The 55,506-nt window shown below is 68.9% G+C and carries 56 protein-coding genes and 2 pseudogenes (1 of these 58 only partly in view); 23 read left to right on the top strand and 35 right to left on the bottom strand.

All coding sequences use genetic code 11. From position 1 onward, the window contains the following. From ED92_RS39990 to ED92_RS39975, 5 genes and pseudogenes are all read right to left on the bottom strand, one after another. Positions 1–273 carry the start of a gamma-glutamylcyclotransferase family protein gene (locus tag ED92_RS39990; protein WP_037347971.1) on the bottom strand. It extends 375 nt beyond the left edge of the window, so 273 of the gene's 648 nt are visible here — the first part of the coding sequence; its start codon is at positions 271–273; its stop codon lies off the left edge, out of view. Continuing rightward, positions 267–1,361, bottom strand: a complete 1,095-nt coding sequence (locus ED92_RS39985; protein WP_037347970.1) for an S-(hydroxymethyl)mycothiol dehydrogenase — start codon at positions 1,359–1,361, stop codon at positions 267–269. The genes ED92_RS39990 and ED92_RS39985 overlap by 7 nt, the downstream gene beginning before the upstream one ends. Positions 1,362–1,441: 80 nt before the next feature. Further along, the gene (locus ED92_RS39980) at positions 1,442–2,707 is read right to left on the bottom strand and encodes a C39 family peptidase (RefSeq protein ID WP_052121316.1); all 1,266 of its coding nucleotides are present in this window, start codon (positions 2,705–2,707) and stop codon (positions 1,442–1,444) included. 74 nt (positions 2,708–2,781) lie between these two features. Beyond that, positions 2,782–2,880: pseudogene (locus tag ED92_RS43600) on the bottom strand (PaaI family thioesterase); the annotation flags it as partial. 70 nt (positions 2,881–2,950) lie between these two features. Continuing rightward, positions 2,951–4,672: a TIGR03767 family metallophosphoesterase gene (locus tag ED92_RS39975; protein ID WP_037347969.1), complete on the bottom strand. Its 1,722-nt coding sequence runs from the start codon at positions 4,670–4,672 to the stop codon at positions 2,951–2,953. A 175-nt stretch (positions 4,673–4,847) separates the two neighbouring features. On the opposite strand from ED92_RS39975, the gene ED92_RS39970 reads away from it, so the two are divergent. After that, positions 4,848–5,282, top strand: a complete 435-nt coding sequence (locus ED92_RS39970; RefSeq protein WP_016337460.1) for a hypothetical protein — start codon at positions 4,848–4,850, stop codon at positions 5,280–5,282. On the opposite strand, the gene ED92_RS39965 is transcribed toward ED92_RS39970, so the two are convergent. Continuing rightward, positions 5,279–5,878: a TetR/AcrR family transcriptional regulator C-terminal domain-containing protein gene (locus ED92_RS39965; protein WP_037347966.1), complete on the bottom strand. Its 600-nt coding sequence runs from the start codon at positions 5,876–5,878 to the stop codon at positions 5,279–5,281. The two genes, ED92_RS39970 and ED92_RS39965, sit on opposite strands and share 4 nt — an antisense overlap. A 59-nt stretch (positions 5,879–5,937) precedes the next feature. Here ED92_RS39965 and ED92_RS39960 point away from each other — a divergent pair, with 59 nt between their 5' ends. Beyond that, entirely contained in the window at positions 5,938–6,387 is a 450-nt protein-coding gene (locus tag ED92_RS39960; protein ID WP_037347965.1) for a hypothetical protein, read from the top strand. Here the strand turns inward: ED92_RS39960 and ED92_RS39955 are convergent. Both ED92_RS39955 and ED92_RS39950 read right to left on the bottom strand, forming a co-directional pair. Continuing rightward, complete coding sequence (locus tag ED92_RS39955) at positions 6,356–7,618, bottom strand: ABC transporter substrate-binding protein (protein ID WP_037348093.1); 1,263 nt, start codon at positions 7,616–7,618, stop codon at positions 6,356–6,358. The genes ED92_RS39960 and ED92_RS39955 overlap by 32 nt on opposite strands. A 100-nt stretch (positions 7,619–7,718) precedes the next feature. Then, complete coding sequence (locus tag ED92_RS39950; protein ID WP_037347963.1) at positions 7,719–9,356, bottom strand: long-chain fatty acid--CoA ligase; 1,638 nt, start codon at positions 9,354–9,356, stop codon at positions 7,719–7,721. Between the two features lie 450 nt (positions 9,357–9,806). On the opposite strand from ED92_RS39950, the gene mihF reads away from it, so the two are divergent. Further along, positions 9,807–10,118 carry an integration host factor, actinobacterial type gene (mihF, locus tag ED92_RS39945; protein WP_005155963.1) on the top strand — a complete coding sequence of 104 codons (312 nt, stop codon included), beginning with the start codon at positions 9,807–9,809 and terminating at the stop codon, positions 10,116–10,118. 100 nt (positions 10,119–10,218) lie between these two features. Further along, positions 10,219–11,367, top strand: coding sequence for an isochorismate synthase (locus tag ED92_RS39940; protein ID WP_037347961.1), 1,149 nt, complete (start codon positions 10,219–10,221; stop codon positions 11,365–11,367). A gap of 67 nt (positions 11,368–11,434) precedes the next feature. Here ED92_RS39940 and ED92_RS39935 read toward each other — a convergent pair whose 3' ends face one another. Beyond that, on the bottom strand, positions 11,435–12,124 hold the full coding sequence (locus ED92_RS39935) for a 4'-phosphopantetheinyl transferase superfamily protein (RefSeq protein ID WP_037347959.1): 690 nt from the start codon (positions 12,122–12,124) through the stop codon (positions 11,435–11,437). Continuing rightward, complete coding sequence (locus ED92_RS39930; protein WP_037347958.1) at positions 12,121–13,461, bottom strand: cation:dicarboxylate symporter family transporter; 1,341 nt, start codon at positions 13,459–13,461, stop codon at positions 12,121–12,123. The genes ED92_RS39935 and ED92_RS39930 overlap by 4 nt, the downstream gene beginning before the upstream one ends. Before the next feature lie 126 nt (positions 13,462–13,587). On the opposite strand from ED92_RS39930, the gene ED92_RS39925 reads away from it, so the two are divergent. After that, a complete protein-coding gene (locus tag ED92_RS39925; RefSeq protein WP_037347957.1) occupies positions 13,588–14,757 on the top strand; it encodes an acyl-CoA dehydrogenase family protein in 1,170 nt (389 codons plus the stop codon). 71 nt (positions 14,758–14,828) lie between these two features. Here ED92_RS39925 and ED92_RS39920 read toward each other — a convergent pair whose 3' ends face one another. Genes ED92_RS39920 through ED92_RS39905 form a run of 4 tightly spaced genes read right to left on the bottom strand, consistent with a single transcriptional unit; the run spans position 14,829 to position 18,172 of the window. Continuing rightward, the gene (locus ED92_RS39920; protein WP_007028628.1) at positions 14,829–15,158 is read right to left on the bottom strand and encodes a hypothetical protein; all 330 of its coding nucleotides are present in this window, start codon (positions 15,156–15,158) and stop codon (positions 14,829–14,831) included. 58 nt (positions 15,159–15,216) lie between these two features. Beyond that, a complete protein-coding gene (locus tag ED92_RS39915; RefSeq protein WP_037348090.1) occupies positions 15,217–15,852 on the bottom strand; it encodes a TetR/AcrR family transcriptional regulator in 636 nt (211 codons plus the stop codon). A 35-nt stretch (positions 15,853–15,887) separates the two neighbouring features. Next, complete coding sequence (locus ED92_RS39910; protein WP_037347955.1) at positions 15,888–17,432, bottom strand: ATP-dependent acyl-CoA ligase; 1,545 nt, start codon at positions 17,430–17,432, stop codon at positions 15,888–15,890. After that, positions 17,429–18,172, bottom strand: a complete 744-nt coding sequence (locus ED92_RS39905) for an enoyl-CoA hydratase/isomerase family protein (protein ID WP_037347954.1) — start codon at positions 18,170–18,172, stop codon at positions 17,429–17,431. Before ED92_RS39905 ends, ED92_RS39910 begins: the two co-directional genes overlap by 4 nt. Before the next feature lie 47 nt (positions 18,173–18,219). On the opposite strand from ED92_RS39905, the gene ED92_RS39900 reads away from it, so the two are divergent. The 6 genes from ED92_RS39900 (at position 18,220) to ED92_RS39875 (ending at position 23,449) form a co-directional block, all read left to right on the top strand. Continuing rightward, entirely contained in the window at positions 18,220–19,809 is a 1,590-nt protein-coding gene (locus tag ED92_RS39900) for an amidohydrolase (protein WP_037347953.1), read from the top strand. 5 nt (positions 19,810–19,814) lie between these two features. Beyond that, a complete protein-coding gene (locus ED92_RS39895; protein ID WP_037347952.1) occupies positions 19,815–20,264 on the top strand; it encodes a GNAT family N-acetyltransferase in 450 nt (149 codons plus the stop codon). 35 nt (positions 20,265–20,299) lie between these two features. Continuing rightward, on the top strand, positions 20,300–20,983 hold the full coding sequence (locus tag ED92_RS39890) for a metal-dependent transcriptional regulator (RefSeq protein ID WP_037347949.1): 684 nt from the start codon (positions 20,300–20,302) through the stop codon (positions 20,981–20,983). 167 nt (positions 20,984–21,150) lie between these two features. Beyond that, the gene (locus ED92_RS39885; RefSeq protein ID WP_037347947.1) at positions 21,151–21,531 is read left to right on the top strand and encodes a transcriptional regulator; all 381 of its coding nucleotides are present in this window, start codon (positions 21,151–21,153) and stop codon (positions 21,529–21,531) included. Positions 21,532–21,540: 9 nt separating this feature from the next. Continuing rightward, positions 21,541–22,599: a zinc-dependent alcohol dehydrogenase family protein gene (locus ED92_RS39880; protein WP_037347945.1), complete on the top strand. Its 1,059-nt coding sequence runs from the start codon at positions 21,541–21,543 to the stop codon at positions 22,597–22,599. A gap of 211 nt (positions 22,600–22,810) precedes the next feature. Continuing rightward, positions 22,811–23,449, top strand: coding sequence for an alpha-ketoglutarate-dependent dioxygenase AlkB (locus ED92_RS39875; RefSeq protein ID WP_037347943.1), 639 nt, complete (start codon positions 22,811–22,813; stop codon positions 23,447–23,449). Positions 23,450–24,094: 645 nt separating this feature from the next. Here ED92_RS39875 and ED92_RS39870 read toward each other — a convergent pair. From ED92_RS39870 to ED92_RS39850, 5 genes are read right to left on the bottom strand one after another with little or no spacing between them, the layout of a single operon-like run. Further along, positions 24,095–24,952, bottom strand: coding sequence for a biotin-dependent carboxyltransferase family protein (locus ED92_RS39870; protein WP_037347942.1), 858 nt, complete (start codon positions 24,950–24,952; stop codon positions 24,095–24,097). Then, positions 24,949–25,554 (bottom strand): allophanate hydrolase subunit 1, encoded by a 606-nt coding sequence (locus tag ED92_RS39865; protein ID WP_037348088.1) that lies wholly within the window; start codon positions 25,552–25,554, stop codon positions 24,949–24,951. The genes ED92_RS39870 and ED92_RS39865 overlap by 4 nt, the downstream gene beginning before the upstream one ends. Further along, a complete protein-coding gene (locus ED92_RS39860) occupies positions 25,554–26,312 on the bottom strand; it encodes a LamB/YcsF family protein (RefSeq protein WP_037347939.1) in 759 nt (252 codons plus the stop codon). The genes ED92_RS39865 and ED92_RS39860 overlap by 1 nt, the downstream gene beginning before the upstream one ends. Then, positions 26,312–27,106 carry a putative hydro-lyase gene (locus ED92_RS39855; protein ID WP_037347936.1) on the bottom strand — a complete coding sequence of 265 codons (795 nt, stop codon included), beginning with the start codon at positions 27,104–27,106 and terminating at the stop codon, positions 26,312–26,314. The genes ED92_RS39860 and ED92_RS39855 overlap by 1 nt, the downstream gene beginning before the upstream one ends. A gap of 26 nt (positions 27,107–27,132) precedes the next feature. Beyond that, positions 27,133–28,377 (bottom strand): MFS transporter, encoded by a 1,245-nt coding sequence (locus tag ED92_RS39850; RefSeq protein ID WP_037347934.1) that lies wholly within the window; start codon positions 28,375–28,377, stop codon positions 27,133–27,135. A 181-nt stretch (positions 28,378–28,558) separates the two neighbouring features. On the opposite strand from ED92_RS39850, the gene ED92_RS39845 reads away from it, so the two are divergent. Beyond that, positions 28,559–29,206 (top strand): GntR family transcriptional regulator, encoded by a 648-nt coding sequence (locus ED92_RS39845; protein ID WP_052121314.1) that lies wholly within the window; start codon positions 28,559–28,561, stop codon positions 29,204–29,206. Between the two features lie 72 nt (positions 29,207–29,278). Here ED92_RS39845 and ED92_RS39840 read toward each other — a convergent pair whose 3' ends face one another. Beyond that, the gene (locus ED92_RS39840) at positions 29,279–30,505 is read right to left on the bottom strand and encodes a glycoside hydrolase family 16 protein (protein WP_037347930.1); all 1,227 of its coding nucleotides are present in this window, start codon (positions 30,503–30,505) and stop codon (positions 29,279–29,281) included. A 109-nt stretch (positions 30,506–30,614) separates the two neighbouring features. After that, positions 30,615–31,862, bottom strand: coding sequence for an ROK family protein (locus ED92_RS39835; RefSeq protein ID WP_081976083.1), 1,248 nt, complete (start codon positions 31,860–31,862; stop codon positions 30,615–30,617). An 85-nt stretch (positions 31,863–31,947) separates the two neighbouring features. On the opposite strand from ED92_RS39835, the gene ED92_RS39830 reads away from it, so the two are divergent. Continuing rightward, the gene (locus tag ED92_RS39830; protein WP_037347927.1) at positions 31,948–33,342 is read left to right on the top strand and encodes a GH1 family beta-glucosidase; all 1,395 of its coding nucleotides are present in this window, start codon (positions 31,948–31,950) and stop codon (positions 33,340–33,342) included. A 192-nt stretch (positions 33,343–33,534) separates the two neighbouring features. Further along, the gene (locus tag ED92_RS39825) at positions 33,535–34,170 is read left to right on the top strand and encodes a DUF2306 domain-containing protein (protein ID WP_081976082.1); all 636 of its coding nucleotides are present in this window, start codon (positions 33,535–33,537) and stop codon (positions 34,168–34,170) included. Here ED92_RS39825 and ED92_RS39820 read toward each other — a convergent pair. Beyond that, positions 34,142–35,284, bottom strand: coding sequence for an acyl-CoA dehydrogenase family protein (locus ED92_RS39820; protein ID WP_037347924.1), 1,143 nt, complete (start codon positions 35,282–35,284; stop codon positions 34,142–34,144). The genes ED92_RS39825 and ED92_RS39820 overlap by 29 nt on opposite strands. Then, entirely contained in the window at positions 35,281–37,632 is a 2,352-nt protein-coding gene (locus ED92_RS39815) for a bifunctional salicylyl-CoA 5-hydroxylase/oxidoreductase (protein WP_037347923.1), read from the bottom strand. The genes ED92_RS39820 and ED92_RS39815 overlap by 4 nt, the downstream gene beginning before the upstream one ends. Positions 37,633–37,680: 48 nt before the next feature. On the opposite strand from ED92_RS39815, the gene ED92_RS39810 reads away from it, so the two are divergent. Next, entirely contained in the window at positions 37,681–38,079 is a 399-nt protein-coding gene (locus tag ED92_RS39810) for a RidA family protein (protein ID WP_037347921.1), read from the top strand. An 11-nt stretch (positions 38,080–38,090) separates the two neighbouring features. On the opposite strand, the gene ED92_RS39805 is transcribed toward ED92_RS39810, so the two are convergent. Beyond that, complete coding sequence (locus ED92_RS39805; protein ID WP_037347918.1) at positions 38,091–38,939, bottom strand: PaaX family transcriptional regulator C-terminal domain-containing protein; 849 nt, start codon at positions 38,937–38,939, stop codon at positions 38,091–38,093. A gap of 72 nt (positions 38,940–39,011) precedes the next feature. Between ED92_RS39805 and ED92_RS39800 the strand changes: the two genes are divergently transcribed. From ED92_RS39800 to ED92_RS39790, 3 genes are read left to right on the top strand one after another with little or no spacing between them, the layout of a single operon-like run. Further along, on the top strand, positions 39,012–39,671 hold the full coding sequence (locus ED92_RS39800; RefSeq protein ID WP_052121312.1) for an oxidoreductase: 660 nt from the start codon (positions 39,012–39,014) through the stop codon (positions 39,669–39,671). Between the two features lie 37 nt (positions 39,672–39,708). After that, the gene (locus ED92_RS39795) at positions 39,709–40,059 is read left to right on the top strand and encodes a PLDc N-terminal domain-containing protein (RefSeq protein WP_016337426.1); all 351 of its coding nucleotides are present in this window, start codon (positions 39,709–39,711) and stop codon (positions 40,057–40,059) included. 38 nt (positions 40,060–40,097) lie between these two features. Beyond that, complete coding sequence (locus ED92_RS39790) at positions 40,098–40,514, top strand: nitroreductase family deazaflavin-dependent oxidoreductase (protein WP_037347915.1); 417 nt, start codon at positions 40,098–40,100, stop codon at positions 40,512–40,514. 531 nt (positions 40,515–41,045) lie between these two features. On the opposite strand, the gene ED92_RS39785 is transcribed toward ED92_RS39790, so the two are convergent. Together ED92_RS39785 and ED92_RS39780 are read right to left on the bottom strand one after the other, a co-directional pair. Continuing rightward, positions 41,046–42,227 carry an acyltransferase gene (locus ED92_RS39785; RefSeq protein WP_037347913.1) on the bottom strand — a complete coding sequence of 394 codons (1,182 nt, stop codon included), beginning with the start codon at positions 42,225–42,227 and terminating at the stop codon, positions 41,046–41,048. A gap of 97 nt (positions 42,228–42,324) precedes the next feature. Then, a complete protein-coding gene (locus ED92_RS39780; protein ID WP_037347911.1) occupies positions 42,325–43,659 on the bottom strand; it encodes an FAD-binding oxidoreductase in 1,335 nt (444 codons plus the stop codon). A 70-nt stretch (positions 43,660–43,729) separates the two neighbouring features. On the opposite strand from ED92_RS39780, the gene ED92_RS39775 reads away from it, so the two are divergent. Next, on the top strand, positions 43,730–44,614 hold the full coding sequence (locus ED92_RS39775) for a LysR family transcriptional regulator (RefSeq protein WP_037347908.1): 885 nt from the start codon (positions 43,730–43,732) through the stop codon (positions 44,612–44,614). Here the strand turns inward: ED92_RS39775 and ED92_RS39770 are convergent. From ED92_RS39770 to ED92_RS39760, 3 genes are all read right to left on the bottom strand, one after another. Further along, on the bottom strand, positions 44,583–45,662 hold the full coding sequence (locus tag ED92_RS39770) for a class I SAM-dependent methyltransferase (protein WP_037347907.1): 1,080 nt from the start codon (positions 45,660–45,662) through the stop codon (positions 44,583–44,585). The genes ED92_RS39775 and ED92_RS39770 overlap by 32 nt on opposite strands. 118 nt (positions 45,663–45,780) lie before the next feature. Beyond that, complete coding sequence (locus ED92_RS39765; RefSeq protein ID WP_037347905.1) at positions 45,781–46,605, bottom strand: NAD(P)H-binding protein; 825 nt, start codon at positions 46,603–46,605, stop codon at positions 45,781–45,783. Beyond that, complete coding sequence (locus ED92_RS39760; RefSeq protein WP_235213514.1) at positions 46,602–47,135, bottom strand: antibiotic biosynthesis monooxygenase; 534 nt, start codon at positions 47,133–47,135, stop codon at positions 46,602–46,604. The genes ED92_RS39765 and ED92_RS39760 overlap by 4 nt, the downstream gene beginning before the upstream one ends. A gap of 184 nt (positions 47,136–47,319) precedes the next feature. On the opposite strand from ED92_RS39760, the pseudogene ED92_RS39755 reads away from it, so the two are divergent. Next, positions 47,320–47,604 (top strand): annotated as a pseudogene (locus tag ED92_RS39755) (MerR family DNA-binding protein); the annotation flags it as partial. Here ED92_RS39755 and ED92_RS39750 read toward each other — a convergent pair. The 3 genes from ED92_RS39750 to ED92_RS39740 form a co-directional block, all read right to left on the bottom strand. Beyond that, on the bottom strand, positions 47,594–48,814 hold the full coding sequence (locus ED92_RS39750) for an RNA polymerase sigma factor (protein ID WP_037347904.1): 1,221 nt from the start codon (positions 48,812–48,814) through the stop codon (positions 47,594–47,596). The pseudogene ED92_RS39755 and the gene ED92_RS39750 sit on opposite strands and share 11 nt — an antisense overlap. Beyond that, complete coding sequence (locus ED92_RS39745) at positions 48,802–49,170, bottom strand: YciI family protein (RefSeq protein ID WP_037348084.1); 369 nt, start codon at positions 49,168–49,170, stop codon at positions 48,802–48,804. The genes ED92_RS39750 and ED92_RS39745 overlap by 13 nt, the downstream gene beginning before the upstream one ends. 112 nt (positions 49,171–49,282) lie before the next feature. Then, entirely contained in the window at positions 49,283–50,806 is a 1,524-nt protein-coding gene (locus ED92_RS39740; protein ID WP_037348081.1) for a trypsin-like serine protease, read from the bottom strand. Between the two features lie 167 nt (positions 50,807–50,973). Between ED92_RS39740 and ED92_RS39735 the strand changes: the two genes are divergently transcribed. After that, positions 50,974–51,741 (top strand): SDR family oxidoreductase, encoded by a 768-nt coding sequence (locus ED92_RS39735; RefSeq protein ID WP_037347902.1) that lies wholly within the window; start codon positions 50,974–50,976, stop codon positions 51,739–51,741. Between the two features lie 7 nt (positions 51,742–51,748). Here ED92_RS39735 and ED92_RS39730 read toward each other — a convergent pair whose 3' ends face one another. Then, positions 51,749–52,285 (bottom strand): TetR/AcrR family transcriptional regulator, encoded by a 537-nt coding sequence (locus tag ED92_RS39730; protein WP_037347900.1) that lies wholly within the window; start codon positions 52,283–52,285, stop codon positions 51,749–51,751. A gap of 86 nt (positions 52,286–52,371) precedes the next feature. Here ED92_RS39730 and ED92_RS39725 point away from each other — a divergent pair, with 86 nt between their 5' ends. After that, positions 52,372–52,911 carry a DoxX family protein gene (locus ED92_RS39725; RefSeq protein WP_037348078.1) on the top strand — a complete coding sequence of 180 codons (540 nt, stop codon included), beginning with the start codon at positions 52,372–52,374 and terminating at the stop codon, positions 52,909–52,911. Positions 52,912–52,913: 2 nt separating this feature from the next. Continuing rightward, a complete protein-coding gene (locus ED92_RS42860; protein ID WP_158073286.1) occupies positions 52,914–53,069 on the top strand; it encodes a hypothetical protein in 156 nt (51 codons plus the stop codon). Between the two features lie 2 nt (positions 53,070–53,071). Here ED92_RS42860 and ED92_RS39720 read toward each other — a convergent pair whose 3' ends face one another. Both ED92_RS39720 and ED92_RS39715 read right to left on the bottom strand, forming a co-directional pair. After that, on the bottom strand, positions 53,072–53,779 hold the full coding sequence (locus ED92_RS39720) for a hypothetical protein (RefSeq protein WP_037347899.1): 708 nt from the start codon (positions 53,777–53,779) through the stop codon (positions 53,072–53,074). A gap of 268 nt (positions 53,780–54,047) precedes the next feature. Continuing rightward, positions 54,048–55,271: an HNH endonuclease signature motif containing protein gene (locus ED92_RS39715; protein ID WP_037347898.1), complete on the bottom strand. Its 1,224-nt coding sequence runs from the start codon at positions 55,269–55,271 to the stop codon at positions 54,048–54,050. Positions 55,272–55,506 lie beyond the last annotated feature (235 nt).

The following is a 55,506-nucleotide window of genomic DNA, read 5'->3' as shown; positions in this document are numbered from 1 at the left end:
CCGCAGCCCGGACGCCCAGACCGCGGCGAGGTCGGTGCAGCGCGCGTGGCAGACGACGACCGGGCCTTCCAGTCCCATGTTCTCCCGCAGCCAGGTGATCTTGGACGGGCACGCGTTCGAGCCGTAGGCGAGCACGGCCTGGCGTTCGCGCCAGCCTTCCGGCGCGGTGTCGAGACTGTGCCCGGCGCCGTCGAAGTGGACGAACGAATGCCCCGGCCGCGCTCCCGGATACGGATCGGCCGGGAAATCGGCGTCGGTGAAGAGTTTCACCACGTCACCACGCTGCGGAGGACATCTCCGTCGTGCATGCGTCCGAAGGCCTGCTCGACGCCGTCGAGGGCGATCCGCTCGGTGACGAACTTGTCGAGCGGGAGCCTGCCCTGGAGGTAGAGGTCGATCAGTATCGGGAAATCGCGTGAGGGCAGGCAATCGCCGTACCACGACGATTTGAGCGAGCCACCGCGCGAGAAGAAGTCGATCAGCGGCAGATCCAGCCGCATGTCCGGCGTCGGGACGCCGACGAGCACCACCGTGCCGGCCAGGTCGCGCCCGTAGAACGCCTGTCGCCACGTTTCGGGCCTGCCGACCGCGTCGATCACGACGTCCGCGCCGAACGAATCGGTGAACTCCCGGATCGCCTCGACGACCTGGTCTTCGCTCAGTCCCTTGCTGTTCAGTGTGTGCGTGGCGCCGAAGTCCTTGGCCCACGCCAGTTTCCGGTTGTCGGTGTCGACGGCGACGATGGTCTTCGCACCCGCCAGGTTCGCCCCCGCGATCGCGGCGTCACCGACACCGCCGCAGCCGATGACCGCGACGGAATCGCCGCGACTCACCGCACCGGTGTTCAACGCGGCGCCGAGGCCTGCCATCACCCCGCAGCCGAGCAGCCCGGCGACGGCGGGCTCGGCGGCGGGGTCGACCTTCGTGCACTGTCCACTGTGGACGAGCGTCTTTTCGAGGAAGGCTCCGACGCCGAGCGCGGGCGACAGGGCGGTGCCGTCGGCCAGTGTCATCGGCTGGGCGGCGTTGAACGTGGAGAAGCAGTACCAGGGCCTGCCCCGGCGGCAGGCGCGGCAGGTGCCGCAGACCGCGCGCCAGTTCAGGATCACGTAGTCGCCGGGTTCGAGATCCGTCACGCCGTCGCCGACGGCCTCCACGAACCCTGCGGCTTCGTGGCCAAGCAGGAACGGGAATTCGTCGTTGATCCCGCCCTCGCGGTAGTGCAGGTCGGTATGGCAGACGCCGCACGCCTTGACCGAGACGACGGCCTCGCCGGGCCCGGGATCGGGCACCGTCACGGGCTCCAGCGAGACCGGCTCACCCTTGGCGCGGGAAACGACGCCCTGGACCTCGTACGGCATGCTCACCTCCGACTAGTCGACTTCGCAGCTTGCCACGAAGCCGACCCGGATCGCGACATCCGCTCGGGTGCGGTATCGGTTCAGTGCCCCGGCGTGATGATGTAAGCGATGCCGCCGGGACCACTGGAAACGCCGCCATTCGTGTTGTACCGCTTGGTGCGCTGCCAGATGGTTTCGAACTGGTGTCGTTTGTAGACGTTCCGGACCCGGTCGTTGCTGCTCGCGGCCGGGTCGTTCGCGATCACGTCACCGTCCTTGGTGAAGCCGACGACGACCATGATGTGCCCGGCGGTGCCGTAGCCCGCGCCGTCGAGTTCCTCGGCCTTGAACGACTGCGACGTGATCACCGGGATGCCGCGCGCGATGTACTTCTCGAGTTCGTTCAAGGAGTGCAAACGGGTGATGTGCCCACGCAGTCCGAGTGATGCGGCGTACGCGGTGTTGAACGGCCAGTTGCCGGTTCCGTCGTAGGCGTAGTCGAACGTGTGGCGGGCGGCGTACGCGACGGTCGGATCGACGTAACCCTCCGGGATCCACTTCATGTCTTCGGGCTTGGGCCGTTTGCCCCAGTACTCGGCGACCATTTCGGTGGACGTCGGGCTGCACCAGTTCTCGCCGCCGCCGCCGTACTCCGGGAACTGTCCTTTGTGGAGGTTCTGCGCGTAGGCGGGCACCTTGAGTTCGATCCCAGTGGCGCGGCCCGGCTTGGTCGCCTGGACCTCGAAGCGGTCCGGGACCAGCGACGTCATCGCGCCGACCGACGTCACCGACGGTGTGGCGCGGGAACCGGCCTCGCGGTACAGGCTGACCCGCAGCTGGTACGAGCGGAGCGCGACGCCCGCCTTCATGACCAGCGTGTCGACGTCGACTGCGGCGTTGGCGTCGCTCTGGCCGTCGACGCTGGTGCGTTTGATGTCGGCGTCCCCGCTGGCCCAGCGGCCCATGACGTACCAGGAGGTCTCGGCGCCCGACGCGGTGCGGCCCTTCGCCTCCACCTTGATCCAGGTCTTGGCCGGCGTCTTCGCGTTCCACGAAGCGACCAGCTGGGAGGCGTCGAAGCCCTGCGTGTGGCTCCGCGACGTCCACTGGCCGTATTCGTAGGTCTTCGTGGTGCCGAGCACGGGTTCGGTGTGCTCGATCGTGCCGATCGGGCGGTCGATGCGCAGGGCGCCGTGGTCGAGGCCGAGCCCTTCGAGCCTGCCGTCGCGGAAACCGGCGTGACCGGACCATTCGTGGTAGTCGATCGACTCGTCGTCCGGACGAGGAGGTCCCGCTTCCGCCGTCTGTGCCGTCACCGCGGTCATCGTCGCGATCGTCAGCAGCGTGACCAGCCCTCGTATGCGCATCCCGGCTCCATCCCTCGATTCCACCCAGTAGGGAAGGGATTTTCGCCGGTCGCGCGAGGTATGTAAACAGTTGCCTACAAGACGGCCTGGGTCTGTGTCACTTTCGCGACCAGCCTGCCCTCGTCGTCGCGGATTTCGGTTTCCACCACGATGAGCTTGCGGCCCGCGTGCAGAGCGTTTCGTCCTCTGAATGCGATCCTTGCGCGTGCAACTACCGCATTCAGAGGACGAAACGCGGGGGCGTCAGGCGAGCGGGTGGGGCAGCAGGAGCTCCGTGTTCTGGTCTTGAGCGGTCCCGACCGCGCCCAGTGAGGCGTGGATGTCGTTGTACGAGAACTCCCGGTACAGCGACGCAAGCGCTTGCGTCGAGGTGTCCGAGTACGACGCCTCGTACGGCGCTTCCGCCTCGATCAGCGTCGTGAACAGCGACAACGTGCCGTCGGCGTTGTCGGCGACCTCGATGATCCGCGCGTGCTGCGGGAAGTCGATATGCGAGGCGGTGTTGATCTCCCAGAAGCCCTGCTTCGCGGTCTTGCCGGCGTGCGGGGTGATCTTGTTGCGGTGCGTATGCCCGTTGACCCACGCCAGCACGTTCGGGAACCGGTGCAGCAGCGAGACGAACGTGTCGCCGTTGAGCCGGAGCTCCAGCGGATGCCGCGCGTCCGGCAGCACGTTGCCCATGGTGTCGCTGGTGTGGTGGCTGAACAGGATGAACAGCTCGTCCGTCACGTTCTGCGTGACCTTGCGCCCGAAGAAGTCGTAGTACGTCGAGCTGTTGCGCTTGAGCGTGTTCTCCACCCAGGTGAACTGCCCGAGCCCGATCGATCCGTCGGCCAGTCCGGCCATCGTCGTGGTGTCGAGGCTGATGCCGGTGATCCCCGGCGCGATGCGGAAGGTGTAGTACACGTTCCGCCCGTCGGCGTTGTTCCCGCTGAACCCGTGGCCCACCGGGCCGGGACCGGTGTTGGCGGAGTCGAGGTGGTGCTGGACGAATTCCGCGGTGCTGAACGGCCGCCGTCGCTCGTCCGGGGTGATTTCGCGGATAGTGCCGGAACCGCCGAACAGCTCCGTGATCGGCACGCCCGAGCCGGACCCGATGGCCTTGGCGAGCTTCCGCGACGTCGTCTCGTCCTTGCCGATCACCTTGAAGCGGCCGGTGTACCAGGCGTCCATCCCCGGCAGATCCGGCACCGTGCCGACGATGCTGTCGTCGTGGTTGCCGAAGGTGCAGAACCACGGGACGTCGAGACCGGGCGAGGTGAAGGTGTTCGACGCCGCGCCGAGCAGGCCGGGCACCTGCGGGAAGCCCTTCTTCGTGTACGCGTCGTCCAGTGGCTTGCCGGGGTTCCAGTAGTGCGAAGACCCGGACGTCTGGACGCCTTCGTGCACGTTCGGGTCGCCCGAGGTCGGGTTCACCGTGCCGCCGTTGAGCACCTTGAGGAACCATTCGAGCTCGATCAGCTCGTGGTTGTCGGTGTTGTCGCCGGTGGTGACCATGAAGTCGATCGCCCGCCCGGTGAACGGGCCGGTCTTCAGGCTGTTCACCCGCTCCACCAGCGCCGTCGTCGCGACCGGGCCGAGGGTCTCCTGTGGCCGGTGCGCCGAGCCGACGAACGGGTGCAGGTACTCGAACCGCGCGGGGCTTTCGGCGTCGGTGAAGTGCAGGTCGGTGAACTGCGCGAAGGACGCCATCGCGCGGCGCCGGTCGTCGCGGCCGGACTTCGGCGCGGCGAGATCGCCGCGGACCACGAGTGGCCAGCCGGGGCCCGCGGTCAGCCGCGTGTAACCGGGACCGCCGGTCCGCGGGGCCGCCGCGGCTTCCAGTGTGGTGCCCGCGGTGCGGACCGCGCGGGACGCGGTGCGCACCAGCGCGCGGTCGAGCGCGTTGGCGGTCGGTGTGCACAGCAGCAGGCCGACGCCGGCGGCGCCCGCCGCGGTGAAGGTGCGCCTGGAGATGACGGACATGGCGGTGCCCCCAGTCGTCGCGGGTGGGTGTCGCGGAAGGACGATGCCGGAAGACGTTAGCCGTGGGGTGAACGCCAGAAAAGGGTAATGCGAAAATTTGTCACGTTCGGCCGAATACGCAAGTAGCCAAGCGGGCTGGTTACGCTGGCCGCTCGACGAGCGAGGAGGTGGCCCGGTGGGTGCTTCGGCTTGGTCCGTCCGCGGCCGGTTCGACGGCGACCCGGAAGCGGCGCTGGACGCGATGAAGGCGCGCGTCTTCGAGGAGGGCGACTACCTCTGGGAAGAGGACGAACTCGGCCGCCCGGACTCGATCGACGAGCTGTACGAGGTGGAGAGCGTCCAGGAGTCCGGGACCCATTCCGTACTCGACGTCCACGAGTTCATCAGCGCCACGGGTGAGGACGACTTCGGCACGATCCGGCCTCTGACCGACGCCGAGCTTGTCGCCGCGTTCGGGACGGAGGAGCCTTCCGTGGCGGACTTCGACGAGCTCGACAAGGCCGGTCGGCTGCCGTACGAGCGGCGGCCTCGGTGGAGCGCGAACTGCGCGTTGCTGTACGAGAACGACGTCGCCGTCGAGTTGGCGATCTGGGGTGTGTCCGGCGACTAGAGCCGGGCCGCGAGCCCGTCGAGGATCACCTCGACACCCAGCTCGAACAGCTCTTCGCCGCTCTGCCGCGCGAAAGCCGGCCCCAGCCTGCCCACATGCGGATAGGCCTCAAGCCGCGCGAGGAACCCTTCGTCCGGCTTCCGCGCGGGGAGCGTCTCGACCGACGCGAGTACGTGCGCCGTGAGCAGGCGCGAAATCCCGGCGGTGTCCTCTTCGGAGAAACCCGCCTCCAGCAGGATCCGCGCGGTCGTCTCGATATGGCCCAGCCGGTGCGACCCGGTCGGCGGCCGCGCGCGCAGCAGTGCGGCCGAGTCCCGGTGACGCAGCAGCAGGGCGCGGAACTGGCGGAGCCCGCTCGCGAGCTGATCGCGCCACGGCAGCGATCCATCGATCTCGAAGGCGTCGGCGCAGATCGCCTCGGCGACGAGATCCAGCAGCTCCGCCTTGTCCTTCACGTGCCAGTACAGCGTCGGTGAGCTGACGCCGAGCTTCGCCGCCAGCCGACGGGTCGTCAGCTCCGCGAGGCCGGCGTCGTCGAGCAGTTCGACGGCCGCCTCGGTGATCTTGGCGGGGTCGAGTGAGCCTTTGCGTGCCACCCGGCGGACTCTATCAGTGATAGATTTATCTCTATCGCTGATAGAGATCGGGGGAAGTGATGCTCTGGACACCGAAGCTCCGCCTGGTCACGGTGCTCTGCTCGATCGTCTTCGTGCTCGGGACGACGCTGCAGAACTACGTGATCATCGATCTGGATCTGATCGAGGCGAGTATGCGGCTCAAGGGGGCCGACACCGCCGCCGCGCCCACATACCTGAGCGCGTTGCGGCTGGTGGGGAACGTCTTCATCGTCGGCAATGCCTTGGGCCTGCTGGTGTGGTTCGGGTGGCGTTGGCTGTTCTGGCCGGTGCTCGCGTTCAACGTCGCCCAAGCCTTCGGCGTGTTCGTCGTGCCGTTCGAAGTGCACCGGGCGGCGATCGCCGAACACGGCTGGCCGGGCGTGCTGCCTTCGCTGGTCACCGACGGTGGCGCGGTGATCCTGTCGATCGTGCTGATCGTCGCTTACGTGCGGTCGTTCAGGCGGAAAGGCGACCCAGTTCGGCTTTGACGGCCTCGACGGCGGCCTTCGTCTCGGTGGCCGGGTCGGCGCCGTCGCGGGCGATCCGGCCCAGCGCGTCGACGAGCGCGGTGTTCGCCGCCGGTGTCCACAGTGGACCGGCGGCGCGCCCGTTCTCCTTGACCAGCTTCGCGGCGTCGCCCGCCGCGGTGACCTTGTCGAGCACGCTCCGCCGCGCGGGCAGATGGAAACCGAACTTGGTGGCGAACTCCTGCTGGAAGTCGACGCGCTCCAGCCACAGCCATTTGACGAAATCCTTGGCGGCGTTGGAGTTCAGGCTCTTGGCGTGCACCATCGCGCTCAGTCCGCTGACCGGCACGGAAGGCGCGCCCGCCGCGTCGAGCCGCGGGAAGGCCAGGACACCGAAGTCGTCTTTCAAGGTGTCCTGGATCTTCGGCAGATTCCACAGCCAGGTCCACTGCATCGCGGTGATCCCGTCGATGAACGGGAGCGGATCCGGCCAGTCCGTCGCGGCGCCCAGCAGCATCGAACCGTTGAGCTCGTGGAGTTTCGCGAACGCCGTGGCGGTGCGCGGATCATCGAAGCCGGCGGATTTCCCGTCCTTGACGTAGTCGAGCCCGGCCGACCACAGCAGCGGCCCGGCGAGCGCCGCCGCGCCCGCGTCGTTGCCGGCGAACAGGCCTTTGACGCCGTCCTTGGACAGCTTCTTCGCGGCATCGACGAGTTCGTCCAGCGTCTGGGGCGGCTGGACCCCGGCCTCCTGCAGGAAACTCTTGCGGTAGAAGAGGACTTGGGTGTCCAGCGCTTGCGGGATGCCGTAAGTCTTGCCGTCGACGGTCTGTGCCGCGAGCACCGAAGGATTGAAGTCCCCGCGCACGGGCCCGATGACGTCGTCGAGCGGGACGAGGAGGTTCTGCCGGACGCGCTCGACGGTGACCTGGCCTTCGAAGACATCCGGGACCGGCCCGGCCCGCAGTGCGGCATCGAGTTTCGTTTCGTAGTCGTCGGGATTCCACTGCACCGCGACCTTGGACTTCTGATACGCCGCCGCGTAGCGCGTGACGGCTTCTTGGACGCCCGCCTCGGGATACGGGTGGTACCACTGCGTGAGATCCACCGGTTTCGGTTTCGGCCTGGTCACCCCGGCGGAGTAGGCCGTCGAGGGCGGAGGGTTTCCTGTTTGGACGGTGTTGGACCCGCAGGCGGAGAGCACCGTCGTCCCCGCCAGTGCCAGGAACGCCCGCCTGTTTGTCTTGCGCACCAACAAAACCCTTCGCCGAACGCCGTGAAGGCCATCTCCAGGGACCAGAGTCCCTCAAGATGGCCTTCACTGAAGCGCAGGCGCGCGGGAGATTAACCCGTTAGAGCTGACTGACGTCGAGTTTGCCTTCGGAGTGGAACGCCCGCAGCCGCTTCTTGTCGAACTTGCCGACACTGGTCTTCGGGACTTCGTCCACAAAGGTCCAATTCTCCGGAAGCTGCCACTTCGCGACCTTGTCGGACAGGAAATCGCGCAGCTCTTCGGCCGTGACGCTCTGGCCCTCCTTGAGCACCACGGCGACCAGCGGGCGCTCGTCCCACTTCTCGTCGGGGATGCCGACCACGGCCGCCTCGGCCACCGCGGGATGCGCCATCACCTGGTTCTCCAGGTCCACCGACGAGATCCATTCGCCGCCGGACTTGATGACGTCCTTCGCGCGGTCGGTGAGCGTCAGGTAGCCGTCGGGGCTGATCTTGCCGACGTCGCCGGTGCGCAGCCAGCCGTCGTGGAACTTCTCCGGGTCGGGCTCGTCACCGGTCTTGCCGCCGTAGTACGACGCCGCGATCCACGGGCCCTGCACTTCGAGCTCGCCGACGCTTTCGTTGTCCCACGGCAGTTCCTCGCCGTCGTCGCCGATCAGCCTGGCGCTGACGGACGCCGGGAAGCGGCCTTGGGTGTAGCGGTAGTCCCACGCCTTCTCTCCGGTCGCGGAGGCAGGCGGACGCGCGACGCTGCCCAGCGGCGACGTCTCGGTCATGCCCCAGGCGTGCAGGATCGGCACGTTGTAGCGGTCTTCGAAGGCGTGCATCAGCGACGGCGGCGCCGCCGATCCGCCGACGACGACCTCACGCAGATGAGAGATGTCCTGCGGGTTCGCGTCGAGGTGGGAGAGCAGGCCCTGCCAGATGGTCGGGACGGCGCCGGCGAAGGTCGGCTTCTCCGCGGCGAGCATCTGGGCGATCGGCGCCGGCTGGAGGAAGCGGTCCGGCATGAGCAGCGAGGCGCCGACCATCAAGGCCGCGTACGGCATGCCCCACGCCATCGCGTGGAACATCGGGACGATCGCGAGGGCCTTGTCGTGCTGGGCCAGCCGCATGCTGTCGGACATCGTGACCTGCATCGAGTGCAGCCAGATCGACCGGTGGGAGTACGCGACACCCTTCGGGTCACCCGTGGTGCCCGAGGTGTAACACATCGCGGCGGCCGACCGCTCGTCCACCTCGGGCCAGTCGAAGGTGTCCGGCTGACCGGCGAGCAGTTCGTCGTAGGAGTGCACCTGGACGCCGTCGGGCGCTGGGAGGGTGGAGGCGTCGCCGTTGGCCACGATGACGTGACGCACGGTCTTCAGCTCGGGCAGCTGCTTGGCCAGCAGCGGGACGAGCGTGCCGTCGACGATGACGACCTGGTCTTCGGCGTGGTTGGCGACGAAGACGAGCTGCTCGGGGAACAGCCGGATGTTCAGCGTGTGCAGTACCGCGCCCATCGCCGGGATGGCCAGGTACGCGGCCATGTGCTCGGCGTTGTTCCACATGAAGGTGCCGACGCGCTGGTCGCCGGTGATGCCGAGGCTCCGGAGGGCGTTCGCGAGCTTCGCGGCGTGCTTGCCGAGTTCGCCATAGGTCTCGCGGCGGGCTTCTGAACCGGTCCAGGTGATGACTTCGCTCTCGGAGTGCACCGTGGTGCCGTGGCGGAGCAGCCTGCCCAGTGACAGCTGCCCGTCCTGCATCGTGCTCAACATCGCGTACTCCCGTGGTGCTCGTTCTCCGGTGAACTGGGGTTGCGCCGACTCTAATCCGGGAGGGGTGAACCGGTCAGTAACATCGCAGGCAACCGTTCGGTCACAGTGTCGCGCTAACGGGTGTTCGCCGGTTCGGGCCAAGATCATCAATAATTCGTATTTTTCTTACCATGAAACGAAAAATGGCTGACTGTGCGAAGTGGTGACATCGCTCATAAGGGTGATGAACGCCGGTGAATCGCCGCTCGAACGGCGTGTTTCCGCAGGCTGGGGCGGGTTGCCCGTGGCGTGGTCGAGGGGTAATAAGTGCGTGTCGGTTTCACGGCCGAGGAACGGGTGGCGTTTACTGGAGCCGTGGTACAGAGACGGCTGGCCAGCGCTTGCTCTCGCAAGCATGGTTAAAGGCCGTCGGCCGCGAAAGCGGAGACCTGAGATGAAAGGACTACTACGTTGGCTCTGCCCACGTTGACTCCGGAGCAGCGCGCCGATGCCCTCGCCAAGGCGGCTGAGGCTCGCAAAGCGCGCTCCGAGCTGCTTGCGTCGATCAAGTCCGGCAAGGAGAGCATCGACAAGGTGCTCAAGCAGGCCAAGGAGAACAAGACCATCGGCAAGACGAAGGTCACGCAGCTGCTGAAGGCCGTGCCCGGTCTGGGCGCGGTCAAGGTCGCCGCCCTGCTGGAGCAGGCCGGCATCGACCCGGACCGGCGTGCCGCCGGCCTGGGCGAGCGGCAGCGCGAGGCCCTTCTCGAGGCGCTGAAGTAACGCTTCCGCCCAGGCTGTCTGGGGGAAGGTGTTGTCCGAGAGGCTGTTGCCCGGGCAACACTTTCCCCTGGTCTCAGCCGGAGCCTGGGACGCTGGTGGGGTGACGACCAGTACCGCACCGGCGACCCCGGCAGACCTGGCCGCCCGCTACGTGCGGGGCGACTTCCTCCTGGCCACGGCACGGCACGCGCTCCTCGCGAGCGGGGCCGTGGCCACCGCGACCGACACCGAGCCGTCGCGGCTGTCCGGGGCGCTCCCCGGGCTGTTCACCGACTCGGGTGCTTCGATCGCGGTCGGCGTGCTGCCCTTCGACACCAGTGACACCACGTCGACACCGGGGCATCTGGTGCTCCCGCGCGCGGTCCACCGCGCGTCGTCCGACCACGCGGCCGTTCCGCCGCGCACCTCGCTTCCGCGGCCGGTCAAGGTCACACCCGTGCCCGAGCCGGAGGCCCATCTGGCCGCCGTCCGCGCGGCCGTCGCGGCACTGAGCGACCGTGACCTGCGCAAAGTCGTTCTGGCCCGCGCTCTCGATCTCGACTTCGACGAGGCCGTCCCGGTCGCCGAAGTCGTCCGGAACCTGGCGAACGGCAACCCCCGGCACACCACGTACGCCGTGCAGCTGCCCGGCGGGCGCACGCTGGTCGGCGCCACCCCCGAACTCCTGCTCTCCCGCACCGGCGGCGCCGTCGTGTCCCGGCCGCATGCCGGGTCGATGCCCCGATCGGCGGACCCGGCGATCGACAAGGCGAACGGTGAGGCGTTGCTGGCGTCCGAAAAGGACCACGTCGAGCACGCCGTGGTGGTGGAGTCCGTCGTCGAGATCCTGCGGCCGTTCTGCCGCACGCTCGACGTCCGCGGCCCTGAACTGGTCTCGACGCCGGCGATCTGGCATCTGTCGACGACGGTCACCGGCGAGCTGATCGACGAGGACGTCACCGCGCTGGACCTCGCCGCCGCGTTGCATCCGACGCCCGCGATCTGCGGCACGCCGACCGATGCCGCCCGCTCACTGGTCCAGGAGCTGGAGCCGTTCGACCGCGCGTACTACGCGGGCGCCGTCGGCTGGGTCGACGCGGCGGGGGACGGCGAGTGGGCCGTCGGGATCCGGTGTGCGGAGATCGCCGACACCTCGATGCGGTTGTACGCCGGCGGCGGCATCGTGCCCGCCTCCGACCCGAAGACCGAACTCGACGAGACCTCGGCGAAGTTCCGCACCCTGCTGGCCGCGATGGGTCTGGAGATCTGACGCGTTTCGTCCTCTGGATGCGGTCCTTGCGTGCAACTACCGCATTCAGAGGACGAAACGCGGGAGGTCAGAGGGGGGCGAAGTCTTCGGTGACCGTGATGTCGTCCGAAGTGATCAGCGCGACGGCGGCCCGGTAGCCCTCGGTCGCCTTCAGGTCCGCGAGCCGGGTCCGGTCCGGGTCGAGGGCCTCGTGGGTCGACCGGACCAGCCTCGCCTGCTCGTCGTAGCCGGAGAACGTGATGCTCTGCAGCGGGATCTTGAGGCCCTTCCCGGTGGCCTTCATGACCGCTTCCTTGCGCGTCCAGTAGGTGAAGAACGCCGTCGCGCGCCGCTCGTCGGAGAGCCCGGAGATCGCGGCCAGCTCGGCCGGGGTCAGCGCGTACTCCATGAGCGAGTCCTCGGCCCGTCTGGTGGCCGTCTCGACGTCGAGGCCGACCGGGGTCCCCGCGGTGGCCGCGACGCCGATGAGGTCGCCGGAATGCGAGATCGACAGCATCAGGGGCGCGCCGGGGACCTTGGGCCGCCCGTGCGGTTTGCCGCAGTCTTCGCAGGTCGCGTCGAAGCTCACGGCCTCGACGGCCAGGCCCAGCCGCTCGGCGGCGACGGTCTTCGCCAGCACCCGGCCGGTCAGGAACCGGCGTTTGTCGATGTCCTGGCGGTAGTTCGCGTACCGGGCCTGTTCCAGCTCGTCGAGCAGGGCCAGGAACCGGGGTTCAGCGGGCAGGGGCTCCGACCAGCGGACCGCGCATTCGATCACGTCTCCTTCTTACCCGATTCCGCCGTCGCCTCACTGGCGTTTTCGTCGAGCAGGGTCGCTTCGTCGAACGGTGACTCGCCGTTCAGCGTACGGTCGAGCTGCTCCCGGTCGATCTCGTTGGTCCAGGTGCCGATCAGCACGGTCGCGACGGCGTTGCCCGCGAAGTTCGTCAGCGCGCGGGCCTCGGACATGAACCGGTCGATGCCGACGATGAACCCGACGCCGTCGACCAGCTCCGGCCGGTGCGACGACAGCCCGCCCGCCAGCGTCGCGAGCCCCGCGCCGGTGACCCCGGCCGCACCCTTCGACGCGATGATCATGAACACCAGCAACGAGATCTGCTCGCCGATGGTCAGCGGTTTGTCGAGCGCGTCCGCGATGAAGATGGACGCCATCGTCAGGTAGATCGCGGTGCCGTCGAGGTTGAACGAGTACCCGGTCGGCACGGTGATGCCGACGACCGGTTTGGAGACGCCGGCGTGCTCCATCTTCGCGATCAGCCGCGGCAGCGCCGATTCGGACGACGACGTCGACAGGATCAGCAGGAACTCGCGGCCGAGGTATTTCAGCAGCTTGAAGATGTTGACCCTGGCGAACACGCCGATGATCAGCCCGAGCACCACGAACACGAACAACCCGCAGGTGAGGTAGAAGCCGAGCATGATCACCGCGAGGCTCTGCAGTGCCTTCCAGCCGGTCTCGCCGACGACGGCGGCGATCGCGCCGAACGCGCCGACCGGGGCCGCCCACATGATCATCGCCAGGATCCGGAACACGAGCCGCTGGATGTGCTCGATGCCGCGGCGGATCGGCTCGCCCTTGGTGCCCAGTTTCTGCAGCGCGAACCCGGCGAGCAGCGCGACCAGCAGCGTCTGCAGCACCTCGCCCTCGGTGAACGCCGAGACCAGCGTCTTCGGGATGATCCCGAGCAGGAACTCGACGGTGCCCTCGCTCTTGGCGATCTGGTCCTGTCCCTTTTCGGCGATCTCGGGCGTCAGGTGCAGGCCGGTGCCGGGCTGCAGGAGGTTGCCCACGACCAGGCCGATGACCAGCGCGACCGTCGACATGATCAGGAAGTAGCCGATCGCGAGCCCGCCGACGCGGCCGACCTTCGCGGCCTTCGCCACCGAGCCGACGCCGAGCGCGATCGTGCAGAAGATGATCGGCGAGATCATCATCTTGATCAGGTTCACGAACCCGGTCCCGAGCGGCTTCAGTTCCTTGCCGAGGGCCGGGAACAGGATGCCGACCGCGATGCCGAGCCCCACCGCCACGATGACGGCTATGTACAGGTAGTGGGTGCGATCCCGCTTCGTCGCGGGTGCTGCCGTGCTCATGGGTGCCCTTCGACGAGACGGGAACAGGTTGCGAAAACTTATGACAACTCCTCGGCTAACGACAACCGAAGCGGTACGCTGAACTAAGCGAGCGCTTAGTCACTGTCGAACAGGAGCGGGCTGACCATGGATTTCTCTCTGAGCGTCGAGGAACGCGAGGTGCGCGACTGGGTCCGCACGTTCGTCCAGCGCGACCTCATGCCGCGTGAGCAGGAGGTGCTGCGCCGCGAACGCGCCGGTCAGCCCGGCCTGACCGCCGACGAGCTGCGCGAGCTGCAGCTGAAGGCCAAGGAGTCCGGGTTCTGGGGTGTGCAGACGCCGGAGGAATACGGCGGCATGGGCCTGTCCGCGGTGATGACCGCGCTGCTGGAGGCCGAACTCGGCCGCACGTTCGTGCCGTTCCGCTTCGGCGGCGCCGCGGACAACATCCTCTACTACGCCAACGACGAGCAGAAGGAGCGCTACCTGCTCCCGACGATCTCCGGCGAGCGCAAATCGTGTTTCGCGATCACCGAACCCGGTGCGGGATCGGACGCCAAGGCCATCCGGACCTCCGCCCGCAAGGACGGCACCGACTGGGTCATCAACGGCGAGAAGACCTTCATCACCGGCGGTAACGAGGCCGACTTCGTGATGGTCTTCGCGATCACCGATCCGGAGAAGGGCGCGAACGGCGGCGTCACCTGCTTCCTCGTCGACCGTGACGCGGGCTGGAAGTCCGAATACATCGACACCATGGGCGAATGGGGCCCGGCGGCGCTGGTCTTCGAGGACGTCCGCGTGCCGGAGACGCAGATCCTCGGCGAGCTCGGCCACGGGTTCGACCTGGCCATGCAGTGGATCGGGGCGGGCCGCTACCTGCTGCCCGCCCGCGCCATCGGCTCCTGCGAGCGGCTGATCTCGATGGCCATCGAGCACGCCAACACGCGGGAGACGTTCGGGCAGAAGATCGCCGAGCGCCAGGCCATCCAGTGGATGATCGCGGATTCCGGCACCGAGCTCGAGGCGCTGCGCTGGCTGGTGCTGCACGCCGCCTGGCAGGTCGACCAGAAGCTGGACTCGCGGCACGCGCAGTCGATGGCGAAGCTGTACGGCGGGGTGAAGGCGAACGAGATCGTCGACCGCGTCCTGCAGATCCACGGCGGAATGGGCTACACGCGGGAACTGCCGGTCGAGCGGTGGTACCGCGAACTGCGGCTGCTGCGGATCTACGAGGGCACCGACGAGATCCAGCGCCGGACCATCGCGCGCAACCTGCTCAAGGGGCACGTCAAGGTCGGCGGCACGCTGGGCTGACGCTCGCCCGTGCAATGAACGGGCCGTTCCTCGCAGATTTCGCAAGGAACGGCCCGTTCATCGCGTCGGCCCTAGTCTTCTTCCTTCTGGTTCCGCATCGCGATCGGGACCCCGGCCAGGTCCTCCTCGTTGCAGAGCAGTTTCACGTCGTAGTAGGGCGAACCCTTGCGGTCGTCATAGTCGAGATGGACGGCCAGCACATCGACCGGTTCCCCGAGCCACTCCTGAGCCTGGCGTAGCCATGTCGCGCACCGTTCGAGCGCCGTGGGCAGGTCGTCGTCGCGGAAGCCCACCGGGCGGTAGGGGACGTCCTGCACCTGATCACGGGGGTTCGAAGGCACCGGCAACGCCGGCGAGAGACCCGAGTCGTCCAGTTCGAGTTGGATCGTTTGCTCAGTCACCCTTCGAGCGTCCCCCAGAGAAGCCGTCTGAGCAAGGCGTACAGACCTAAAGTCGCCGCTAAACGGGCACTCGCCACACTCCTGAGACCACTTCACGGCAGTTTTGCAACGCTGTGACGTCCAACTGCCGATCGCAGGCGAGCGCCCGGAGCGCCAATCCGGCGTAATGGGCGGCCAGCTGATCCAGGGTGAGCGGCCCCTTCGGCGAATACCAGCGCGCGACCCCGCTGCACATCTCCACCAGCGCGAGCCGGGTGACCGACGGCTGATCGCTGTGGAAGACGCCGGCCGCGACACCGTCTTCGATGGCGTCCGCCCACAGCTTTTCGTAGGCGTCGCGCAGGCCCACCACTCCCGCCCTGGCGCCGGGGGTGAGCGCATGGACCTCGTTGTCGACCACTCGGGTGTCATCCGGCTGGATGGCGTGCGCGAGCACGTGCAGCGCCACCAGGGATCCGAGCCGTGACACGGGATCGGTGAGCCCGGCGGTCGCCTGCTCGGCCGCGTCGAGCAGGCGCCGCAGCGACTCGTTCATGATGGCGACCAGCAGATCCTCTTTGGTGCCCATGTAGTGGTACAGGCTGGCGGACGACAGCTCCGCCTCCTGGGCCAGATCCCGGATGCCGGTGCCGTGGAACCCCTTGGCGGCGAACAGTTTCACCGCCGCCTGGCGGACCCTTTCCCGGGTGTTCACGACCCGAGGTTCTTTTTCCCGCCGAGGGTCCATGTTCAGAGCCATGTCTCGGTGGTCCTGTCCCAAGAACCGGCGCGGAGGTCTTCCGCCTTCTTGAGCTCGCCCTTCGCGACCCGTTCCGACGGTGTCATCGGCAGTTCCGTGACGATGGTCCAGAACCGGGGGACCTTGAAGTAGGCCAGCTTCGCCGAACAGAACTCCGCCAGCTCGGCCGGTTCGCACCGGTGTCCCTCGTTCTCGTCGAGGACGAGGTACGCCTTGACCTCTTCGCCGCGGATGTCGTCCGGCACCGCGATGACGGCGGCGAGCTTGACCGCGGGATGCAGCTGCAGTGCCCGCTCGACCTCGTCGGCGGAGATGTTCTCCCCGCTGCGGCGGATCATGTCCTTGGTGCGGCCCACGTAGTACACGCGGCCTTGGTCGTCCATTGTGGCCAGGTCGCCGGTGTGGAACCAGCCGCCGTCGAAGGCGCGCCTGGTCGCTTCGGGATCGTCGTGGTAGCCGTGCATCAGGCCGACCCCACGGATCAGCAGCTCGCCGGTTTCCCCGCGCGGCAGCGGTTTCCCGTCCGCGCCCGCGATCATCACCTCGCGGGTGGGCGCCGGCCTGCCGAGGCAGCCGGTGCCGACGGTCTCCTCATGATCCGCCGGGTACATCCGGATGTCGCCGCCGGTCTCGGTCATGCCGAAGGCCTCGAACCACGGTGCGCCCCAGCGTGCTTCGAGCGCGGCGTGCAGGTCACGCGGGATGGCCGAAGCGCAGATCGCGCGGACCTGGTGTGCCTTGTCGAGCTCGCTTTCCGGCTGGCGCAGCAGAAGGGTGGGCATCAGGCCGAGGCAGTAGAACCAGGTGACCCCGTGTTCGCGGATCTTCTCCCAGAACGTCGACGGGTGGAAGCGGTCGAGTACCACCAGGGTCGCGCCGCCCGCGAGCCCCAGCGCCACGTTCCACTGTGGATCGATGTAGTGGAACGGTTGCGCGGTCAGGATGACGTCGTCCGCGCCGACCGCCGGGAAGTCGGTGGCCAGGCTGATCGCCAGTGTCGTCCAATACCTGTTCGGCAACACGCAGCCCTTGGGCGCGCCCGTGGTGCCCGAGGTGTACTGGATGTTGACCGGGCGTTCGCCTTCGCTCGCGAACTCCGGGATATTTCCCGAGCCGGTGAGTTCGCCGGGCGTGAGCACCCGTTCCAGCGAGGTCTCCGGCGCGATCTTGTTCAGCAGCTCCAGGAATTCCTCGGCGGCGACGGCGAACCGGGCGCCGGAATGGCGCAGCACGTGGGCGCCGTCGAACTCGCGGTATCCGGTGTTGACCGGGACGAGCACCCCGCCGATCTTGGCCAAGGCCAGCCACAGCAACGGGAATTCGGGCTGGTTGCGCAGCATCACCGCGACCCGGTCGCCCGGTGTCACGCCGAGGTCGAGCAGCGCGCGGGCGTACTCCGTGCTGCGCGCGTCGACGTCGGCGAAGGTGAGGCTTTCCCCGGTGGCGTCGAAGATCCACGCCGTCTTGTCCGGCCAGAGCGCGGCGGCCCTCGTGGTCAGGCCGACGAGAGTGTCGATGCCGGCGAGCGAGGTCATGACCGGCTCCGGAAGGCCTCGGACGAAGCGGCGACCTCGGCGGAGTGTTCGGTGATCAGCGCGTGGCTGACTTCGAGTTCGAGCGCGGCTTCGAGCGAGCTGTCGATGCCGGAATCGAGGGCGCGTTTGGCCATCGTGGCCGCGGCGGCGGGGTGGGAGGCGATCTTGGCCGCCCACGCGAGCGCGGTGTCCATCAGGTCGTCGGCGGGTACGGCGGCGTTGACCAGGCCGAGTTCGTACGCCTCGGTGCCGCTCACGCGTTCACCCAGCAGGAGGAGTTCCTTGGCTTTCAGGGGGCCGACCAGCAGCGGCAGCAACCGCGACGCCGCCCCCGTGACGCTCAGGCCGAGGGAGACCTCGGGGAAGGCGAACACCGCGTCTTCGGCGGCGAGGATCAGGTCGCAGCCCATCGCGAACTCGGCACCCGCGCCGATCGCGTAACCGTGGACGGCGGCGATGACGGGCTGGCGGAGGCCGCGAAGGCGGCGCGTCACGTCCTGTAGCCGGTCGAGCCGCGGGCGTGAATCACCCTCAGGGGTGGGCTCTTTGAGGTCGTGACCCGCGCAGAACGCGCGCCCGCGACCGGCGAGCACGACGGCGCGCGCGTCCGACTTGGCGGCCGCGTCGAGCGCCTCCAACAGGTCGTCGACCAGTTCGGCGACCACCGCGTTCAGCCGTTCGGGGCGGTTCAGCCAGATCACAGCGATTCCGTCGTCGAGTGCGTAGTCCACGGTGCTCATGACGCCGAGCCTAGACGACCGATCGATCGATCGATAGAGTCGAAATCATGCGGGTCGACACGGTCTACGAGAACGCCCGATTCCTCACTGGAACGGGGGAATCCGTAGCGCTTGCCGCGCTGAACGGACGGATTGTGGCGTTAGGTCACGATGCGGCCGCGCTTTCCGCAAAACGCCGCGTGGATCTCGGCGGCTCGGTGGTGGTACCCGGCTTCCACGACGCGCACAACCACATGGCCTGGTTCGGCATGGCGCTCGACGACGTCGCCCTTTCGGACTGCCGCAGCGTCGACGAGGTGTACGACGCCGTCGCACGGCGCGCGGCCGAGACCCCGCCGGGCGGCTGGATCATCGGCAGCGGCTACGACCAGAACAAGCTCGTGGGCGGTCATCCGACGAGGCAGGGTCTCGACCGGGCCGCCCCCGGGCACCTCGTGCGGCTCAAGCACACGTCCGGGCATATGACCGTGGTCAACTCCGCGGTGCTGGAGCGACTGGACCTGGGCAACGTGCCCGTCGGCGGTGACGTCGTCCGCGACGAGGACGGTTCGCCGACCGGGCTGCTGCGGGAACAGGCCCAGCTCATGCTGCGGCCGCTGACCTATCCGACGCCGGTCGAGCGGGTCGTCCGCGGGCTGGACCGGGCGAGCGAGCGCTACCTGGCCGAGGGCATCACGAGCGTCCAGGAGGCCGGGATCGGCGGGGGTCTCGTGGGGGAGACCCCCGCCGAACTGGCCGCGTACCAGCTGGCGCGCGAACGCGGGGTGCTGCGGGTGCGGAGCACGGTGATGGTCGCGGCGAGCGTGCTCCACGACCTCGATGCGGGGGCCGGCTTCGGCTTGGACCTGGGGATGCGCACCGGCTTCGGCGACGAATGGCTGCGGATCGGCGCGATGAAGCTGTTCGCCGACGGCTCGCTGATCGGCCGCACCTGCGCGATGCACGAGCCGTTCGCCGGCGAAACGGACAACGTCGGCTACTTCCAGGTGCCCGAGGACGAGATCGCGCGGACGATCGCCGCCGCGCACAAGGCGGGCTGGCAGATCGCGACGCACGCCATCGGCGACCGCGCGATCACCGTCGTCCTCGACGCCTACGAAGCCGCGCTGAAGGCCGATCCGCGTCCCGGCCACCGGCACCGCATCGAGCACTGCGCGGTGCTGCGGCCCGAAGAGCTGAAGAGGCTGGCGTCCCTGGGGTTGATCGCCTCGCCGCAGGGCCGGTTCGTCAACGAGATCGGCGACGGGATGCGGGCCGCCCTCGGCCCCGAGCGCGAGCCGTGGTGCTACCGGCTCAAGAGCCTGCTGGACGCGGGATGCGTGCTGCCCGCCAGCTCGGACCGCCCGGTCGTCGAGGGCGCGCCGCTGCTCGCGCTGGCCGACATGGTGCGGCGGAAGACCGCGTCCGGGATCGTGCTGGGTCCCGATGAGCGGCTCACCCCCGCCGAAGCCCTGCGCGCGTACACCTACGGATCCGCGTACGCCGCTTTCGCGGAGAAGGACCTGGGCACGCTGGAGGTCGGCAAGCTCGCGGACTTCGCCGCCCTCTCGGCCGATCCGACCGACGAGTCCACTTTGGATTCGATCCACGTCGTCGCCACCGCGGTCGGCGGCGACATCGTCTACGAACGGAGCTGAGACCCATGCCGGTGCGGGACGCGGTCGCGGACGACATCGAGGAGATCTGCGCGCTCATCGAGGAGCACGCCGTCTACGAGGACAAACACGATCTGAAGCTCGACAGGCAGGAGATGGCCGGGTTCCTCTTCGGGCCCGATCCGAAGGCCTGGGTGCTGCTGGCCACCCCGCCGGACGAGCCGGGCAAGGTCGCCGGCTTCGCCTTCTGCAGCTGGAACTTCTCCACCTGGGAGGCCCGGCCGGGGATCTGGCTCGACGACCTCTTCGTACGCCCTGAGCACCGGCGTTTCGGCCTCGGACGCGAGCTGCTCGAAGAGCTGAGCGCGCGGACCCCCGGCCGGGTCGAATGGGACATGCAGGAGGGCAACGAGAAGGGCGAGGCGTTCTACTCCCAGCTCGGCGCCGAACCCGTCCCCGGCTGGATCCGGTACCGCTGGCGGCCGCACGCTGGGTGATCCGCGACCGGGCGGCAAGCCGTAAACTCGCAGTCATGGGTGAAGGGGCAAGTCGCAGGTCGTCGTCCGTGGAGGACTACGTCCGGGTGATCTACGGGCTGGTGGAGCGCGGCGAGGCCGTCACCAACACGTCGCTGGCCGGACGGCTGGAGGTCAGCCCGTCGTCGGCGTCCGGCATGGTCACCAAACTGTCCCAGCTGGGGCTGGTCGCGCACGTCCCGTACCGCGGCATCGAGCTGACCACGGAGGGCAGGCTGCTGGCCCGCTCGGTGCTCCGCCGCCACCGGCTGATCGAGACCTACCTGGTCTCCGAGCTCGGCTACACCTGGGACGAGGTGCACTCGGAGGCGGACGCGCTCGAACACGCGGTGTCGGACCGGCTCGTCGAGCGGATCGCGGCGAAGCTCGGCAACCCGATGCGCGACCCGCACGGCGACCCCATCCCCGCCCCCGACGGCAGCGTCGAGGAGATGCCGATGCGCATCCTCGACGACCTCCCGCCCGGCGCGGTCGGCGAGATCGTCCGCGTCTGGGACACCGATCCGGAACTCCTGCGCTACCTGACCGAGCATTCGATCGGCCTCGGCGAACGGATCGAGGTCGTCGAGCGCCAGCCGTTCGGCGGCCCCATGGTGGTCAAGGTCGGCTCGCCGCCCGACGCGGCCACGCACGCGATCGGCAAGGAGATCGCGCAAGCCCTGTCGGTCGCCCTGCGCTGAATCGTGTCCACTGTGGACCGGTATCGGCCGGGGTGGGAATTTTCCTACGTCTCTGCATAATTACGTCACCCGCCTGCCGCGCCGATAGGTGATCTAAGGCCCTTCCGATCATGTGTCCCCCCGCCTAGGCTGCGCATTTCCGGGTGGCTAGCGAGCGTGCGAAGGCGATGAAGATGACCGGTCAGCGGACACACACCATCGACCGGGGGGTGGCGGAAGGACGTGAACTCAGGCGGCTTTTGGAGACCGGGCCGTTCGCGGACGCCCTCAGGGCGGCGATCAGGGCGAGGGGCCTCGGGCTCGATCGGATCCGGTACCGGCTGAGAGGGCGGGGGTGTTCGGTCAGCCTCGCGACCCTGAGCCATTGGCAGTCGGGGCGTTGCCGTCCCGAACGGCCGGAATCCCTGCTGGTGCTCAAGAATCTCGAGGAGGTCCTCGGGGTGCCGCCGGAGTCGCTGTCGCGGCTTCTCGGGCCGCCGCGCGGGCGGGCGGCCCGGTGTACGGTGCCCGGCGAGGGCCTCGTGATGCCGAGAGGCCGGGACACTTAGGGAGCGCGAGTGCGGGCGGTCGTCTTCGAGGAGTTCGGGGTGCTGCCCGAGGTACGCGAGGTGCCGGATCCGGTCGCGCCGCCGGGCGGGGTGGTGATCGCCGTCGAGGCGACCGGGGTGTGCCGCAGCGACTGGCACTCCTGGCAGGGGCACGACACGTCGGTGAAACTGCCGCACGTCGCCGGGCACGAACTCGCCGGCCGGATCGCGTCGCTCGGCGAGGGCGTCCGTGGCTGGTCGGCGGGTGACCGGGTGACCGTGCCGTTCGTCTGCGCGTGCGGCACCTGTGCCCAGTGCGCCGCCGGTGACCAGCAGATCTGCGACCGCGAGTTCCAGCCGGGCGCGACCCACTGGGGCTCGTTCGCCGAGTACGTGGCCATCGAAAACGCCGAGGTCAACCTCGTCGCGCTCCCGGACTCCCTGTCCGCGGCCGAGGCGGCGGCGCTGGGTTGCCGGTTCGGGACGGCGTTCCGGGCCGTGCTGCGCCAGGGCGGGGTCCGGCCGGGTCAGTGGGTCGCGGTCTACGGCTGCGGTGGCGTCGGCGTCTCGTCGATCCTGCTGGCCGTCGCGGCCGGAGCGTCCGTCGTCGCCGTCGACCCGTCCCCGCACGCCAGGGCGCTGGCTTCGCGGATGGGCGCCGCTTCGGTCGTCGATCCCTCGGCGTTCGACGGGCATGAGGCGGTCTCAGCGCGCGTCCGGGAGCTGACCGGCGGCGGCGCGCACGTCTCGCTCGACTGCCTCGGCTCGCCGACCACCTGCGCCGCCTCGATCGGGAGCCTCCGCAAACGCGGACGGCACGTCCAGGCCGGTCTGATGCCGCCCGCGCAGGGCATCGCGCCGATCCCGATGCACCGGGTGATCGGCGGGGAACTGGAGATCGTCGGCATCCACGGCCTGCAGGCGCACGAGTACCCCGAGATGCTGCGGGTGGTGGAGACGGCCGGGATCGACCTCGAAGGCATGATCGGCAAGCGGGTCGGCCTCGACGACGTCCCCGCGGTGCTCGCGGAGATGAACGATCCGGTGCCCGCGCGGGCCGGGGTGACCGTGGTCGAATTCGCACAGTGACCGGGTGAACGCACTGCGGTCAACCGGCCGATCGGAGTAGTCCGAAAGGTGGTTTCCGCGGCCGCTTTGTGGCAGCTTGCTTGGCCGTGACAGTCATGGATGCCCCGGTGGGGCCACGATTCGGCCGTCGCGTGCTGCGCTGGTTCACCACCGCCGGTGTCCTGGTGCGGGGCCACCGGATCATCGGCGCGCGCCCTGGCAGACTCGACGTGTGGACGCGCTGATCCCTCGCCCGCGGACCGAAGTCGCGCCCGGCGCGGTGCATGTTCCGGACTGGCTCGACCTCGACGGGCAACGACGCCTGGTCGAAGCCTGCCGCGGCTGGCGCGGTTACCGGCGGACGCGGCTGCCGAACGGCGGCGTCATGTCGGTGCGGACGGTCTGTCTCGGCTGGCATTGGCATCCGTACCGGTACGCGAAGGTGACCGACGACGGCTCTCCGGTGCTTCCTTTTCCTTCGTGGCTGGGGGACCTGGGGCGACAGGCGGTTTCGGCCGCTTACGGTCCGACGCCGTACGAGCCGGACATCGCGCTGGTGAACTTCTACGACTCCGCCGCGAAAATGGGGCAGCATCAGGACAAGGACGAGGCTTCGCTGGAGCCCGTGGTGTCGTTGAGTCTCGGGGACGCCTGCGTCTTCCGGTTCGGGAACACGACCGATCGCGGGCGGCCCTACACGGATGTGGATCTGCGCTCGGGGGATCTGTTCGTGTTCGGCGGGGAGTCGCGGCTGGCCTTCCACGGGGTGCCCCGGGTGCTGCCGGGGACGGCCGATCCGGCGCTGGGGCTGGTGGGGCGGTTGAACATCACCTTGCGGGTTTCCGGCCTCGTGAGTGGTAAGGACGGTTAGTGGAGCCGGCTGTGGCCGGGCTTGCGAAAGCCACTTTCGCAACGTCTGATGCCCCGAAAGTGGCTTTCGCGACATGATCGCCAGCACCTCCACGGACCGTGAGCCGGAAGCCGGTGGGTAGCCAAGACACCCTTGGTCAGAACCGTCCTTACCGCTCATGAGAGGCGGAACCGCACCCGCTACCCCGGCCGCACCTGCGCGGCCAGATCCAGATCCGCTTCCTCCGCCACCGCCATCACCGGATGTTCGGCCAGGGTTTCGGCAAAGTCGTCTATTCACTGGTCAACTGGGCGACGGAGGGGTTCGTCATGGTGGCCTCGGCTGTCCAAAGAGGACACTTATCGAGATAATCGTGCCCGATTTGGTCGTTTTTCCGAGGGGTCGTGAGTGGTAAAGAGCGTTAGAACCCTCTTTGCCACTCACGACCCAGTCGTGAACCGTGCGTATAAGCATGAAACGGACATTCTCCTGTCATCTGGTGTCCTTTATGGACATAGTCCGTTCAAGCCTCCTGGCACCGACCGGCGCTTATGCGACTTTGCCGGGGCCCTGACCTTGACGGTAGGGAAGGAGGCCTTCACTACCCCTCCGGCTTGCCTCATTGGCGAGCTGAATGGTCGTGGTGCGTGTCGTTTGCCTTACCACTCACGAGAGGCGGAAGAGCACCCGCTGCCCCGGCCGCACCTGCGCGGCCAGATCCAGATCCGCTTCCTCCACCACCGCGATCACCGGATAGCCCCCGGTCACCGGGTGGTCGGCCAGGAACAGGATCGGCTGCCCCGAGGGAGGTACCTGCAACGCTCCCGGCACGGCGGCCTCGGGCGGCAATTCGCCACCACGCGCCCGCGCCAGCGCGGGGCCGTCCAGTCGCACGCCCACCCGGTCGACGTCGGCGGTGGCGACGTAACCCGTGGAGACCAAAGTGGACAGTGCTTCGGGAACGAACCACGAAGCCCGCGGCCCCGGAGTCACGCGCAGGACCGGGACGTCCGGCAAGGGCGCGCGAGGAGCGAGATCCACCCCGGGATGGGGCAGAACTCGTTGTCCCACCGGCAAGGTCATCCCGGCCGAGAGCGCGGGCGGTCCGATTTTGCCCAGTGTGTCGGTCGCCCGCGCACCCAGCACCGCGGGGACGTCGACGCCGCCGCGCACGGCGACATAGCAACGCAAACCGTGGGAAGCCATCCCGAGGACGAGTTCCTCGCCGGGGCCGACCGGGATCGGCGAGCCGGGGCCGAAAGCCCGTGTGCCGACGGTGATCGGGCACGGCGCGCCGGTGACGGCGACGGTCGCCGGAGCCGAGAACCGGAGGGCGAGGCCGCCCAGGACGCATTCCAGGGCCGCGTGGCTCTCGGGATTGCCGACCAGCCGGTTCGCCAGCCGCAGCGAACCGCGGTCGGCGGCGCCGGACCGGCCGACGCCGATCGCGGCCAGCCCCGGCCGCCCGAGGTCCTGCACGGTGGTGAAAACGCCGGACCGGAGCACTTCGATCTTCGCGGTCATGAAGTGAACCGGATCCTGGTGCCCGGTGCCAGCAGGTTCGGCGGCTGCCGTTCGACGTCCCACACGGGCAGCGTGGTGCGCCCGATCAGGTGCCAGCCGCCGGGGGAGGCGTTCGGGTACACCGCCGTGTACTCGCCCGCGATCGCGACCGAGCCGGCGGGCACCCGGGTGCGCGGGCTCGTCCGGCGCGGCAGGTGCAGCGCGGGATCGAGCCCGGTCAGATAGGCGAAACCCGGGGCGAAGCCGCAGAACGCCGAGACGTAGGTCCCGTCCTCGTGCCGCCGCACGACGGCTTCCGCGGACATGCCGGACGCGGCCGCGACGTCGGCCAGGTCCGGACCGTCGTAGTGCACCGGCACGACGATCTCGGCGGCCTCACGCGGTTCGGTGTCCACTGTGGACCGATGGAGGACGTCCTCGGCGAGCCGGTCGTGGTGGGTGCGGCCGGGGTCGAACCGGATGAGCAGGGTCCGCGCGGCCGGGACCAGTTCGAGGACGCCGTCCGGCGGATCCTGCTCCAGTGACGCGTGCAGCCCGAGCGCCTCCGACGGATCGTCGAAGTCGACCATGGCCGCACGCGCCCCATAGGGCAGCACTCGCATCATGCGACCTCGATGAACGATCCGATGTGGACACCGGACGCGTCGAGTCCCGCGCGGATCCGGCGCGCCAGTTCGACGGCACCGGGGGTATCGCCGTGCACGCACAACGAATGCGGCTGGAGCGCCAGCTCGGTCCCGTCGTCGGCGACGACCTTGCCGCTGGTCGCCATCGTGACCGCCCGGGAGGCGACCTCGTCGGCGTCGTGGAGTACGGCACCCGGCAGTTTCCGGGAGACGAGAAGGCCTTCGGAGGTGTACGCGCGGTCCGCGAACGCCTCGGCGTACGCGGGGAACCCGGCCTTTTCCGCCTGCTTGGCCATTTCCGATCCCGGCGGGCACAGCAGCGCGAGTCCGGGACGGAACCGCCGGATCGCCTCGACCACGGCGGCCGCCTGCTCCGGATCGACCGCCGCCGTGTTGTACAGCGCCCCGTGCGGTTTCACGTACCGCACGCTCGTTCCCGCCGCGCGGGCGAACGCGTCGAGCGCGCCGATCTGGTAGAGCACGTCGTCGGCCAGATCGGCGGGCGCGACGTCCATCGCCCGCCGCCCGAAGCCCGCCAGATCGCGGTAGGCGACGTGGGCGCCGATGACGACGCCGCGCTCCGCCGCGCGTTCGCAGACCCGCCGCATCACCGACGGGTCGCCGGCGTGGAAGCCGCAGGCGACGTTCGCGCTGGTGACGATGTCGAGCATGGCGTCGTCGTCGCCCATCTTCCAGGCGCCGAAACCTTCGCCCAGGTCACTGTTGAGATCCATCAGGCCACCCTGAACTCACTGTCGAGTTTGTCGGTCACGAACATGTAGCCGGGCGCGTGCGTGATCGCGAACGGCGGCCGCGAGGCCATCAACGCCGCCTGCGGGGTCACGCCGCACGCCCAGAACACCGGCACGTCGCCGGGGGCCGCGTCGACCGGGTCGCCGAAATCGGGTTTGCCGAGATCGGCGATGCCGAGCGCGGCGGGGTCGCCGATGTGCACCGGCGCACCGTGCACGGCCGGCATCCCGCGGGTGACGCGCACGGCGTCGTCGATGCGGCATTCGGGGATCTGCCGCATCGAGACCACCATCGGCCCGTGCAGCCGTCCGGCCGGGACGCATTCGCGGTTCGTCACGTACATCGCCACGTTGCGGCCCTGCTCGACGTGCCGCAGCGGGATGCCCTCCGCGGCCAGTGCCGATTCGAAGGTGAAACTGCAGCCGATCGAGAACGTGACCATGTCGCTGCGCCACAACCCGGTCGCGTCCGCGAGCTCGCCCGCCAGCGCGCCGTTCTGCCAGACGCGGTAGCGCGGCAGGTCGGTGCGCAGATCCGCGCCGGACGCCAGCCGGGTCGACGGATCGCCGGGATCGCTGACGTCGAGCACCGGACAGGGCTGCGGGTTCCGCTGGCAGAACAGCAGGACGTCGTAGGCCCAGTCCTCGGGGACGGCGATCAGGTTGGTCTGGGTGAAGCCGTTCGCCCAGCCGGTGGTCGGGCGGGCCGTGCCCGCGCGGAACAGGGCGCGGGCCTCGGCGGGGGACAACGTCGCCGGGTCGTCGAAGGTGGTCATCGCGGTGCCTCCTCTTCCGATTGTGGTCACAGCAGTTCGCGGCCGCGAGTCTCGGGCAGGCCGAGCAGCGCCAGCACGGCGATCCCGTAGCCGACCGCGCCGAACACCATCGCGCCGCCCGCGCCGAGGAAACCGACCACGGCGGGGAACGTCGCGCCGATGGCCCGGCCGAGGTTGTAGGTGAAACCCTGCCCGGTCCCGCGCAGCGCCGACGGGTACAGCTCCGCGAGGAAGGCGCCGAACCCGCTGAAGATCGCGGACATCGAGAACCCGAGCGGGAAGCCGAGGAACAGCACGAGCGTGTTCGCGCCCGCCGGGATCTGCGTGTAGGCGACGATGAGGCCCGCCGACAGCACCGAGAACAACAGGAAAGTCTTCTTGCGGCCCAGGAGATCCGTGAGGTAGCCGCCGGTGACGTACCCGATGAAGGCGCCGGAGATCAGGAACGCGAGATAGCCGCCGGTGCCGATGACGGTGAGGCCGCGGGTGGTCTTCAGGTAACTCGGCAGCCAGGTCGCGAGCGTGTAGTAACCGCCCTGGACACCGGTGGCGAGCAGCGCGGCGAAGAACGTCGTGCGCAGCAGGTCTGGCTTGAAGATCCCCGCCAGCGAACCGCGTTCCTTCTTCGTGGCGCGGGCCGCTTCGGCGACGGGCGCGTCCTGGACGTTGCGGCGGACCCACAGCACCAGCAGCGCCGGGATGACGCCGGTCCAGAACATGACGCGCCACGCGACGTCCGGGCTCCAGATGCTGAAGACCACCGTGTAGACGACGACGGACAGCGCCCAGCCGACCGCCCACGCGCTCTGCACGAAGGCGACGGTCCGGCCGCGGTACTTCGCCTGCGAGTACTCCGCCACCAGCGCGGCGCCGGCGGCCCATTCGCCACCGAAGCCCAGGCCCTGCAGGGCGCGGAAGATCAGAAGCGTCTCGAAGTTCGGCGCGAACCCGCAGAGCACGGTGAAGACCGTGTACATCGCGATGGTGATCTGGAGGGTGCGGACCCGGCCGATGCGGTCGGCCAGGACGCCCGCGCCGATCCCGCCGATCGCCGAGACCACCAGCGTCGTGGTGCCGAGCAGACCCGCCTCGCCGCCGGAGAGGCCGTAGTAGGCGGTGATCGCGGCCAGGCCCAGCGGGAGGGTCTGGTAGTCGAACGAGTCGAGCCCGTATCCGCCGAACGCGCCGACGAAGGCCCGGCGGCCTCGCGAACCGAGCGTGCGGAACCAGGCGAAGGGGCGTGTGTCTTCGGTAGTGGCTGTCGCGTCCATCGGCACCTCCAGAGGTGGATCCCATCGTGGCACGGGTCACATGGGAAGCCACTGTAGGTATTGTTCAACAATTCCACAAGAGGATCCTTGGCTGGGCCTCTTGTAGCCGGTTAGGATCGGTCACGTGACGATCGCGGAGGGTGGTCCTGCCTCGGTTCAAGGACTCGAAGCGGATCGCGGCATGGTGAGCCGCACCAGTACGGCGGAAAGGGTGGCGGGCGTCCTCCGCACGCGCATCGCGGAAGGGTTCTTCCTGCCCGGCGTCCGGCTCTCGGAGCACGACATCGGCTCGGCGCTCGGCGTCTCCCGCAACACGCTGCGCGAGGCGTTCCGGCTGCTGACGCACGAACGCCTGCTGACCCACGAGCTCAACCGCGGCGTTTTCGTGCGGGTGCTGCCCGTCGAGGACGTCGTCGACCTCTACAAGGTGCGCAAGGTCGTCGAGTGTTCGGCGGTGCGGGCGGTGACGGAGAAGCCGCCGACGTTCGCGAAGCTCGCGCGACTGGTCGAGGACGGCAAGCTCGCCGAACGGAGTGAGCGCTGGCAGGACCTCGGCACCGCGAACATCCGGTTCCATTCGGCGCTCGCCGCACTGAGCGGCAGCGAGCGGATCGACGAGCTGATGCGCGGCATCCTGGCCGAGCTGCGGCTGGTGTTCCACATGATGGCCGACCCGCGGCGCTTCCACGAGCCGTACCTCAAGCGCAACGCGGAGATCCTCGAACGCCTCGAGGCCGGCGACGGCCTCGGCGCCGAGAAGCTCCTCGCGCAGTACCTCACCGACGCCGAAAACCAGCTCGTCGAGGCCTACGCCGAGCGCTCCCCCTGACGCGTTTCGTCCTCTGAATGCGGTAGTTCGACCACGAACCACCGCATTCAGAGGACGAAACGCGTGGGGGTGCTAGGGGGTGACCCACTTCTGGTTCGCGCCACCGCCGCAGGTCCAGATCTGGAGTCTGGTCCCGTTCGCCGAGCTGTTCCCGGTGGCGTCCAGGCATTTGTTCGCCTGCGGGTTCACGATGTCGCGCGCGCCGCTGATCGCCCATTTCTGCGCGCCGGTTCCGTTGCAGTCCCACAGTTGCACGGCCGTGCCGTCCGCGGTCCCGCCGCCGGAGACGTCCATGCACTTGCCGAGCGCGCGGAGCGTGCCGTCGCCGCCGACGGTCCAGTTCTGCGCGGCGTTCCCGTTGCAGTCGGTGATCTGGATCGGGGTGCCGTTGGCGGTGTTCGCCCCGGCGACGTCGACGCATTTGCCGCCGATACCGGTGATCCGCCCGGTCCGGCCGGCGGTGTCGCTGGAGTTGACGTGCACGTAGTCGACCACGAGCCGCTGCGGGAAGACGGTGCTGGAGTTCGGGTCACCCGGCCAGTAGCCGCCGACGGCGAGGTTCAGGATCAGGTAGAAGGGATGGTCGAACACCCACCGGTTGCCGTTGAGATCGGCGGGAGTGCGGGTCTGGTAAAGGTTTCCGTCCACGTACCACTTGATCTGGTTCGGCGCCCAATCGACGGCGTAGGTGTGGAAGTCGTCGGAGAAGTTCGGGCCGTTGTAGGCCGCGCCGATGCCGCCCGCGCCGGAGTAACCGGGGCCGTGGAGGGTGCCGTGCACCGTGTTCGGCTCGAAGCCGACGTTCTCCATGATGTCGATCTCGCCGCTGTTGGGCCAGCCCACGTTGCCGATGTCGGCGCCGAGCATCCAGAACGCGGGCCACATCCCTTGTCCGCGCGGCAGTTTCATCCGGGCTTCGAACCGGCCGTAGGTCTGGGTGAACTGGCCCTGTGTGGACAGCCGCGCCGAGGTGTACTCGCAGCGCCCGTACCAGCAGTTGTAGTTGCCCGGGTTCTCCTTCTTCGCGGTGATGACCAGATTGCCCTGGCCGTCGAGCGCCGCGTTGTTCGTCCCGGACGTGTACCACTGCCGCTCGTGGTTGTTCACGTTGTCGCCGGTCTCGAAATGCCACTTCGAGGTGTCGATGCCCGCGCCGGCGGGTCCGTTGAAGTCGTCGGTGAAGGTCGCGGCCATGACCGCGGCCTCGGCGGGCGGGGTCTGCGTGGTGGCCGGGAGTGAGCCGAGGAGAACGCCGGCGGCGAGGTACGCCGCCCAGCGGAAGCGGGAGGAGATGGACATCGTTGTCGCCTCTCTTCGCAGGCGGAAAATCACTTTGTTGTGCCTGACAACAAAGTATGCATGGTCTCAACCACTGCGACAAGACGTATTTTTCGACCTCGAATTAAGGTCAGGCGGCGGTACCCCGCTTCGATCCGGCCGTCCGCGGGTCCGCGCCCTGCTCCAGAAGGGCGGCGACCGGAAGGGTGGCGGCTCCTATGGCGACGGCGTCCGGCCCCAGCTGCCCGAGTTCGATCTCGGTCTGGTCGAACACGTGCGCCAGCGCGTGCTCGCTCGCCACGCGCCGGATCTCGGGGAGGTAGTGCTCGCCGAGCGCGAGTCCGGCCCAGCCGCCCAGCACGATCCGCTCCGGGTTGAACAGATTGATCAGATTGCCGATCCCGGCGCCGAGATAACCCGCGGTCTCTTCCAGCACCTTGGCCGCGGCCTTGGCCTTGCCCGCGGACTCCAGCAGGGCCGCGAACTGCGTCTGCTCGTCCTCGTCCGACGCCGTCTTTCCGCCGCGCGCCTTGCGATACCGGGCGAGGACGCCCTCCGCGCCGACGTAGGACTCCAGGCAGCCGCGTGCTCCGCAGCGGCATTCCTGCCCTCCGTAGACGATCGTCGTGTGGCCCCATTCACCCGCGCTGCTGGTGGAACCCCGGTACGTGGTGCCGTCGGTGACCACGGCCGCGCCGACGCCGGAGCCGATCAGCGCGATCACCGCGTGCCGGGCGCCACGACCCGCGCCGAACCACATTTCGCCCTGGCCCTGGGTTTTCGCGCCGTTGTCGACGAACAGCGGCAACTCGACACCCTCCGCGCGCAGGAGGTCGGTGAGTGGAACCTCTTTCCAGCCGATGGTGGGCGCGTGCACGCGGAGCGCCTCACCTTGCTGGACGGTGCCGGGCACGCCGACACCGACACCGAGCACGGTCGCCTCGTCGATCCCCGATTCCGCGATCACTTCCCGGAGTCCGGACGCCACCTGGGTGACCGCCGCTGCCGCGTCCGGGCGCCGGGAGGCGAGGGGATGCTCGACGGTGGCGAGCCGGTTCATGGTGAGGTCGAACAGCTCGACCTTCACCCCGGTCTCGCCGATGTCGACGCCCGCGACATGGCCGTACGCCGGGTCGACGCGGAGCAGGACGCGCGGCCTGCCGCCGTCGGATTCGACCAGGCCGGCCTCGACGATGAGGCGTTCTTCGCCGAGTTCGGCGGTCACGTTGCTGACGGTCGCGGCGCTCAAACCCGTCAGACCGCTCAATTCGTGGCGGCTGAGCGGGCCGTCGAAGTAGAGTTTCGACAGGAGGAGGGAACGGTTGTGCCGCCGCAGGTCACGGACGGTGGTGCGCTTGGCAGGCATGCGGATACCCATCTTATGGCGGCGGACCTTTCCAGGATGCCCCACGACCTTAGCCTCCGCCATGTATCAACTGGTGAAATAAGGCGGGAAGAGGGTCATGACGGGGGAGGACGAGCTCATCGGCTCCTTGCCGCCGGACTTCCGGTGGGGGGTCGGCAGCTCGGCGTACCAGATCGAAGGCGCGGTAGCCGAAGACGGACGAACACCGTCCATTTGGGACACCTGGGCCCAGTCGCCGTGGTCGGTCGACAACGGTGACACCGGTGAGATCGCCTGCGACCACTACCACCGGATGCCCGCCGACATCGCGCTGCTCAAGGAACTCGGCGTCGACACCTACCGGTTCTCCGTCTCCTGGCCCCGGGTTCAGCCGCGCGGACGCGGCGGCGTCAACCCCGCCGGGATCGCCTTCTACGACCGGCTGGTCGACGAACTGCTCAACACCGGCATCGATCCCTGGCTGACGCTGTACCACTGGGATCTGCCCCAGCACCTCGAAGACGCGGGCGGCTGGCCCGCGCGCGACACCGCCGTCCGGTTCGCCGATTACGCGATGCTCGTGTTCGAGCGGCTCGGCGATCGTGTCCGCCACTGGACCACGCTGAGCGAGCCGTGGTGCACGGCGATGCACGGGTACGTCCACGGCGTGATGGCGCCCGGCCGCCGGGACGCGAAGGCGGGGATGGCGGCGGCGCATCACCTGCTGCTCGGCCACGGTCTCGCCGTGCGGCGGATGCGGGAACTCGCGAAGCCCGGCACGAAGTTCGGCATCACGCTCAATCTGAGCACCGCCGACCCGGAAACACCCAGCGAGGCCGATCGCGAAGCCGCCCGCTTCGAGGACGGGCTCGGGACGCGGTTCTACCTCGACGCGCTCGTGCACGGCCGGTACCCGGAGGATGTCCTCGAGACCCTCGCGCGCCAGGGCATCCGCCTGCCGTCCGAGCCGTGGGATCCGTCGATCATCGCGGCACCGCTCGATTTCCTCGGCGTCGACTACTACTTCGGGACGCGGTACTCCGGCGTGGAGGAGAACGGGAACGCGGTGGAGCACTTCGGGTTGCCCGCGTTCCGCAAGGTCCCGTTCGGGGCGCCGTCGACGGCGCTGGGCTGGGAGATCCTGCCGCACAAGCTCACCGAACTGCTCGTCCGGATCGGCCGGGACTACCCGGGCTTGCCGCTGTACGTCACCGAAAACGGCGCCGCGTTCGCCGACGTCCCCGACGAGACGGGCTTCGTCCGCGACGACGACCGCGCCGCGTACCTGTCCGCGCATATCGCCGCCACGGCCGCCGCACGGCAGGCGGGCGCGGACGTGCGCGGCTACTTCGCATGGTCCTTTTTGGACAGTTTCGAATGGGCGTACGGCTACGCGAAACGGCTCGGCCTGGTCCGGGTCGATCGGGAGACGCAGGCGCGGACGATCAAGCAGAGCGGGCTGGCCTATCGCGACGTCGTCCACCGGGTCCGGGTGCGCGGCAGCCGGCGGTAGGGCCTGCTCCACCATCGAACCGGCGGCCCGCTCCATTCTTCCCGATGGCCCGGCGTTCTAGGTTCGGCAACGGAAAGTTGTTGCCGGTACTGGAAAACGTGGGGGGCAGTGATGACCGTCAGGCTAGAACGACGTGACCAGCCGGAGGCGGCGCCACGGAAACCGTGGTGGCGAAGGCCCTGGGTGGGGCCGATGGCCGTCATCGTCGTGGTGTTCCTGGCCTTTTCGATGCCGCCGTATCTGTCGCTGGACCCGTCGCAGTCGCGGGTGCCGCAGCCGCCGGGGTTCACCTCGCACTACTGGTTCCTCTCGGCGCACGTGCTGTTCGGCTCGATCGCGATGATCTCCGCGTTGCTGCAGATCTGGCCGTGGTTCCGGGCGAAGTATCCGGCGGTGCACCGGAAACTCGGCCGCGTGTACGTCTTCGCCGGGGTGCTCCCGGCCGGAGTGATGGCGCTGACCGTCGGCGCGCTGAGCCCGTTCGGCCCGACGACGCGGGTGGCCAACGTCGTGGCCGGGGTGCTGTGGCTGGCGTGCACGTTCGCCGGCTGGCGCGCGGCACGGCAGCGCCGGTTCGCCGACCACCGCCGCTGGATGGTCCGCAGTTTCGCGCTGACCATGTCGATCATCGTCAGCCGGGTGGTCGGGCCGATCGCGATGATCACGCTGGAACCGCTGATCCCGACCACGTTCGGCGGCAGCGGGCTGGCCTACCTGCAGTCGGTCTCGGCGATCACCGCCTGGTTGAGCCCGACGCTGGTCCTGCTCGCCACGCAATGGCACCTCGACCGGCGTCCGGCTAAGAAGAAGCCAGCGATCGCGCGATGATCGTGCGCTGCACTTCGGACGCGCCTTCGTAGATCCGCGGCGCCCGGACCTCGCGGTAGAGGTGTTCGAGCAGATGCCCTCGCCGCAGCGCCCGGGCGCCGTGGATCTGCACGGCCGCATCGACGACGTACTGCGCGGTCTCGGTGGCGAACAGTTTCGCCATCGCGGCCCGGCCGGCGAGGTTCCGCTCGCCCGCGTCGTACGCGGCGGCCGCGGCGTAGACGAGCAGGCGCGACGCTTCGGTGCGGGTCGCCATTTCGGCGAGGGTGTGCGCCACGGTCTGCTGTTTCAGCAGCGGCCCGCCGAACGCCACCCGGGTCCGGGCGTGGGCGACGGCGGCGTCGAGCGCGGCCTGCGCCATCCCGACGGCGAACGCGCCGACACTCGGCCGGAACAGGTCCAGCGTCCGCATCGCCACGCCGAAGCCGCGGTCCTGTTCGCCGAGCAGTTCGTCGCGTTCGACGCGGACGCCGTCGAAGACCAGGGTGCCGATGGGATGCGGGCTGACGAGGTCGAGATGCTCGCCCGTCAGCCCCGCGCGATCAGCCGGAACGACGAACGCGGAGACCCCGCGCGATCCCGCTTCCGGGGTGGTGCGGGCGAAAACGCTGTAGAAGTCGGCCTCGGGGGCGTTGGAGATCCACATCTTCTCGCCGGTGAGCCGCCAGCCGTCGCCGTCGGGCTCGGCGGCGAGCTCCAGCGCGGCCGCGTCCGAACCCGCGTTCGGTTCGGTGAGCGCGAAAGCGGCGACGGCGTCGCCCGCGGCGACGGCGGGAACCCACTTCGCGACCTGCGAGTCTTGGCCGGATTGCAGCACCGGGTACGTGCCCAAACCCTGTAGCGCCAACGCCGTCTCGGCCTCGGTGCTCTGGCTGGCCAGGGATTCCCGCAGGATGCAGAGATCCGTCGCGGCGGCCTCCCGGCTCGGGCTGCCGCCGTCGACCCCGGGGAAGAGCCGGGCGAGCAGGCCGAGCGCGCCCATTTCCTTGAGCAGCGGCCGGTTGACCGCGCCTTCGGTGCCGGATTCGGCCAGGGGGCGGAGCTTTTCGGCGCCCAGCCGCCGGACTTCTTCGGCGAAAGACTGCTGCTCGGGGCTCAGTGCGAAGGCGGTCATCGGTCGCTCCCAGGTCGCCAGCGGGCGTGCGCGGTGCCGGGTTCCCCCGAGCGCAGCAGTTCCAGCCGTGGTTTCGGCCCGTCGGTGCGGCCGCCCTGCGGTTTCCGGCTGCCCGCCGCGAACTGCTTCGGCCACGGCATCGGGTAGCCCTGCTCGGCGGCGGCGTGCAGTGTCCACTGTGGATCGTAAAGGTGGGTTCTGCCGAGGGCGCACAGATCCGCGCGGCCCGCGAGGATCAGCGAGTTGACGTCGTCGTAGGAGGAGATCGCGCCGACGGCGATCACCGCGACTCCGTACTCGCGCCCGATCTCGTTGCGGATCCGGTCGGCGTACGGCGTCTGGTAGCTGCGGCCGTACTCGGGCTTCTCCTCGCTGACGACCTGACCGGTCGACACGTCGATGCCGTCGGCGCCGTGCTCGGCGAACGCGCGGGCGATCTCGACGGCGTCGTCGACGTCGATTCCGCCGTCGTACCAGTCGGTCGCGGAGATGCGGACCGTCATCGGCCGCTCAGCAGGCCACGCGGCACGGACGGCGTCGAAGACTTCGAGCGGGAAGCGCAGCCTGTTCTCCAGTGAGCCGCCGTACTCGTCGGTGCGCCGGTTGGTCAGCGGGGACAGGAACGACGACAGCAGGTAGCCGTGCGCGCAGTGCAGTTCGAGGAGGTCGAATCCGGCGCGCGCGGCGGCGGCCGCGGCCTGCGCGAACTGATCGCGGATGCCGTCCAGCTCGGCCTTCGTGAGTTCGCGCGGGGTCTGGTTCGCTTCGCTGTACGGGATCGCGGACGGGGCGCAGATCTCCCAGTTGCCTTCGGGGAGCGGCTGGTCGATGCCGTCCCACATCAGTTTCGTGGAACCCTTGCGCCCGGAATGGCCGAGCTGGACCCCGATCCGCGCGGGCGAGTGCCCGTGGACGAAATCAGTGACCCGCTTCCACGCTCGCTCTTGTTCCTCGGTGTACAGACCGCCGCAACCCGGGGTGATCCGGCCGGTCTCGGAGACGCAGACCATCTCCGTCATCACCAGGCCGGCGCCGCCGAGCGCCTTGCTGCCCAGATGGACCAGGTGGAAGTCGGTCGGGACGCCGTCCTCGGAGGAGTACATGTCCATCGGCGAGACGACGACGCGGTTCGGCAGGTCCAGGTTCCCGATGCGGAACGGCTGGAACATCGGCGGCCGTACGTCGGTGTCCAAAGTGGACGCGAACCAGGTGTCCAGTTCCGCGGTGAACTCGGGATCGCGCAGCCGGAGGTTCTCGTAGGTGACACGGCGGCTGCGGGTGAGGATGTTGAACGCGAACTGCGCCGGATCCTGATGGGTGTACTGGCCCAGGTTCTCGAACCATTCGAGGCTCGCCTGCGCGGCACGCTGGGTCGAGGTGACGACCGGCCTTCGTTCCGCCTCGTAGGCCTGCAAGGCACTGTCCATATCGGACTGTTCGTGCAGGCAGGCGGCGAGTGCGAGGGCGTCCTCCATGGCGAGTTTCGTGCCGGAACCGATGGAGAAATGCGCGGTGTGCGCGGCGTCGCCGAGCAGGACGACGTTCTCGTGCCGCCAGCTCGCGCAGCGCACGGTGGCGAAGGCGGTCCACTTCGAGTTGTTGGCGAACACCTGGTGGTCGCCGAGGACGTCCGCGCACAGCTCGCGGATGAGCTCGATCGACTTCTCGTCGCTCTCGCCCGGCGTCAGTGAGGTCGCGGCGATCTCGCCGAACGCGCGCTGCCAGACGTCCTCGTGCAGTTCGAGGATGAACGTGCTCGCGGTGTCGCTGTACGGATAACCGTGGATCTGCATGATCCCGTGCGGGGTTTCCAGGACGTGGAACTTGAAGGCGTCGAAGACGAGATCCGTGCCGAGCCAGATGTACTTGCAGCGCCTGGTCTGGATGCTCGGCCGGAAGCTCTCGGAGAGGGCGTTGCGGGTCGGCGAGTTGACGCCGTCCGCCGCGACGACGAGGTCGTATTCGGCGCTCGCGTCGGCCGCGCTCGGCGCCTCGGTGCGGAACCGGACGTCGACGCCGAGCTCCGCGCACCGTTCCTGAAGGATGCCGAGCAGCCGTTTGCGGCTCATCGCGGCGAACCCGTGCCCACCGGAGGTGTGCACCGTGCCGCGGAAGTGGACGTCGATGTCGTCCCAGCGCGCGAACTCGCGGCGCATGGCCGCGTGGATCTCCGGATCGGCGTGCTCGATACCGCCGAGGGTCTCGTCGGAGAACACCACCCCGAACCCGAAGGTGTCGTCGGGCGCGTTGCGCTCCCAGACGGTGATCTCGTGATCGGGATGGAGCTGTTTCGCCAGCGTGGCGAAGTAGAGCCCCGCCGGGCCGCCGCCTAACACCGCGATACGCACGTCGGTCAGGGTATGTCGCGGTATGTACGACCGTCAACGATACGGGATATGCTGACCCGTATGGAGCGCATCAACCCGCCCGAGCTCGGCCGCCCCTCCGGCTTCTCGCACGCCGTCGCGGCGAGTGGCCGGTTCGTCTTCCTCGCCGGTCAGACGGCGTTGGACGCGGAGAACCGCATCGTCGGCGACGGTGTGGTCGAGCAGTTCGAACGCGCGCTGTCCAATCTGCTCGCCGCGTTGCGCGCGGCGGGCGGGAAGCCGTCGGACCTGTGCAGCGTGACCATCTACATCGTCGACATGGACGACTACCGGGCCCACGCGCGCGAGATCGGCGCGGTGTGGAAGCGGCTGGCCGGGAGCGAATACCCCGCGATGGCAGGGATCGGTGTCAGCCGGCTTTGGGACGTGGAAGCGCTGGTCGAGGTGCAGGGCTTCGCGGTCGTCTAAGGCAGTGTCGTTTAGGGCAGTGTGCGCGAGACGTGCGCGGCCGCGGCCTCGCCCAGCCGCGAGTGCAGCGTGAAGAACAGGTCGGCGGCCCGGATCCCGGCCCAGCCCGGCGGCAGCAGTTCGGCGGGCAGGCCCGGGTCGAGGTACGGCAGCCGCCGCCAGTCGGTCAGCACCCGGACGTAGTCGGCGAACGCTTCGGCCTCGTCCGTGGTCTTGCGCCGCTGCCACCGCCGGAGCGCGGCCGCGTGCTCGTCGACGAAGGCGGTGTACAGCGCTTCGAGCTGGTCGAGGTCCCACCACTCGCGGATCTTCTCCCGCACGTCGCCGAACGCGAGGTGCTCGGCGTGGAAGAGATCGGCGTAGCCCTCGAGTTCGAGCCGGCGGAGCATGTCGGACGTCGCGTCACGCAGATGCGAGGGCGCGATCCAGACGCCGGACGACGCGGTCCCGAAACCGAGCCGGGCCAGTTGCGTGCGCAGAACGTGCCTTTTGTGCCGTTCGGCCTCCGGGACGGAGAACACCGCGAGCAGCCAGCCGTCGCCGGGGGTGGCGCGTTCGCGGCGGAAGATCCGCTCGTCGCCTTCGCGCAGGATCGCCAGCGCGGTCTCGGAAAGCTCGTACCCGGCGGCCCCGTCGCGGCGCACCGCGGACAGGATCCCGCGCCGCTTCAACCGGGAGATCGACGACCGGACGGCCGGTTCCTCGACGTCCACAACGGCCAGCAGGTCGATCAGGGAACGGACGGAGAGCCAGCCGCCCTCGCCGCGCGAGTAGAGGCCGTACACGGTCACGATCAGCTGGCGCGGTTGCGCCGTTCGCCCCGCGCCGTCGACTTCGGTTGCCTCCGACACGGCCGTCACCCGGTCACCATACAACGGCGATGAGCTCATGTTTCGGTCGTGACCGAAGCGTTCCGCACTTAGCGTCACGGTATGGAGAATCCCCTGATCGAAGCCCCCGTTCCGCCGGTGCCCCAGGACGTCGAGCTGGGTGGCGTCCGGTGGTTGCGGGCGAACGTCGCCCGGTTCAGCCGCCCGGAGGACCACGCGCGGCGGCGAGCGCTCGTGCTCACCGAGCTGGCGCCGATGGGCTCTTTGCGGGACAAGGCTTTCACGCTCGCCAAGGCGATGCGGGACGAAGTGGAGCGGGTTCCGGTCGCCGTACTCGCCGCGGAACTCGGCCTGCCCGACGTTTCCCGCGATATCGCGACGGTTTCCGCCGCCTACCACCCGCATACGGAAATCGGGGACGACGCCGAGGAAGCCATGCGGCGGCTGGTCGAGGCCTGCGGCGGTGCCGCCGACGAGCGGACGGCCGCGCGGATCGGGCTCCTGGTGCAGGCCTGCGACGCGACGGCGAAGCTGCTCGGCAAGGCGCTGGCCGCCCATCGGCCCGGTGAGGACGCCGAAAGCCTGATCGACCGCGTGCTGCGTGAGGATCCGCCGGTTCGGATCACCCGGAGGTGGGTCGGCGGCGAGGTGGTCGAGGTGGACCTGTCGGAGCATCCGTTCGGAGCAGGGCCGAAACACTGCCCAGGGGAGGCGTCGGCGCGGCAAGTGGCCGCGGGGATTCTCGACGCCCTGCTGTGCTAAGACTTACCCCGGTCATCTGGAACTGGGGAGTCTTTCGATGCTGTATTTCAATGGTTTCTTCGGCGTTCTCACGCTCGGTCTGTGGATCTTCTGCATCGTCGACGTGATCACCACGGACGAGGGATCGTGCCGCAACATGCCGAAGGGGATGTGGCTGCTGCTGGTGCTGATCGTCCCGCTGATCGGCTCGATCGTCTGGCTGGTCGCCGGGCGTCCGCAGCACGCCGCCCGCGCGCCGCGCGGACGGTACGAACGGGAGACGCCGGCGTTCCCGGAGTACGACCGTCCGGGCCGCTTCGCCGCGACGAGCGCGGCCGACGACGAAGAGTTCCTCCGTAAGTGCCGGGAGCGCGCCGAGGAGCAGCGCCGCAAGGCCCGTGAAGGCTGAGTAGCCTCGGCGGAGAGATCGACACTGGAGGAAGAGGAATGTCCGAAGCACTCGACTGGAACAAGAACATCATCAAGGAGTTCCGCGAGAACGAGGGGAAGGTGGGCGGTCCGTTCGAGGGCGGCTCGCTGCTGCTGCTCACCACCATCGGGGCGAAGAGCGGCGAACCGCGCACGTCGCCGCTCGCGTACGCGCAGGAGGACGGCAAGTACATCGTCGCCGCGTCGTACGCCGGGGCGGACAAGAACCCGGCCTGGTACCACAACATCGTCGCGAACCCGAAGGTCACCATCGAGGTGGGCACGGAGAAGTTCGAGGCGACCGCGACCGTCGTCCTCGAAGACCGCGCCGAGCGTGACCGTCTGTACGCGAAGATGGTCAGCCTGATGCCGGGCTTCGCGGACTACGAGCAGAAGACCGACCGGGTGATCCCGATCGTCACCATCTCGCGCTGATTCGCATTCAGTCCTCTGGATGCGGTACTTGCGCGTGCAACTACCGCATTCAGAGGACGAAACGCGAGGGGTCAGCGCGCGCCGCTCGGGTCGGCCGATCGTGCGTGGGCTGAAGGCTCCCTTCACCGCGTCCGATGCGGCAAAGGGAGCCTTCACCTCGGGCGGATATTGGTCGTGAGTGGCGTTTCGGGTCAGAACCCTGTCCTCTGTACCTACCGGTCCGAAGTCCGTGAAGGCCCTCCTTGAGGGACCCGGGGTCCCTCAAGGAGGCCTTCACGGACTAGGCACACAGGCGCGCGGTGTGAGCCAAGGCGGAACTCGCGTGATCAGGGACGTGACTCGCGTGACTGGAGGCCGCACTCGCGAGTTCCGCCTTCAATCACGCGAGTTCCGGCTTCGATCACGTGAGTGCGTGCCGCGTGGTCGTGAGTGGCGTTTCGGGTTAGAACCCGAAACGCCACTCACGACCAACTGCATCGACGCGGTACTTGCGCGTGCAACTACCGCATTCAGAGGACGAAACGCGAGGGGTCAGCGTGCGCCGCTCGGGGCTTCGACGGCGTCCGGGCGCTTGAGCTCGGCTTCGGCCGCGCGCAGCGCCTTGCGCTCCTGGCGGCGCGCGATCAGCTTCTTGCCGGTGAGGATCATCGGCTGCTCCACCCAGCGGTGGATGAGGTCCGCGATCCCGAGCCCGACCGCGAACACGGTCAACGCGCTGATCATCCGGTGCTCGCCCAGCGGCGGGATCGCCGCGACCACGGCGAAGTGCACCGGGCCCTGCAGCAGGTAGAGCGAGTACGAGCGCTCACCGACGAAGCGCATCACCTTCGTCGCCAGCAGCCAGCGAAGCGGCCCCGGCGAGACCAGCACCACCAGCAACATCGCCGAGAGCAGGCCGTAGGCGATCAGCAGGCCGAGGTTGCTGCCGGTCTCCCACCACAGGCTTTCCATGTTGACGTGCAGCACGGCGAACGCGCCGAACACCGGGATCGCCGCGAGCGGATGGGTCAGCGGTTTGATCACCGCGTAGGACCGGCGGTAGTGCATCGCGATCGCCAGCACGCAGCCGATCAGCAGGATCGCGTAGTGCACGGTCGAGCGGTAGATCGGCACCTGCGGCCCGTTGAGCACCCAGCCGCTGGTGACCCCGACCAGCCCGGCCATCAGCGCGAACGCGGCGATCGCCAGCGCGAGCTTGCGCCAGGCCGCGGCCAGCCCGACGGCACCCGCGACCACCAGCAGGAACGGCCAGAACAGGTAGAACTTCTCCTCGATGCCCAGCGTCCACGAGCCGCTGAAGAAGTTGTCCGGGCCGTTCGGCTTGCTGCCGGGCAGGAACTCGTTGAAGAAGGTCAGGTAGTACTTCAGCGCGTGCGGGAAGTCGCGGGTGAAGAACTCCCCGCGCAGCCACACGAACACGATGATCCCGCCGAGGATCACCAGGTAGGGCGGCAGGATCCGGAACACCCGTCGCAGGTAGAACGCCGAAAGCGAGATCCGGCCGGTCCGGTCCTGCTCACGCAGCAGCAGCGTCGTGATCAGGAAACCGGACAGCACGAAGAAGATGTAGACACCGACCCAGCCGGACAGCCAGCTCCACTTCGGACCCGCGAAGTGGAAGAGGATCACGATGGTGGCCGCGATCGCGCGCAGCCCGTCGAGCGCGGGGAACCGACGCATGGCGAGGAACTCGTCATGGTCCAAAGTGCGCACAGTGCCCCCTAATGGCGGTATCGGCCCGGAAGTATACGGGTGCCGCCCACTGTGCCCTCGCCCCGGCTCGGGGCCTCCCACCAGCGGATTTCGGAGATCACCCAGCGTCACGCGCGGGTTCGACGTTATGGGTCAGCCGGAACCGGTTCGCCGGATCGACGGCCGCCTTGACCTCGGCGAGCCGCCGCAGATCGGCCGGGGAGTACACCTTGGCCGCTTCGTCGCCCGCGCCGCTGTCGCCATAGACGAAGGTCAGGAGCTTGCCGGTCGACTTGGGCTTCAGCGCGTCGAACAGCTTCCCGTGGGCCGCCTTGATCTCGGCCATGCCCGCGTCGTCCACGACGGACAGTGCGCGGACGGTGAAACGGGCTTCGCGGTCCCAGCCGACGCCGGGGTGCTCGGGCAGGTCGGACAGCGCGCCGCCGAGCAGGTCCAGCAGGACGACGGTCGGCACCGGGGCGCCGGGGCCGGCGTGTTCGAGGATCGCGTCGAGCATCGTGTCGTCCAGTTCGGACACGGTGGCGTTGTCGGCGCGGTAGCCGTGCGGGAACGGCGGCTCGTTCGCGATCTTCCCCGATTCGGTGAAGGGGATCTCGGCGAGCGTGTCACCCAGCACGGGGGCGGCGGCGCGCAGCGGGGCGACCAGGCGTTCGCCCTCGGCGGCATCGCCGAGGTAGGCGATGCGGATCTGCGCGACGTGCTGCCCGCGCAGCGGCTCGGGCACCATCGGCAGGTCGGGCATCGGGACCATGCCCAGCGACGACGTCATCTCGCGCGGCAGGTCCGCCGCCCAATCGCGCCAGGCGTGGAGTACGGCGGAGAGCGATTCGGTGCCGAACTGCAGGCTCCCGCCGTACAGCCGGGTGACCGGGACGAGCCGGAACTCCAGCGCGGTGACGATCCCGAAATTGTCGCGGCCGCCGCGCAGCGCCCAGAACAGGTCGCTTTCGGTGTCCGGGGTGGCGCGGCGGAGTTCGCCGTCGGCGGTGACGACCTCGATCGCGGTCACCTGGTCGGCGGCCAGCCCGTACTTGCGGCCGAGCAGGCTGAACCCGCCGCCGAGGGTGTAGCCGACGACGCCGACGCCGGGGAAGGAACCGCTCAGCGGCGCGAGCCCGTGCTTCGCGGCCGCCTCGATGACCGCACTCCAGCGCACGCCCGCGTCGACCCGTGCGACGCCGTCCTCGATCCGGATCCCGGTCATGCGGTGGGTGGTGACGAGGACGCCGCCCTCGAAGGGGACGCCCACGCCGTGCCCGGTGGAGTGGACGGCGATCGGGAGATCGTGCTCGGCCGCGTGACGGACGGCCTCGACGACGTCGGCGGCCGAAGCGGCGGGCACGATGACGTCGGGCCGGCGGGGTACCGCGGTCTGGAAACCGGCGAGTTCGTTGTCGTATTCCGGGTCGCCGGAGCGGAGCATCGTGGTCATGGGACCAGCGTGATCCCGATTCGGCCAGAAGTCCAAGATCTGGTTTGTCTGGCAACTAGAATCATCGGTTATGGAACTGCGTCAGCTCGAATACTTCGTCGCGGTCGCCGAGGAAGCGAACTTCACCCGCGCCGCCGAGCGGCTGCACGTCGCGCAGCCCGGCGTCAGTGCCCAGATCCGCCGCCTCGAACGCGAACTCGGGCAGCCGCTGCTCGACCGGTCGGCCAGGGCGGTGCGGCTGACCGAGGTCGGCGCCGCCGCGCTCCCGCACGCCAGGGCCGCGCTCGCCGCCGTCGCCGGGGTGCGGCAGGCGGTCGACGATCTCACCGGCCTGGTCCGCGGCCAGGTCGCGATGGGCATGGTGTCCTCGCGCGGCCCGGTCAACCTGCCGGATCTGCTCGCGCGTTTCCACGAGCGGCATCCGGCCGTCGACATCACGCTCGCCGAGGCGACCTCCGACGTCCTGCTCGCGGGCGTCGCCGACGGCCGGTTCGACGTCGCGCTGATCGGGGTCTCCGGCGAACCACCGCCGGGGATCGGGCTGGAGGTCGTCCTCGACGAGCCGATGGTCGCCATCTCCGGGCCGGACGATCCGCTCACCGGACAGGCCACGATCACGTTGTCGGAACTGGAAAGCCGGTCGCTGGTGAGCCTGCCGAAGGGCACCGGCATGCGCGCGATCGTCGACGCGGCGTTCCTCGCCGACGGCGTGCAGCCGCGGGTGACGCTGGAGGCGGGCGATCCGAACGTCGTCGCCGAACTGGTCGGGCGCGGGCTCGGGGTCGCCGTGGTGCCGATGTCGCTGGCGACGCATTACACGAAACTGCACGCCATGAAGATCACGCGGCCGGCCGGATTGCGCGCGAAACTGGCGCTGGCCTGGCGGACGGAGGGGCCGGTCAGCCCCGCCGCCCGCGTGTTCATCAGTCAGGCACGGGCGCTGCTCGGGTTGTGAGCCGCCCCGTTTTCAGTCGCCACAGCGAAGTCACCTCCTTCGCGTCGGCTCGTCGATGCCTCGGCCGGATGTCCTCCCTGCCCACGACTTCGAGGCCGGACCGCTCGAAGGCGCCGAGCAGGTCTTCGCGACGGCGCAGACCCAGCAGTTCGGCGAGGTCGGAGATGATCAGCCAGCCCTCCCCGCCGGGTTCGAGGTGCCGCGGCAGCCGGTCGAGGAACGCCTTCAGCATCCGGCTTCCCGGGTCGTAGACGGCGCGTTCGAGCGGGGTGTGCGCGCGGGCGGGCAGCCAGGGCGGATTGCAGACGATCAGCGGTGCGCGGCCCGGCGGGAACACGTCCGCCTCAAGGGTTTCGACCCCGTCGAAGCCGAGCCGGGCGAAGTTCTCCCGCGCGCAGGCGAGCGCGCGGGGTTCGTTGTCCGTCGCCACCACGTGTTCGACTCCCCGATGCGCGAGGACGGCGGCGAGCACACCGGTCCCGGTGCCGATGTCGAAGGCGAGTTCCTTGGTGGGCAACGGAGTTCTCGCCACCAGATCGATGTACTCGCCGCGGACGGGGGAGAAGACCCCGTGGTGCGGGTGGATCCTCGCGCCGAGCGCCGGGATCTCGACGCCCTTCACCCGCCATTCGTGCGCGCCGACGACACCGAGCAGTTCGCGCAACGAGACCAGCGACGCGGCCTCGGACGGTCCGTAGACCTCGGTGCAGGCCTCGCGGACGTCCGGTCCGCGGCGCAACGGCAGGACGTGGCCCGGATCCAGCGGGACCAGCAGCCTGCCGAGGATCCGCGCCCGGCGCGACCGCTGGTTCCGCTGGTCCCGAAAGGTTTTCCCCGCCGCCGTACCGCATCGCCGGGACAACGCGGCGAGCAGATTCCGTGCGCCGGGGAAGTCGCCGTACCAGACGAGTCCGGTGCCGGACACGGCGAGCCGGAACGCCTCGTCGGCGGTGATGCGATCGTCGACGTCGACGAGACGTTCGGGGCGTTTCGTGCCGACGGTGGTCAGCCAGCGCCGACCACCGTCCTTTGTGGACAGGGGGTTCATGGTTTCCGTTCCTGTTTTCGCCCGCGGCGAAGAGACCCCGCGGGCTCCGTGGGGTGATTTCAGGAACGGCGGTTAGTGGACCGTCGCGGCATGAACCGGTGTCGACACGTAGCCGAGTTTAGCGGAACGACGCGGCGTGATCGGCCGCCCAGACCTCGAAGTCCAGGCCCGGCCTGCCGGTGACGTCCTGGACGGTCGAGGTGACCTCGCCCGGTTTCGTCACCAGCTCCCGGAATCCGGTCAGCATCGTGTCGACGACGAAGTCCGGCATCCTGGTGAGCAGTGCGGCACGGGCTTCGTCGAGCGGGAGTTCCTCCCAGCGCGCCGGGCGGCCCGCCGCCTCCCCGATGACGCGGACCTGTTCGGCCTGCGTGAACGGCCGCGTTCCGGTGAGCGTGTACTTCGCTCCGGCGTGCCCGTCGCCGGTCAGCGCTTCGACGGCCACCGCGGCGATGTCCTTCTCGTGGATCAGCGGCATCGACGCCTCGCCGTACGCGCCGCGGACGACGCCGTCCGTGCGGATCGACGGCGCCCAGCCGAGGGTGTTGGTCGCGAACGCGTGCGGCCGCAGGAAGGTCCACTCCACGCCCGCGGCTTCGATCGCCTCTTCGACGGTGCGATGCCAGGCGCCGATGGCGTTGTCCTGCTCCGCCAGTGAATCGTCGACGGCGCCCGAAGAAAGGAACACCACACGGTTCACCCGTTCCCCGAGCAACGACACCGTCGGCACCAGGGCCTCGGCGGCGCCGGAGAGCATCAGGAACACGGTGTCGACGCCGTCGAGCGCCGGTGCGATCGTTTCCGGTTTCGCCAGATCGCCGCGGACGCCGTCCGGTGGTGGGTTCCGGCTCAGCGGCCGGACCGGGACATCCCGTTCGCGCAGCTGGGCGACCACCTGTGAACCGACGTTGCCCGTCGCACCGGCGACCAGGATCGGCTTCATGCCGCCACCGCCGAGAAGACCGGGCGGTACCGCTTGACCGACCCGCCCGACATGCCCGGGTAGGTCTGCACCTTCTTCCACGCGTCCGTCGTCCCGATGCCGTCGGCGCCGGGGGCCGCGAGCGCGGCGAGGTGGGCTTCGGCGCTGACCCATTCGGCGTAGTTCAGCACGCGGGTCCCGTCGGTGCTCACGTGGAAGTACCCCGAGATCCCGCCCTTGGGGCGCGCGGGTTCGGACGCCAGGGCTTCGAAGACGAGGTCGATCCAGTCGCGTTGCCGCCGTTCGTCGGGTCCTTCGAACTCGACCGAGACGATCACGAGGCAGCCTGGCGTTCCTTCGCCGCGGTGGCCGCGGTAGAGCTGGAACACGGGCGCGCCGTCCAGGTTCTGGATGGCGTCTTCGCTGGTCCACTGCTCGTAAGTGAAGGCGCCGTCGTGGTCGATGCCTTCGTACGCGGTGAAGGAAATGAGCCCGTCGTGGCTCTTGTACGCCGCCCGTGCCGCGTCGGCGTCCGGCCATTCCCGAGCCACGACGACGTCGCGTCATCGGGTGTCGGCCAATGTCCTTTGTGGATGGTCATTTCGGAGGTCCCCTGTACTGTCATGCCTCCAGCATGAAACTTAAACAAGGGTTCAAGTCAAGCTAGGATCACGGGCATGTCCGAACTCCCCATCGGGGGCTGTCGCGGCGCAGAGCACACTTCGCCTCGTCGCGTTCATCCGCGCGTCGCACCATCTCGGCATCCCGCTCGAGGTGATCGGCGGCGTGCTCGACTTCCTGCCCGAGGGCGCCGCGCCGGATCACGCGTTCTGGCGGCGGGCATCCGCTTGCTGGAGCGCCGAGCTGAACAAACGCATCGAGCAGCTGGAGTGCATGCGGGACCGGTTCACCGAATGCATCGGCTGCGGCTGCCTGTCCTTCGATCAGTGCGTGCTGGTGAACCCCGGCGACTTCCTCGCCGCCAAGGGGCCCGGCCCGGCGCGGCTGATCACCGACTGAGCACGGCCAGTTTTCGTTCCAGCAGCCGTCGTTCGGCGCTGTTCCCCGCCTGCCGGATCGCCTCTTCGTACTCCTGGGCGGCTTCGGTCGTCCGGCCCGCGCGATGCAGCAGATCGGCGCGGATGGCGTGATAGAGGTGGTATCCCTCCAGGTCGAGGGCGTCGATCACGTCGAGCGCCTTCTCCGGGCCGCGTACCTCGGCGACCGCGACGGCCCGGTTGAGCGCCACGATCGGCGTCGGATTCATCGCGAGCAGCAGGTCGTACAGCTCGACGACCTGCGCCCAGTCGGTGCTCGCCGTGTCGGCGGCGTCGCTGTGGACGGCGTTGATCGCCGCCTGGATCTGGTACGGCCCCGGCTGGTTCCGGCGCAGGCAGGCGCGGACCAGCGTCTGTCCTTCGGCGATGAGCGCCCGGTCCCAGCGTGACCGGTCCTGCTCCGCCAGCAGCACGACCTCGCCGTCTTCACCGGTCCGGGCGGCGCGGCGCGATTCGGTGAGCAGCATCAGCGCCAGCAGCCCGGTGGCCTCCGGTTCGTCGGGCATGAGGCCGGCCAGCAGCCTGCCGAGCTGGATCGCCTCGGCGCACAGGTCCTCGCGCACCAGCCGCTCACCGGAACTGGCCGCGTAGCCCTCGTTGAACACGAGGTAGATCACGGCGAGCACCGAACGCAGCCGGTCCGGCAGGTCGGCGTCGCCGGGGACGCGATACGGGATCTTCGCGTCGCGGATCTTGCCCTTCGCACGCACCAGCCGCTGGGCCATCGTCGTCTCGGGGACGAAGAACGCGTGCGCGATTTCGGCGGTGGTCAAGCCGCCCAGCAGTTTCAGCGTCAGCGCGACCTGCGCGGGGACGGCCAGCGCGGGGTGACAGCAGGTGAAGATCAGCCGTAGGCGGTCGTCGCGCACCGGGCCCTCCTCCACTGGTTCACTGTCCGCGTTGAGCAGCGCGGCCTGGGCGTGCTTGTCGTCGCGCGCGGCTTCCCGGCGCAGCCGGTCGACGGCCTTGTTGCGGGCGGTCGTGATGATCCAGCCCGCCGGGCTCGGCGGTGGACCGCTGGACGGCCACCGGTCCACCGCCTCGGCGAAGGCGTCCTGGACCGCGTCTTCGGCGATGTCGATGCTGCCGAAGACGCGGACCAGCACGGATACCGCGCGGCCGTACTCCTGTGCGAAGACGCGGCCGATGTCTTCGGAGGTCAGGGGACGCACGAAGGGTCTTCCACACCCTGGAACGGCCGGACCTCGACCGGGAGATAGGTGATCTCGGCGACCCGGCGGCCCCAGTCGAGCGCGGCGTCCAGATCCGGCACCTCGACGATGGTGAAACCGCCCAGATGTTCCTTGCCTTCCAGGTACGGGCCGTCGATCGTCGCGATCTGCCCGTTCTCCGTCGCCCGCAGCACGGTCGCCGTGGTCGGCGGGTGCAGACCGGCGGCGAACACCCACACCCCGGCGGACTTCATCTCGTCGTTGAGCGCCTGGATCTTGCGCATCACCGGCTCGAGGAACTCCGGCGGCGGGAGAGGGCCGTCGGGGTGATAGAGGCTGATCAGGTACTGGGTCATGGCGTCCTCCTCGTTCGTGCGGTCTTTCACTCCCTATACGAAGGGCGACCCGCCGATTCGACAGCGACGGCGATCTTTCCGGTTTTTTTCTTTCCCCGCATTTCGTCGCAGGTCAGGCGGGCAGCCGGCAGCCGGGGCGGGACAGGTCGAGCCGTGAACCCTTGCTCAGGCAGGCGGAGATCCGGTGGACCTGCTGGCCGTAGCCGCGGCCCTTCACCGCGGTCACGGTCCCGTCCCGGCCGACCTCGCACGGGTTGCCCTCGGTGCATCGCTCACCGTCCCGGCTGTGGGTGTTGTTGATACCCATCACCGTATTCGTGTCGAGGGTCAAAAGCGCCGCGCCGGAGCGGCCGGGCCTGCTCACGCAGGTGTCGCTCTGGGTGTAGCGGACCGCGTCGTCCTGCTGGTACCCCGCCTCACGCAGGTGCGGCACCACCGCCTCGATCGTGCATCGCGGGCGGCCGCTGGCGTAGGACATGAGCAGCCGGTCCCCGGCGCGCATCGGGCTGGTGGCCAGCCGGAAGACCTTCGCGCCCTCCCTGGCCAGCTGGGCGTAGGTCTTGTCGAGCCGGTACAGGGCGACGTCGGTGCCGGTCATCGTCGCGTACACCAATCGGGTGGCGCGGGCACTGGCCTTCGGGTAACCGTCCCGGCCGGCGATGGTGACCGGGCGGGGCAGGTCGGCGGGCCGGTCGACCAGGGCCTTCCCCGGTGCGGGCCGTCCGCTCGGCACGCAGTGGCCGTTGGTCAGCACCAGCGCCGGATCGTGGGGACGGGCGGAGGCGGCACGCACCACCGCGCCGTTGCAGTCGCCCACCGCGGCCGTGCCCTCCACGTCCGGGCCGGGGTCGTCCGGCGGGACGTCGGTGCCGGTCACGATGCCGTTGATCCAGGCCGAGTTCTTCGCGACGTCGGTGTACATGTCGGGGAAGTCGGCGCCCCGGATACCCGGTCCGATGACCGTTCCCGCCAGCGCCCAGCCGTCGCCCGAACGGACCAGGGCGGGACCGCCGGAATCCGTCATCCCCGGTCCGACCGGGGGATCGGTGCGGCCGACGCACAACGGCAGGGTGTGCCCGTCGTCGTCCCAGCAGCGGTCGAGCGGCACGACCTCGGTGTCAGCTTCACGCAGCTTGCTCGGGTAGCACTTCGGGTCGGCGAAGTCGCCGCAGCCGGTCGACGCCGCGCCCCAGCCGAGGATGCGGACGGGGGTTCCCACGGCGGGACTGCTCCCGGCGAGCCGGATGGGCTTGGCTCGCACGGGATCGCGCAGGTGCAGCAGCGCGATGTCCTCACCGGGCGGGTTGTAGGAGAGGTGGCGACGGTAGAACTTGTCGACGTCGGTGATCTCACCCCCGGCGGTGGTGTCCAGCGAGCCGACGCGGACCTTCCAGCCGCGGGGGACGCCCGCTGTCGCGCCGTTCGGGGTGTTGGCGCAATGGCCGGCGGTGACCGCCCACTGCGGGGCGATGAGCACCGCCCCGCACCGATGTCCGTCCGAGCGGGGAGCCTCGTACTGAAGCGAGACCATGAAGTCGTAGGGCGTGGTGGACTCGGTGCCGCCGATGACGGCCGCCGCGGGGGTGGCGGTCGCCGTCATCAGGATCAGCGCGAGCGCGAGGGATCGAATTCGCATGCGGATCACGCTGGCCGGTCCGTGTCCGCGGAACTCGATGAGCACGTAACAGTTCCGTGCGCGGTCTGACTGGTACTGCCGGACCCAGGCTGAACAGACCGTGCCATCTCCGCGCGCGGCCCGGTTTTCTGGACTTGTCACCCCGAGTCCACTTAGGAGAAACAGAAATGACGAACTCCCCGGCACCGCACGCGAACAGGGTCGCCGTCGTCACCGGAGCGTCCAGCGGGATCGGCGAAGCGGCCGCCCGGCGGCTGGCCGCGTCCGGTGCGGCTGTCGCACTCGTCGCCCGCCGGGCCGACCGGCTCGAAACCCTCGCCAAGGAGATCGAGCGCGACGGCGGCACCGCGCTCGTACTCGCGGCCGACGTCGCCGACGCCGACGCGATGCGGGCCGCCGCGGCCGAGGTCGAAGCGAAACTGGGCCGCGCGGATCTGCTGTTCAACAACGCCGGCGTGATGCTGGCCGCGCCGATCGACGAACTCGCCACCGGCGACTGGCAGCGCATGATCGACGTCAACATGACGGGTCTTATGAACGCCATCGGCGCCTTCGTCCCGCAGCTGGTCGCCTCGGCAGCCGAGAAGGGCGTCGCGGACCTGGTGAACACCTCGTCCATCGGCGCGCAGGCCGTCTTCCCCTCCTTCGCCGTGTACGTCGCTTCGAAGGCCTACGTGACGCACCTGTCGAAGAACCTTCGCGCCGACCTCGGTCCGAAGGGGGTGCGGGTCGCGGCGATCGAGCCGGGCCTGGTCGAGACCGAACTGCAGGGGCACGTCACCGACGCCGGTGCCCTGGAGTGGCTGGACGGCGCGCGCGAAACGCTGACCTGGCTGAAGCCGGAGGACATCGCCGAGACCGTGGCGTTCCTGACCTCGCTCCCGGCGCGGGTGAACCTCCAGCAGGTCACCGTGATGCCCACCGCGCAGGTCTGAGCCGGTTTCAGGGGAACAGGATCCGGGCGATCGCGCGGGCGGCGGTGTCCGGATCCTCCTGGAGCTCGGCGCGCAGCGCGCCGGTGAGCCACAGGTTCGCGAACCCGTGCATCAACGACCACGCGGCGACCCCCGCCATCGCGTCGTCGCTGACCGACGACGCGCCGCTGGTGAGCAGGGTCCCCGCGCGGTCACGGGCCGCAGTCAGCGCCTCGTCGTCCTCGCGGTGGAGCTCGGGGCGGAACATCACCTCGAAATGCGCGCGATGCTCGATCGCGAAGCGCACGTACGCCACCCCGACCTCGACGAAGTCCCGGTCGCCCTCGGCCGCGAGCGCTTCCGCGAGCAGGTCGAACCCCTCGGCGGCCAGCGCGGTGAGCACCCCGGCCTTGTCGCCGAAATGGTGCACCGGCCCGGCGTGCGAGACCCCCGCGCGCCGGGCGAGGTCGCGGAGGCTGATCCCCGCCGGGCCGTGTTCGGTGATGGCCGCGACGGCGGCGTCGAGCACGGCCCGGCGGAGGTCGCCGTGGTGGTAGGGACTCATGACGACGAATCTAGTCATTGACAAGATGGGCCGCAAGAGCGCATCTTGTCAGTGGAAAGATTCACTGTTGCTTCGGAGGCATGGTCATGGATCCCGGTCTCGTACCCGTACTGATGCTGATCGCCGTCACGGCGACGTTGTCCCTGCTGGGCGTCTTCGGCGTCCAGCGGCTGAAACCCTGGCCGGTGGCCGTGCGCGGCGGTGTCGCGGCACTGTTCGTCACCACCGGTCTCGCGCATTTCATCGGCATGCGCGAGGAACTCGTCGCGATGGTGCCGCCCGCGCTGCCCGCGCCGGGGCTGCTGGTCACCGTCACCGGCGTCCTCGAACTCGCGGGCGCCGCGGGAATGCTGTGGTCGCGCACGGCGCCTTGGGCGTCCGCCGGGCTGACGCTGTTGCTGCTGGGGATGTTCCCGGCGAACGTGTACAAGGCGCTGCACGGTCCGGTGACCTCGACGATGGACGAACTGGTGCCGCGGAGCCTGATGCAGGTGGTCTTCCTGGCCGCGGCGGTTTCGCTGGTGGTGCATTACGCGCGCATACGCCGGACAGACCCTTTTCCCAAAGGAGACCTTAAGTCTTTCCCAAGTTCGGGGTCCGGTGCCGAGAACGGCCCTACCCTCTGAGAATGAAGATCTCATTGTGGATCGGATTCTGTGGGCTGTGCATCCTCGCCGGGCACATGCTTCTCGGTGCTGTCGGTGTCGTACTGCTGATGAGCTGCCTCCCGGCGGGGCGCGAACACGAATCCGGTGACCGGAAAGCGCCCGCGCGGCTGGCCTGAACTCAGCCCAGCGCGCTGGCGAAGGCGAGGCCGCCCAGCACCGGAACGGCGATCGCCGCGAGCAATACCGTCCGCCGGCTCGGTTTGGGACTTTCCAGTAATGCGCGGACACCGGCCGGAACCAACGCGAGACAAAGTCCGGCGGTGCCGATGATCGACACCATTTCGGTGCCCTTCAAAACCCCGAGCGGCAGAAGTCCCATCGTCGCCATCCCGATCGACCCGGCGACACCGAGCACTTTCGCCCGATAGGCGGCGAACGCGAGTACGTACCAGCCGAACATGATCGTGAACGACAGAAAACTGAACAGATGCAGATCCTGGTACGACTCGCTGACCACACCCTCGGTGAATCCGGCGCCGCGCCGTTCGGCAAGGCTGAGGGCGGCTTGGTCGATCCCGGCGTGGAAGGTCCGCTCGAAGAGTCCGAAAAGGACGAACAGACCACCCCAAGCGGCCAACGCGGGCTTGGTACGGCCGATCTTGGTGGCGATGGCGACCATCGCGGGCCACAGCATGACGTTGCCCGCCAGGAAACACGTGTACGCGGCGGTCATCAGCGCGGGATGCTCGCTCATCGCTTTCAGCTGGTCGGGGAAGAAGAAGTTGAAGCGTGACCGCAGTAGCGTTCCGGTGAGCAGCAGGAGCGGGCCGAGGATCATCGAGACCGCGGCTATGCGGCGGCCGGGGAAGACGTGGTCGGTTTCCATGCTGTGAGCGTGCCGATCGCGGTGGGTGGGCGGATCGGGTCAGGGGCCGATTTCGCGAGTCAGACCGTGGGTGGAGTTTTCGTGTGGGTGCTGTGGTGTGGCTGTCGCCGTTTTCCGGCGACAGGCTCAGACAGAGAGACCGGTCGGCGGCAGCTTCGGCCCGGTCGGGCCCGTTACCGGTTTTGGTTATGGGTCGGAACGGGGAGACTGTCAGTGGCAGTTTTGTGGCTGAGTCCGGCCCGCCTGTCGCCGATTTCCGGCGACGGGCTCAGAACGGTGGCGGTTCGTCGGCCGCCGGGCGAGGTTCATGGAGAGGCGGGGGTGTGCTGTCGTACCGCTGCCCGGTGGGCGTAGTGATCGTGAGAGTGCCATCGGATGCGAGCTTATAGATCCAGCCGGTTTCGTCTTTCAATCGGTGGTCGCGGCGGCAGAGGTCGATGAGGTCGGTGTCGGTGGTGTGCCCGCCGTGCTGCCACGGCACCGCATGATCGATGTCGCACGCCTGCGCCGGGCGGTGACAGCCGGGTCTTCGGCACTCCCGGTCCCGCACCCGCACGAACTCGGCCAAACCTACGGTCGGCCGGTACCGGTCCCGGCCCAGATCGAGCACTTGCCCGGACAGCGGATCGGTGATGATCCGCCGCAACACACTGTTCCCACCCGTGGCGATCTCCCGAGCCAGCGCGGCGGGAATCGTGCCGTGTCCGGCCAGCTCCGCCGGATCCTCGTTCAGGCCGAGATAGGTGAACAAATCCATATAGAGAAACACTTCGCTGCGCTCACTCGTGCCGCCTTGGCCGCCGAGCAGCAGATCGAGCGCGACATCCGCCCGCAACTGGTCGAGAGTGCGGGGTTCCTCCTTGATCTTGAGAGCCCGCGCCTCGCGATCGATCCGCTGATACGCGGCAGCGACCTTCTCCACCGGACCATCCTCGACCTCGATCGACGCCACCCCCGTCTCACCGTGCCGCATCGTGAGGCGACGGCCTTCACGGTGCTGCTCGGCCCGTTTACCGGCACCTTCGGGATCGATCGTGTTCGCCGCATGGTTCGCGGCTTTCCGCACCTGATCCGGGTTCTTGTCCCCGATCCGGTCCTCCAGCACGGCGTCGACCGCACGAGCGTCCTCATCCGACAGCCAGACGGTGGCCGTGGCGACCTTCATCGCACTGAACCCGGCCAGCTTCCCCTCATCCATCAAACTCAGCGTGCGGGGCAGGCGGGTGGCTAGCGCGTCCGCGGCGACGACCAGCGCACCCGCATGATTGTCCACAAGGGACAACTCAAGCGCGACCTCCTGCGCCACACTCCGCGCACCCTCACGATGACGGTTCAACTGCGCGAGCGCCCGAAACCGGACCGCTTCCAGGCGCACGATCCCGGCCGAGGCGGCTTGCGCCAACGCGACAGAATCCTTGTCGTCCAACAGATTCGCGGCATCGTTCACCGCGGCCAGCACCTCGGGATCGGTGAGGCTTTCCAAGAGCGCCACAGGCGCGGAATGAGTATCCACCCCACAAACCTACGACCCACCACCGACAATTCCCGGCCCCACGAACGGCAGACGCATTGCCGATTTTCGGCAACGATAGAACTGTCGATGTCGCCGATTCCCGGAAACCCCACCATCCGGTGCACAGGCCGAAGTCTGGACATCGGACAGCGGCGTTCCCCGCTCAGCTACCGTCGAGTGCCACCGTGGCATCCCTGATCGGCAGCGGGAAGTC

The sequence above is a fragment of the Amycolatopsis sp. MJM2582 genome (genome assembly GCF_000754115.1).
Taxonomy (GTDB): Bacteria; Actinomycetota; Actinomycetes; order Mycobacteriales; family Pseudonocardiaceae; genus Amycolatopsis; species Amycolatopsis japonica.
Note: the sequence above shows the minus strand (reverse complement) of the source record. Positions and strands in the feature narration are given on the sequence as shown.

Coding starts and splice junctions, on each gene's coding strand:
- ED92_RS39930 (WP_037347958.1), bottom strand. CDS start 13,461: ATGAGCACGGCAGCACCCGCGACGAAGCGGGATCGCACCCACTACCTG.
- ED92_RS39795 (WP_016337426.1), top strand. CDS start 39,709: ATGCTGTATTTCAATGGTTTCTTCGGCGTTCTCACGCTCGGTCTGTGG.
- ED92_RS39980 (WP_052121316.1), bottom strand. CDS start 2,707: ATGCGCATACGAGGGCTGGTCACGCTGCTGACGATCGCGACGATGACC.
- ED92_RS39830 (WP_037347927.1), top strand. CDS start 31,948: ATGACGGGGGAGGACGAGCTCATCGGCTCCTTGCCGCCGGACTTCCGG.
- ED92_RS39985 (WP_037347970.1), bottom strand. CDS start 1,361: ATGCCGTACGAGGTCCAGGGCGTCGTTTCCCGCGCCAAGGGTGAGCCG.
- ED92_RS39910 (WP_037347955.1), bottom strand. CDS start 17,432: ATGACCTCGCTCGCCGGCATCGACACTCTCGTCGGCCTGACCACGAGG.
- ED92_RS39825 (WP_081976082.1), top strand. CDS start 33,535: ATGGCCGTCATCGTCGTGGTGTTCCTGGCCTTTTCGATGCCGCCGTAT.
- ED92_RS39925 (WP_037347957.1), top strand. CDS start 13,588: ATGGATTTCTCTCTGAGCGTCGAGGAACGCGAGGTGCGCGACTGGGTC.
- ED92_RS39775 (WP_037347908.1), top strand. CDS start 43,730: ATGGAACTGCGTCAGCTCGAATACTTCGTCGCGGTCGCCGAGGAAGCG.
- ED92_RS39975 (WP_037347969.1), bottom strand. CDS start 4,672: ATGTCCGTCATCTCCAGGCGCACCTTCACCGCGGCGGGCGCCGCCGGC.
- ED92_RS39900 (WP_037347953.1), top strand. CDS start 18,220: ATGCGGGTCGACACGGTCTACGAGAACGCCCGATTCCTCACTGGAACG.
- ED92_RS39865 (WP_037348088.1), bottom strand. CDS start 25,554: ATGCGAGTGCTGCCCTATGGGGCGCGTGCGGCCATGGTCGACTTCGAC.
- ED92_RS39730 (WP_037347900.1), bottom strand. CDS start 52,285: ATGAGTCCCTACCACCACGGCGACCTCCGCCGGGCCGTGCTCGACGCC.
- ED92_RS39840 (WP_037347930.1), bottom strand. CDS start 30,505: ATGTCCATCTCCTCCCGCTTCCGCTGGGCGGCGTACCTCGCCGCCGGC.
- ED92_RS39845 (WP_052121314.1), top strand. CDS start 28,559: ATGGTGAGCCGCACCAGTACGGCGGAAAGGGTGGCGGGCGTCCTCCGC.
- ED92_RS39745 (WP_037348084.1), bottom strand. CDS start 49,170: ATGACCCAGTACCTGATCAGCCTCTATCACCCCGACGGCCCTCTCCCG.
- ED92_RS39770 (WP_037347907.1), bottom strand. CDS start 45,662: ATGAACCCCCTGTCCACAAAGGACGGTGGTCGGCGCTGGCTGACCACC.
- ED92_RS39885 (WP_037347947.1), top strand. CDS start 21,151: ATGAAGATGACCGGTCAGCGGACACACACCATCGACCGGGGGGTGGCG.
- ED92_RS39740 (WP_037348081.1), bottom strand. CDS start 50,806: ATGCGAATTCGATCCCTCGCGCTCGCGCTGATCCTGATGACGGCGACC.
- ED92_RS39780 (WP_037347911.1), bottom strand. CDS start 43,659: ATGACCACGATGCTCCGCTCCGGCGACCCGGAATACGACAACGAACTC.
- ED92_RS39850 (WP_037347934.1), bottom strand. CDS start 28,377: ATGGACGCGACAGCCACTACCGAAGACACACGCCCCTTCGCCTGGTTC.
- ED92_RS39860 (WP_037347939.1), bottom strand. CDS start 26,312: ATGGATCTCAACAGTGACCTGGGCGAAGGTTTCGGCGCCTGGAAGATG.
- ED92_RS39835 (WP_081976083.1), bottom strand. CDS start 31,862: ATGGGTATCCGCATGCCTGCCAAGCGCACCACCGTCCGTGACCTGCGG.
- ED92_RS39720 (WP_037347899.1), bottom strand. CDS start 53,779: ATGGAAACCGACCACGTCTTCCCCGGCCGCCGCATAGCCGCGGTCTCG.
- ED92_RS39870 (WP_037347942.1), bottom strand. CDS start 24,952: ATGACCGCGAAGATCGAAGTGCTCCGGTCCGGCGTTTTCACCACCGTG.
- ED92_RS39820 (WP_037347924.1), bottom strand. CDS start 35,284: ATGACCGCCTTCGCACTGAGCCCCGAGCAGCAGTCTTTCGCCGAAGAA.
- ED92_RS39765 (WP_037347905.1), bottom strand. CDS start 46,605: ATGAAGCCGATCCTGGTCGCCGGTGCGACGGGCAACGTCGGTTCACAG.
- ED92_RS39950 (WP_037347963.1), bottom strand. CDS start 9,356: ATGTTGAGCACGATGCAGGACGGGCAGCTGTCACTGGGCAGGCTGCTC.
- ED92_RS39810 (WP_037347921.1), top strand. CDS start 37,681: ATGCTGACCCGTATGGAGCGCATCAACCCGCCCGAGCTCGGCCGCCCC.
- ED92_RS39905 (WP_037347954.1), bottom strand. CDS start 18,172: ATGAGCACCGTGGACTACGCACTCGACGACGGAATCGCTGTGATCTGG.
- ED92_RS39800 (WP_052121312.1), top strand. CDS start 39,012: ATGGAGAATCCCCTGATCGAAGCCCCCGTTCCGCCGGTGCCCCAGGAC.
- ED92_RS39790 (WP_037347915.1), top strand. CDS start 40,098: ATGTCCGAAGCACTCGACTGGAACAAGAACATCATCAAGGAGTTCCGC.
- ED92_RS39960 (WP_037347965.1), top strand. CDS start 5,938: ATGCTCTGGACACCGAAGCTCCGCCTGGTCACGGTGCTCTGCTCGATC.
- ED92_RS39725 (WP_037348078.1), top strand. CDS start 52,372: ATGGATCCCGGTCTCGTACCCGTACTGATGCTGATCGCCGTCACGGCG.
- ED92_RS39855 (WP_037347936.1), bottom strand. CDS start 27,106: ATGACCACCTTCGACGACCCGGCGACGTTGTCCCCCGCCGAGGCCCGC.
- ED92_RS39895 (WP_037347952.1), top strand. CDS start 19,815: ATGCCGGTGCGGGACGCGGTCGCGGACGACATCGAGGAGATCTGCGCG.
- ED92_RS39735 (WP_037347902.1), top strand. CDS start 50,974: ATGACGAACTCCCCGGCACCGCACGCGAACAGGGTCGCCGTCGTCACC.
- ED92_RS42860 (WP_158073286.1), top strand. CDS start 52,914: ATGAAGATCTCATTGTGGATCGGATTCTGTGGGCTGTGCATCCTCGCC.
- ED92_RS39890 (WP_037347949.1), top strand. CDS start 20,300: ATGGGTGAAGGGGCAAGTCGCAGGTCGTCGTCCGTGGAGGACTACGTC.